This is a genomic window from Hoeflea ulvae (assembly GCF_026619435.1).
Lineage (GTDB): Bacteria > Pseudomonadota > Alphaproteobacteria > Rhizobiales > Rhizobiaceae > Hoeflea > Hoeflea ulvae.
The window spans coordinates 745,119-800,251 of the sequence record NZ_JAOVZQ010000001.1; the positions used below are offsets into that span (position 1 = coordinate 745,119).

Below are 55,133 nucleotides of genomic sequence, written 5' to 3' on the forward strand. Positions count from 1 at the left end.
GTTCAGGTGAGAAATGCTCTTGTCTCCGCTCAGCCGCCTTGCGACGGGCGGCCGGTCCCGGTGCAGCAGGGCAAGGGCCTCTAGACCCGCATCGGCATCAGCACATAGAGCGCGTCATCGCCGGCGGTGTCGCGCACCAGTGTCGGCGAGCCCGGATCGGCCAGCATGAACACCGCATTGCTGCCCGAAAGCTGATTGGTGATGTCGAGCAGATATTTGGCGTTGAAGCCGATTTCCAGCGGATCGCGGTCATAGCCCACGGCCAGCTCCTCGGTGGCGCTGCCCGAATCGGGATTGTTGACGGTAAGTGTCAGCTGACCGTCGGCAATCGCCAGCTTTACCGCGCGGCCCCGCTCCGACGAGATCGTCGACACCCGGTCCACAGCCTGCGCGAAAGTCTGGCAATCGACCGTCAGTTCCTTGTCATTGCCGGTCGGGATCACCCTCTGGTAATCGGGGAAGGTGCCGTCGATCAGCTTCGAGGTCAGTACCACCGAACCGATGGTGAAGCGTATCTTGGCGTCCGAGACTTCCACCGTGACGGTGACGTCGGGATTGTCGACAAGCTTTTGCAATTCGCCCACGGTCTTGCGCGGGATGATGATGCCGGGCATGCCTTCAGACCCCGATGGCGCGTCGACATCGGCGCGGGCCAGGCGGTGTCCGTCGGTGGCGACCGCGCGCAGCTTCAGCGCGCCTTCGCTCTCGATCGTGTGCACGAAAATGCCGTTGAGATAATAGCGGGTCTCTTCGGTCGAGATCGCGAACTGGGTCCGGTCGATCAGCATCTTGAGCTGGGTCGCGAGGAGCCGGAAGGTGTGGGTGAAGGCGCCGGCGGTCAGATCCGGAAAGTCCGATTCGGGCAGGCACTGCAGCGAGAATTTCGAGCGGCCCGAGGCCACCGTCATCGACGCCCCGTCGGCATTGCTCGACAGCGACACTTCCGAGCCGTCCGAGAGCTTGCGCACGATGTCATAAAGCAGATGCGCCGGCACGGTGGTGGCGCCTGCCTGTTCGACCATCGCCGGCGTCGCCTCGGTTATTTCCAGATCCAGATCGGTCGCCTTCATGTCAAGCGTCGCGCCCTCGGCCTTGAGCAGCACATTGGACAGGATCGGGATTGTGTTGCGACGCTCGACCACGCGATGCACATGGTTCAGCGACTTGAGGAGATTGGAACGCTCGAGGGTGACACGCATGATCTGGCTACCGCTTGGCTGGGGGCCCGCGCCGGGACGGCGAGAACCTTTCACTTCTGTCTTGTCAGGCTTCTGCCTTGGCCGGCCCACAGGGTGACGCATGCCGCGCCGGGCCCGGGTCAGCAAAATGGCAGATTATGCCCCTGACATGCAAACAAAATCCGGCCCGGGCCTTTCGGGCCGGGCCGGGATTCTGGGGATAATCGGTTTTGGCCGTGGCCTATTCGATGATCAGGCGCTTGAGCAGTTCGATCTCGTGGCCGAGTTTGGTGTCCGCGGTGATCAGGCCTTCAATCTTGCGCACCGCATGCAGCACGGTGGTGTGGTCGCGGCCACCGAACCGGCGGCCGATCTCGGGGAACGAGCGCGGCGTCATGGTCTTGGCCAGATACATGGCGATCTGCCGTGGCTTGACGATGACCCGGGTGCGCCGGTCCGACACCAGTTCCTGCCGGGAAACATTGTAGTGGCGTGACACCACCCGCTGGATGTCCTCGATGCGAACCCGCTTCGGCTCGCCGGCATTGACCAGGTGGCCGAGCAACTGGTCGACCCGTTCCAGCGTCAGGTTGGGCTCGAAGCTGCGGCGGAACAGCAGCTGGTTGAAAGCGCCTTCCAGTTCGCGGCCGCTGGCGGTGATGTTCTGCGCCACATGGCCCAGAATGTCTTCGCCGATATCAAGCGTGCCGTCCTCGATCTGGGCCACGGCCAGCCGCTGGCGCAGCATGTCCAGCCGCATCTCGTAGTCGGGTGCCTCGATCTCGATGGCAACGCCGCCCTGCAGGCGCGAGCGTACGCGCGGATCAAGCGATTCCAGCTCCCAAGGCGCGCGGTCGGCGGCGACAACCACCTGGCGGGCCGAATCGAGCAGCATGTTGAGCAAATGGCAGAATTCGTGCTGGATCGACTTGCCCTGCAGGAACTGCATGTCGTCGATCACCAGAAGGTCGATATTGCGCAGCGATTCCTTGAACGACAGCGCGTCATTGTCGCGAATGGCGGTGGCGAAGCGCCACATGAAATATTCGGCGGTCAGATAGACCACCCGCGGGTTGCGGGCATGGCGGCTGGCCGCGGCGGCGATTGCCTGCAGCAGATGGGTCTTGCCCAGGCCGACGCTGGAGTGGATGAACAGCGGGTTGAAGCGGACCGAACCGGTGCCGGCTTCGGCAATGGTCTTGGCGGCGGCGAGCGCTACCCGGTTGGACGAGCCCTCGACATAGCTGTCGAAGGTGTAGCGCGGGTCAAGCGGCGAGCCGATCACCGAATTGGCCGCCTGCTGTCCCTTGGCAAAGCCGGAGAAGTGGGCGCCTGCGCCATTGACCATCAGTGGCGCTTCGCGGCGCTTGGACACGGCGGCCGGCTGGCCGGGGCTCACGGCTTCTGAGGGGCTTGCCGTGTCGCTGTCGCCGGAATTGGGGCCTGCAGCCCGGGTCGCCGAGCGGACGACGATCTCGACCTTGAGAATGCCGGCGTCTTCGTCCTGAAACAGCGCCGTGATCTGGTCGAGATACTTGTTGTTGATCCATGATTTCAGAAAGGTGGTCGGGACCGACAGGCGAACGACGCTCTTGGAGGCGGACTGAAGCTTCAGCCGGCCGAACCAGCTTGTGAAAACCTCAGGTCCGACCTGCGCCTTCAGACGCGCCGTCACCCGATCGAAAACCTGATTGCTTCTGTTCATGTCTGCCCCTTTGCCGGTCGCCGGGCAAACATCGCCGCTGAGCGGTTGGGCCATGATTTCGGTCGTGTCCCAGTCTACCGCTTTACGTGCTGTTGTCATCTGTGTTTGCATCCCGCCGTCACCCCTGTTGCCGCATTACAGGCCAGATTGCCCTGACCTCAGTCTGGCGCGGATAAGTCCGCGCAATTCTTGTCGTCTGTGACGGTCGCCCCCGTCTTGCCGTGTCTCCCTGCCGGTTCCGTGCTGCGACCTCGTATCGCCGCCTGGAACAAACCTCTAACGCTCCGCCGGAACATGCGTTCCGGCAGTCATGCTTCACCGCCTGGCGCCTCAGCGTCACCGCGACCGAAGATTATATTTGATATGGTCCGGCGAGAATGCCGCACCCCAAAAAGCAGGATGAAAATCGCTCGCCAGATTGGCTGCAAGCCTTCCTTGGAACCGTCCGGCCCCGCGCTTCTTGTTGAAGGCATTTAGGCAGGATGGAGGGGTCAGATCAAGCAGCATATTTACGTTTTGTTAGCACTTTGGGGCTTGACTCGCATTGGTTGAAAAAAGCTTCCGGAGGGCCTCTGGAACAGTCGGTTGGATTCATTGCCTTTTCACGGATTTACGATTTTTTAACCGTTCACGGAGGCCTGCCTATTAAATTTCGGGGCTTGACATGATATCCGCAAAATCGCGCCGGCTCGCCGGCCGCGAAATCGGGTACCTCCCGTAACTGCATGAAAATAAAAGATATAAAATGCGTCTGAAGCCGGCATGTGACATTCCCGTGACGGGGATTTTTGCGCGGATTTTGCAAACCATTGGAGTCAAAAGAAAAAGGCCCGCGCGAGCGGGCCTTTTGTCGACTAAAGAGTTTTGGGTGGCTTAGGCGCTCAGCGCCTTGACCCGGTTCGACAGCCGCGACATCTTCCGCGATGCCGTATTGGCGTGAACCACGCCCTTGCTGGCGGCGCGCATCAGTTCAGGCTGTGCGGCCTTGAGTGCTGCGGCTGCAGCGGTCTGGTCGCCGGAGCTGATGGCTTCCTCGACGGTGCGCAGGAAACCGCGGACACGCGACCGGCGTGCCTTGTTGACGTCAGTGCGGCGGGCAATCTTGCGAGTTGCTTTTTTCGCCGAAGTTGTATTGGCCATGAATGCCTCTCAAATTGTCACATGCTCTATTCCGACCGGAAAGCGCCCCTTGCGAGGAAGATCGCTTCAACATGCGGAATGCGAGAAACCACGGCGAGCCTTAGAAGCTGCCATTCGATGGCGGGCCTATACCGGGTATCGCGGCTTGCGTCAACGCGAAAATCGGCTTTGGGCCCGCCAGGCGCCGGATTTGATCAGCGGTGCTTGAACTGTGCCTTGCGCTTTTCAACGAAGGCGCCCATGCCTTCCTTCTGGTCTTCGGTCGCAAACAGCGAGTGAAACATCCGCCGTTCGAAGCGCAGACCCTCGGCCAGCGTCATTTCATCGGCCCGGTTGACCGACTCCTTGACCATCATCGCCACCGGCAGCGAGAACCCGGCAATCTTCTCCGCCGCCTTGGTTGCGGTCGCCAGAAGCTCGGCTGCCGGCACCACGCGGGCAACCAGGCCCGAGCGCTCGGCTTCCTCGGCATCCATCATCCGACCGGTCAGGCAAAGATCCATCGCCTTGGCCTTGCCGATGGCGCGGGTCAGCCGCTGGGTGCCGCCCATGCCCGGAAGCACCCCGAGGGTGATCTCCGGCTGGCCGAATTTGGCCGTATCGGCGGCAATGATGAAGTCGCACATCATCGCCAGCTCGCAGCCGCCGCCCAGCGCATAGCCGGCCACCGCCGCAATCACCGGCTTGCGGGTCGCGGCAACCGCGCTCCAGCCCTCGAAGAAATCGTCCATATAGGCGCCGACAAAGTCGAGCGACTGCATTTCCTTGATGTCGGCGCCGGCGGCAAATGCCTTTTCCGAACCGGTCAGCACGATCGCGCCGATCTTGTCGTCGGCCGCATATTGCGCCAGCGTGGCGCGCAGCTCGCCCAGCAGGTCCGAATTCAGCGCATTGAGCGCATCGGGCCGGTTGAGCGTGATGATGGCCACCCGGCCGTGTGTTTCCGTCTTCAGTGTCTTGAGCGCCATCATATCTCTCCTTGGTCAGCCACGGGTCCGGCCGTGCCGGGCGGGGTCCCTGGCGGGATCACTTGGTCTGGCAGGTCGGGCAATGAAAGGTCGAGCGCCCGCTCTGCACCATGCGGCGGACCGTATCGCCACAGCCGGGGCCGGGGCAAGCCTTTCCCTCGCGGTCGTAAACGGAAAATCCATGCTGGAAATAACCCAGCGTGCCATCGGTGCGGATGTGATCCCTGAGCGACGAGCCGCCCGCGGCAATCGCCTCCTCGATCACCGTGCGGATGCAGCCGGTCAGCCGCTCCAGCGCCTCGGTCGGCTTGCCGGACTTGCGCACCAGCCGCCCCGCCGGTTTGCCGGGCGACAGCTTCGCCCGCCACATCGCCTCGCAGACATAGATATTGCCCAGGCCGGCAATGATGCGCTGGTCCAGCAGCGCTGCTTTCAGCGGTGCGGTCTTGCCCGCAAGTCGCTCGGCCAGCACGCCGGCATTAAGACTGTTGCCCGTCGGCTCGATGCCCAGGTCCCTGAACCAGGGGTGGTCGGCAAGGTCGGCGCGCGCCATCAGGTCCATATAGCCGAACCGGCGCGGGTCATTGTAGATCACCCGCGCCCGGCCCGCGGGCCCCTCGACATGGAACACCACGTGATCATGCTTGCCGTCCTTGGAGCGGGCATGGTGAAACACGCCGGGCTGCAGGCTGCCTTCGCTGTCGGCCTCGATGCGGAACGAGCCCGACATGCCCAGATGGCTGACCATGACCATGCCGTTGTCGAGATCGGCAATCAGATATTTTGCCCGGCGGCCCAGCGAAACGATCTGACGGCCTTCCAGCCGGCGCGCGAAATCGGCCGGGAAGGGGAAGCGCAGATCGGCGCGGCGTTGTTCGACGCGGATGATCCGCGCCCCCTCCATCACCGGCTGCAACCCGCGGCGGACCGTTTCGACTTCTGGCAATTCCGGCAACGCGAACTCCTCGGCTGGTTTCAATATCCGTGCGGCTGACCTATATAGCGATGCGCTATGCCGCAGGCACGATAGCTTGCGCCTAGATAGCGCGCTGATGCGTGATCCGCTATGGTCGCCTCAGCTTTCGCCGGTTTCCGTTCGGGGTTCCGGTCAATTTGACGCAAGTTGAAGCAATACGGGATGAAACGATGTCACAACAGCGCGTCGCCACGGAAGGCGGAATGCAGACCAGTTACGGGTTCCGCACCGTCGAGGACGGCCAGAAGCAGGAACTGGTCAATGACGTCTTTCACAAGGTCGCCAAGCGCTACGACATCATGAATGATGTCATGTCCGCCGGGCTGCACCGGGTCTGGAAGGATGCGATGGTCGCAACCCTCAATCCGCCGCGCCGCCCGGGCTTCCGCTTTCTCGATGTGGCCGGCGGCACAGGCGACATCGCCTTCCGCATTGTCGCAGCCTCGGACAAGCAGGCGCAGGGCACAGTGCTCGACATCAATGGCTCGATGCTCGGCGTCGGCGCCGAGCGCGCCGCCAAGAAGGGCTATGCCGACAATCTCGAATTCGTCGAGGCCAATGCCGAACAACTGCCCTTCGAGGACGCGAGTTTCGACGCCTACACCATCGCCTTCGGCATCCGCAACGTGCCCGACATCGACAAGGCGCTGCGCGAGGCCTACCGGGTGCTGCGCCGCGGCGGCCGCTTCCTCTGCCTGGAATTCTCCGAGGTCGAGATGCCGATTCTCGATCGTGTTTATGACGCCTGGTCGTTCAACGGCATTCCCGCCATGGGCAAGGCCATTGCCGGCGAGGCCGAGCCCTACCAGTATCTGGTCGAATCGATCCGCAAGTTTCCGCGCCAGGCCGATTTTGCCGCGATGATCGAGCGCGCCGGCTTTTCCCGCGTCAACTACACCAATTACACCGGCGGCATAGCGGCCCTTCATTCGGCCTGGAAGATCTAAGCGGCATGGCAAGTCTCGGCACCTATCTGCGCCTGATGCGCGCGGGCTTCATTCTTGTGCGGGAAGGCGTCATCGTCTCCTTGCCCGCCGAAGAGCTTCCCGGCCCGCTCAAATTCGGCCACCGCATCGCCGGTCTGCTGGCCAAGCGCCAGGCCAAGAGCGCCGAACGCACCGACCGGCTGGCCCGCGCGGTTGAACGGCTCGGCCCCTCCTGGGTCAAGCTCGGCCAGTTTCTCGCCACCCGGCCCGATGTCGTCGGCGCCGGCATCGCCGAGGATCTGTCCGGCCTGCAGGACCGGATGGCGACATTTCCGGAGGCTCTCGCCCGCTCCGCCATCGAGGCCTCGCTGGGCCGTCCGATTTCCGATCTTTATTCCCGTTTCGACCCGCCGATTGCCGCGGCCTCCATCGCCCAGGTGCATCCGGCCGAGGTCAGCGACGAGAACGGCACCCGCCAGGTTGCGGTCAAGGTCATCCGGCCCGGCGTGCGGCAGCGCTTCAAGCACGATCTCGAATCCTTCTACCTGGTGTCCGAACTGCAGGAGCGCTACATCCCGTCTTCGCGCCGGCTGCGGCCGGTCGAGATCACCAAGACGCTGGAACAGACCACCCGCATCGAGATGGACCTGCGGCTTGAGGCCGCGGCCCTGTCGGAAATGGCCGACAACACCCGCGATGATCCGGGATTCCGGGTGCCCTCCATCGACTGGGAGCGCACCGGCCGCGACTGCGTCACCATGGAGTGGATCGACGGCATCAAGATGAGCAATGTCGCCGGCCTGCGCGCCGCCGGCCATGATCTCGACCACATCGCCGACCAGCTGATCCAGTCGTTTCTGCGCCACACCCTGCGCGACGGTTTTTTCCATGCCGACATGCACCAGGGCAATCTCTTCGTCGACCCGGCGGGCGTGATCGTCGCCGTCGACATGGGCATTGTCGGGCGGCTGGGCAAGAAGGAACGCCGCTTCCTCGCCGAAATCCTCTACGGCTTCATCACCCGCGACTATCAGCGAGTCGCCGATGTGCATTTCGAGGCCGGCTATGTCCAGGCCCGACACGATCCGGCCAGTTTTGCCCAGGCCATCCGCGCCATCGGCGAGCCGATCCATGGCCAGCCGGCCGAGACCATCTCGATGGCGCGGTTGCTGACGCTGCTGTTCGAGGTCACAGAGTTGTTCGACATGCAGACACGGCCGGAACTGGTCATGCTGCAAAAGACCATGGTGGTGGTCGAGGGCGTGGCCCGCACGCTCAACCCCAAATTCAACATGTGGAAGGCCGCCGAACCGGTGGTCGGCGACTGGATCCGCGACAATCTCGGCCCCCGGCGCATCGCCGTCGACCTCAAGGCCGGCGCCATCGCAGCCCTCAGGCTGGCCGAACAGATGCCCGACATCGCCAACCGCACCGAGCGGCTTGCAACCGAAGTCGGCATCATGGTCGAGAACGGTTTGCGCTTCGACGCGGCCACCTCGGAAGCCATCGGCAAGTCCGAAGCCCGTCACACCCGTTCCGGCCGCGTGGCGCTGTGGATCATCGCGGCTGCATCAGTATGGGGGGCTTTGGCGATTCATCCGCTATGGTAGCGGGATGATCACCTATCGCCCGATTTCGCTTGATGACCATGACGCCCAGCCGCTTTCCGATGAGGCCTGGTCCGACGGCTATCCCTTTGTCGAAAGAATGCTGCATGACTGGAAGTCGGGCGACAACCGCTTTGACGGGCCCGGCGAGCGGCTGATCGGCGCCTTTGACGGCGACAAGCTGATCGGCTTTTGCGGCCTCAACCGCGATCCCTATACGAGTGAAAATGCCGGCCGCATCCGCCATCTCTATGTCAGCCTTGATCACCGCCACAGAGGCATCGCCCGGGCACTGGAAGCCCGCACACTCGATGGCGCCGAAGCCTGGTTTCCCCGCATCCGCCTGCGCGCCACGCCGCAATCGCGGGCGTTTTACGAGCGTCTCGGTTTTGTGCCTGTGGATGAGCCTGAAGCAACTCATTCCAAGCCGTTGCGGTAAGCTTTCCGCCATTCTTTGCCGGAAGGGTGCGGCGCCGGGCCATGCCGCCGGATTTGCAATTCGGACCCATTTCACGCAGACTGAGAACCGGATCGGCCATCAAGCGCCGGACCAACATTCGCCGACGGCAGCGTGTGCGCCGTCAGGGCATGAAACCCGGCAGAGGTGCGCAGCGCGTACGAGATCCGTTCACACACGGATGCGCCGGGACAGACACAAGCATTGGATATACATATGAGCGAGGCCAAATCCGGCGACACCGTGCGGATAAACTACACCGGCAAACTGACAGACGGCACCCGGTTCGACAGCTCCGAAGGGCGTGAGCCCTTGGAGTTCCAGCTGGGTTCCGGTCAGATCATCCCCGGTCTTGACCGCGGAGTCGAGGGCATGAAGGTCGGTGACAAGCAGACTGTCACCGTTCCGGCCGAAGAAGCCTACGGTCCCCACGATGCGGCGAAGGTTCAACAAGTTCCGCGCAATGCCCTGCCGCCTGAGCTCGAGCCGCAGGAAGGCATGCAGTTGCAGGCGCAAACGCCGGAGGGAGCGCAGATGACACTGATCGTGACCGCCGTCGCCGAACAGGAAATCACCGTCGACGCCAACCATCCGCTGGCTGGCAAGGATCTGATTTTCGAAATCGAGATGGTCGAGATCCTCAAGGCGGCCTGACCGCACGAGACTTGGACAACCCGGCCCGGTGCCGGGTTGCCGTTTCATGACGTCACGGGGTGAGTGTCGTTCTTCTGATGGGTCGCTCGCGCGCTTTGGTGGTCGATCCGATCGCGCCGACCTGGATCTGGCTTTCCGGCAACCGCCTCAGCGCCACGCCGCAATCGCGGGCGTTTTGCGAGCGTCTCGGCTTCGTGCCGGTGGATGAGCCTGAAGCGACCCATTCCAAACCGTTGCAATAAGTCGCACGCTGCTGGCCGTGTCAGTGCTCGCTGGCGCATTGCCCGTGATCGGCCAGCACCTCGATGATCCGGCAATTGCAGATCCGGCCATGGCCGCATTCCGACACCATCCGCTTCAGCTCGCCGCGCAGCGCCTGCAGCCGCGTGATGCGCTGGTCGATTTCCGCCAGGTGATTGCGGGTGATGCTGTCGACCTGGTGACATGAGGCCTGCGGCTCCGCTGTCAGTGCCAGCAATTCGCGGATATCGCCGATCTCGAAGCCCAGCTCCCGGGCATGGCGGATGAAATTGAGCCGGTCGAGCTCGGCGCGTCCATAGCGCCGCTGGTTGCCCTCGGTCCGTGCCGCCTGCGGCAACAGGCCGATCTGCTCGTAATAGCGGATGGTCGGCACCTTGACCCGTGAGCGCCTTGCCAGATCGCCAATGGAAATATTCATGTTTTTCCTCTTGAACCTATAGTCACTGGAGAGTGTAGCATGGCCTGACAGTTACGAAAGGGCCATCCATGACAGCCGAGACCGCCACTCAGACAGCCACCCAAACCCGTTACCGCGTCGGCGGCATGGATTGCCCCGCCTGCGGGTCAAAGGTGCAATACGCCGTCGCCAGGCTGGCAGGCGTCGACGCTGTCGAGGTCTCGGTCGGCAACGGCACCATGAGCGTGCAGCATTCCGGTCCGGTGCCGGCTGCGGCCATCACCCGCACGGTCAAATGGCTCGGCTATTCCGTCGCACCCGCCGACGCGCCGGAGAGTGAAGGTGCAGACGTGCCGGGTCACTCCCCTGTCGAGTTGGGCGAAGCCAGATGGTGGTCGAGCCGCAAGGCGGTTCTGACCTGGATCTGTGGCGCAGCGTTGGGCGCTGCCTATCTCGTAGGCCAGGTGATGCCGCAGATCGGCCACTGGGCCTTCATCGCCGCCATGGCCGTGGGTCTGCTGCCGATCGCCTGGCGCGCGCTCACCGCAGCGCTCACCGGCACCCCGTTTTCGATTGAAATGCTGATGAGCATCGCCGCCATCGGCGCCATCTTCATCGGCGCCACTGAGGAAGCGGCCATTGTCGTGCTGCTGTTCCTGGTCGGCGAATTGCTCGAAGGCGTCGCCGCCGGCCGCGCCCGGGCCAGCATTCAGGGGCTGGCGGCGCTGGTGCCCAAGACCGCGCTGCTCGAAACAGATGGCGTCACCACCCAGGTGCAGGCGGCGGAGCTTGCGGTTGGCGCCACCATCCTGGTCCGCCCAGGCGACCGCATTCCCTCCGATGGCGAGATCATCGACGGCGCCAGTTCCATCGACGAGGCGCCGGTGACCGGCGAGAGCCTGCCCCGGCAGAAAGGCCCCGGTGAGACCGTCTTTGCCGGCACCATCAACACCGACGCCGTGCTGCGCATCCGGGTCACCGCGGCAGCCAGCGACAACACCATTGCCCGCATCGTCAGGCTGGTCGAGCAGGCCCAGGAGAGCAAGGCCCCGACCGAGCGGTTCATTGACCGGTTCTCGCGCATCTACACGCCCTGCGTTCTGGTGGTCGCAGCACTGGTCGCCACCGTGCCGCCGCTCATCTTCGGGGCGGTCTGGTCGGACTGGATCTACAAGGGCCTGGCGATTCTGCTGATCGGCTGTCCCTGCGCGCTGGTGATCTCGACCCCCGCGGCGATTGCTGCCGGCCTGTCGGCGGGTGCCCGGCGCGGGCTGCTGCTCAAGGGCGGCGCCGTGCTTGAGGCGCTGCGCGACATCGACATGGTGGCGCTCGACAAGACCGGCACGCTCACCGAAGGTAAGCCAGTAGTTACCGATATCGTCGCCTATGGCCGCAGCGAACAGAAGGTGCTGTCGCTGGCCGCAGCGCTGGAAACCGGATCAAGCCATCCTCTGGCAATGGCCATCCTTGCCCGTGCCAGGGCGGACAAGGCGCCGGTGCCCCCTGCTGCCAGTGCCAAAGCGGTGCCCGGCAAGGGCGTGTCCGGCGCAGTCGGCGGCGAAACCGTCTATCTCGCTTCGCCCCGGGCCGCCGTGGAACAGGCCACCCTGTCGGAAGAGCAGACGGCCCGCATCGATGCCTTCAACGACGACGGCAAGACCGTGTCGGTACTTCTGGTTGGCGGCGCCGTCACCGGCCTGCTGGCTATCCGCGACGAACCGCGGCAGGATGCCATCAAGGGTCTCGAAGCGCTCAGGGCAACCGGCGTCGGTCTGGTCATGCTGACCGGTGACAACCAGCGCACTGCAACAGCCATCGGCCAGACGCTGGGCATCGAGGTGCGCGCCGGCCTGCTGCCTGAGGACAAGCAGCGCATCGTCCGCGAATTGCAGGCACGGAGCCTTACCGTTGCCAAGATCGGCGACGGCATCAATGACGCGCCGGCGCTGGCTGCCGCCGATATCGGCATTGCCATGGGCGGCGGCACTGATGTGGCGCTCGAAACCGCCGATGCGGCAATCCTGCATGGCCGCGTCACCGACATCGCCAACATGATCAGCCTGTCGCGCCAGGTCATGGCCAATATCCGGCAGAACATCGCCATCGCGCTGGGCCTCAAGGCGGTGTTCCTGGTCACTACCATCATTGGCGTCACCGGCCTCTGGCCCGCCATCCTGGCCGACACCGGCGCCACCGTGATCGTCACCCTCAACGCCTTGCGGCTGCTCGGCATCCGCTTCGACAGGCCAGCGGCAGCCGGGCGCTGAGGGACTGGCTTCGCAGGCGCCAATGGGTCCCGCCCCGGAGAAGACAGCCGCTTTGGGACCAGTTTGTTTGACTGCATTGCATGCAATGCTTACATTGCAGGCATCCGCCACATCTCTGCCCGGGAGGTTCATCATGGCAACACTGACCATCCGCAATCTCGATGACAGCGTCAAGCAGGCCCTGCGCGAACGCGCCGCGCGCCATGGCGTCTCCATGGAAGAAGAGGCCCGCGTGATGTTGCGTGAGGGGCTTGTCGAAGCTGACAACGTCACCACCGGAAGGCAGGAAAGCCTCTGGGACAGGGTCACCAAATTGCGGGAGAAATACGGAACCGCAGATTTGGAGATTCCAGAGCGTACGGAACTGGCTGGCGAACGCGATGTTTTTGCCGACTGGCGAGACGAGAAATGATTCTCGACACCAATGTAATCTCGGAGTTTGTGGCTCCGACCCCTTCAAAGATGGTTGTCGACTGGTTCAGTTCGGTGCCTGAAGGCGGACTCTATGTCCCGGCCATTGTAAAAGCCGAGATTTTGCTTGGTATCGAGCTGTTGCCGGCTGGCCGAAGGAAGTCGATCCTGGAGACCTTTGTAAAAGGCTTTCTCCTCCCTTATGAGCAGGGACGCATTCTGCCTTTCGAGGATGCGGATGCACCACATTACGCCAGGATCGTCAGCGCTCGAAGGCTAAAAGGCCGTCCGCTTGCCGGGATTGACGCCCAGATCGCCGCCATTGCGCTCAGGCGCGGCCTGCCGATCGCCACCCGCAATATCCGTGATTTTGCCGATTGCGGCGTCACCCTCATCAACCCCTGGGACCCTGCGCCATGACTCTTGCCGGCAAACGCATCCTGCTGATCATCTCCGGCGGCATTGCGGCCTACAAATCGCTCGACCTGATCCGCCGTCTGCGCGAGCGCGGCGCACAGGTGCGCCCGCTGATGACAAGCGCCGCGCAGGAATTCGTCACCCCGCTGGCTGTCGGCGCGCTTGCTGCCGACCATGTCTACACAGACCTGTTTTCCCGCGAGGACGAGCAGGATGTCGGCCATATCCGCCTGGCCCGCGATTGCGATCTCATCTGCATCGCCCCCGCCACTGCCGATCTGATGGCCAGGATGGCCAATGGCCTCGCCAATGATCTCGCCTCCACCGTGCTGCTCGCCACCAACCGGCCTGTGCTCGCAGCACCTGCCATGAACCCGGCGATGTGGGCGCACAAGGCCACCCGTCGCAACGTCGAGACGCTCAGGCGCGATGGCACCACTTTCATCGGCCCGATGGCCGGTGAGATGGCCGAATCCAATGAGGCCGGCGAGGGCCGCATGGCAGAACCCTTGCAGATTGTCGCGGCCATCGAGACGCTGCTCGATGACACACCCAAGCCGCTGGCCGGCAAGCGCGCCATCGTCACCTCCGGCCCGACCCACGAGCCGATCGACCCGGTGCGCTACATCGCCAACCGATCGTCGGGCAAACAGGGCCACGCCATCGCCGCAAGCCTCGCCCGGCTCGGCGCCGAGGTGACGCTGGTCTCCGGCCCGGTCACCATCCCCGATCCCGCCGGCGTCACTGTCATAAGGGTCGAGAGTGCCGCCGACATGCTCGAAGCCGTCACCTCGGCCTTGCCGGCTGACATCGCCGTCTTCGTCGCCGCCGTTGCCGATTGGCGCGTGGCTGCGGCCTCGGGCGAAAAGATCAAGAAACAGCCGGGCGAGGGGCCTGCACCGCTTGAACTCACCGAAAACCCCGACATTCTCAAAACCATCGGCCACCATGAGAACCGCCCGAAGCTGGTCGTCGGCTTTGCCGCCGAAACTTCTGACGTGATCTCCAGCGCGCAAGCCAAACTGGCCCGCAAGGGCGCCGATTTCATCGTCGCCAACGACGTGTCGCCCGCCACCGGCATCATGGGCGGCGACCGCAACCGCGTCCGCATCGTCTCAAGCGACGGCGTCGAGGACTGGCCGGACCTGAGCAAGGCCGAAGTCGCCGACCGGCTGGCGGCACGGATCGCCGAGGCATTTTAGCTGGCAAGCCAGCGCGCCTGGATCCAACCTCCCCCTTGAGGGGAGGTCGGAGAAGCGAGCAAAGCGAAGCTGATCCGCGTGGGGGTCAGGAGCCAACCGCGCGCGCCGGATTATGTGGTGAAGTCCGCACCCCCACCGGCTCTGCCCACCCTCTGGGCGGTCAATCGCCGTCCTGCGGACCCCCTCAAGGGGGAGGCGAGTATGTAGCACCGGCATCATTGGCGGGGACCGCAACCGCGTCAGCATCGTCTCGAACGACGGCGTCGAGGACTGGCCGGACCTGAGCAAGGCCGAAGTCGCCGACCGGCTGGCGGCACGGATCGCCGAGGCGTTCTAGCTGGCAAGCCAGTGCGCCCGGATCCCACCTCCCCCTTGAGGGGAGGTCGGAGAAGCGAGCAAAGCGAAGCTGATCCGGGTGGGGGTTGGATGCCAACCGCGCGCGCAGGAGAAGGCGGTGAACTCCGCACCCCCACCGGCTCTGGGGAGGGCGGGTGGCGGCAGCGCGGACTGGGTGAATTTTCAGTGTTGCTTCCGTGCCAGCCACCAACAATGCATGGCCTCGAAAACCGGTTTGAGGGATAGCCCGTCTTCAGTCACGCTATACTCCACACGAGGCGGCACCTCGGCGAATATCTCGCGACGGACCAAACCATCGGCTTCAAGTGTGCGGAGTTGCTTGGTCAGCATGGTCTGCGTGACGCCATCCACCTCACGACGCAGTTCGCCGAAGCGCTTGGTTCCATGGAAAATCAGGGTTTTGAGAATCGCCAGTTTCCACTTGCCGCCGATCATTGTGAAAACAATCGGAGCCGGACAGAGGACATCTTGTTCGCTATCAACCATGAAAAGCTCCATTAGTATGTTTTTGTGAGCATAGTACGAAAAAGTTGCCTACTTTTCAAACAGGAGAATAGTTGCGAGTGTTGGCTATCATGGGCTCGCTCGAAACCGGTGAATGAGGGCGGGAAGTCCGTGTCGACGGTGAAAACGAAAGGTGAAAGGCACATGCACATCATACTTCTGAAGCTCGGAGAGAATAAATCAGCTGCTCCGCAATTCATGGAAGCGCACAATGCATGGATTGCAAAGGGCATTGATGACGGCGCTTTTCAGTGCGTCGGCTCACTCGATGTCGGAGGAGGCTTCATTCTCGCTCATGGCGAGGAGAGCAGCGGCGTTTTGAGACGGGTCAAAGAGGACCCATTTGTTGAAAACAATGTCGTCACCGTGGAAATTCACGAAATCGATGTGAAGCGTACGACCCCTGAATTGGCTCATCTTGCCAATGGGCGAACTGCTGTCTCCCAACGTTGATACACACTACGCTGTTGAAAATGAGGGCTTATTCCTGCCATGCAGGCTTCCTGCCGCCGCCTCTCAAGCCACCGCCGCAATCCGCCCCGCCGCGCCCGGCACCGGCGCAAACCGCGCCGAAGACATCCCGCTCCCCGTCAGCGTCACGAAACTCCCTGCCGGGATTTCGTGCCATTTGGTGCTGGCGTCGGTGAAGGGTTCGGAGACCAGGCAGTGGCCCTGATTGCCGCAGGTCGGCGCCGAATAGAGCGTTGGTGCAAAGGCGTCGGTGGCGTAGCGGATCGCGTAAAGCGTCCGGCCGTCGGAGAAGGCGGCGGTGAAGCGCACCAGTTCGCGCACGCCGGCGCGCGCGCTTTCGGCCAACGCAAAGCGGATGGCTTCGGCAAAGGCCCCCGCCGGGTCTGTTTCCAGCCCGAATTCGACCGCCAGCAGAAACAACAATTCCGAATCGGTGGTGCCGTGCCGCGCCCGGTAGAGCCGGTCCGAAAGCGCGGCTTCCATCGGCCGCCTGATCGCGTCAAAGCCGGCGATCTGGCCATTGTGCATGAAGGACCAGTTGTTGTGCACGAAGGGATGGCAATTGTCGCGGCTGGTCGCCCCGCCGGTCGAGGCCCGCACATGGGCGAGAAACAGCGGCGAGCGGATCTGTCGTGCCAGCGATTTGAGATTGCAGTCCGACCAGGCCGGCAGCACGTCGCGATAAAGCCCCGGCTCGGCATGTTCGCCATACCAGGCGATGCCGAATCCGTCGCCATTGGTCGCCGTCTTGGCTTCCGTGGCGCGGTGGGATTGCTCGATCAGCGAATGCCCCGGCGCCGACACGATCTGCTCCAGCGGGATCGGCGTTCCGCGGTAGGCGGCCCATCTGCACATGCGGTTCTATTGGCTCCGGTTGTGCATCTTGTGATGCAGCTCGTTGATCATACGGCTGGCAGTTTTCTCAAAGGTAAACGGCAGCACCGCATGACACAGCGCGCAGAAACCGGCGGCAAACAACTTGGCCGAGAATTTTCCGGCAAACAAAAGGTGTTCGAAATAGCTCTCGTCAACCGAGTGCGGGTGGGCGGTGAACAGGCGGGCGATCTGGTTGGACATCGGCTTGGTTCCCTCAATTGTGCTTTGGTTGTGTGAGGATAGCCCGTTGTCGCGGGAGATATGTCCCGAATGTCCTTTCAATGTTTTCGATATTGGGATAAATGTCCCGCCATGCACCAGATTGATGATATGGATGTCCGAATACTGAGCCAGCTGCAGCGCGACGGCACACTGTCGGTCGATTCGCTGTCGGAACGGGTCAACCTGTCACGCAATGCCTGCTGGCGCCGGGTCAAGCTGATGGAGGAGCGCGGCCTGATCAAGGACCGCGTTGCCATTCTCGATGCCGAAGCCGCCGGCTGCGGCCTGTCGGTGTTCATCTTCGTCCGTGCCGCCAGCCATGATGCCGGCTGGCTCAAGCAGTTCCGCGATGCCGTCGGCGCATTCCCGGAAATTGTCGGCGTCTACCGCACCTCCGGCGATCTCGATTACGTGCTGCGCGCCCGCGTCTCCGACGTGAAGGCCTATGACCGGCTCTATCAGCGGCTCATCGCCAAGGTGAAGCTCGCCGATGTCTCCGCCTCTTTCGTCATGGAGGAGATCAAGGAAACCACGCAGATCCCCTTGTCCGGGCTGGTATAGTTCGGGGACAGTTTACCTTTTCGTCAAAAAAATCAAACAGATGCGACGACGAAAAAGGAAACTGTCCCCGACCTTCCAAATGTCGTCTGCAGTGCGGTTCAGCCCTGCCGGTTCTTCACCCGTTCCATCGCAAGATTGATCGAGGCCATGCGCGCTTCCACCTGATCGAGATCGGCAGTGCCGCGGCCGGTCTGGCGCTCCAGTTCGAATTTCATCTCGCTGATCCGGTCGAGCTTTTCGGCCTTGGTCAGTGTCTCATGCTCGGAAACGGCTTCCGGTGTCAGCTCGGTTTCCAGTTTGGAATCGATTTTCAAAGACATCTCATTCTCCTTTTGCTGCTGTCCCACCAACGCCTCGCGCGCGGTGGAGTTCCAACCCGCGCCACGACACGTGCCCGGGGCAGGGAGCGGTCAAGCCCGCGGCATTGAACAGTGCGTTCTCCGCCGCCCACTTCTTGTGCACGCCTCAAGCGGCTATCTATGGAGCAACTTCGCCATCACCGGCCCGCTTTGCCGGGCCCGAACTCAAGGAGACTGCCATGTCGATCAGACCAGTCCGCCATCTCTCCACCGCCGTGCCGCATCTCGAAGGCGCCGGCGTGCAGTTGCAACGCGCCTTCGGCTTTGACGATCCGTCGCTGACCGATCCGTTCCTGCTGTTTGACGATTTCCGCAACGAGCAACCGGAAAACTACATAAAGGGTTTTCCCTGGCATCCGCATCGCGGCATCGAGACCATTACCTACGTGCTGGCCGGCACCGTCGATCACGGCGACAGCCTCGGCAACACCGGTTCGCTCGGCGCCGGCGACGTGCAATGGATGACCGCCGGCAGCGGCATCATGCACCAGGAAATGCCCAAGGGCGACGCGGGTGGCCGCATGCACGGTTTTCAGCTCTGGGCCAATCTGCCGGCTGCAATGAAAATGACCGCGCCGCGCTACCAGGATGTCACCTCCGCCGATATCCCGGTCGAGATCGATGATGACGGCACCGCTGCGCGCATCATCTGCGGCGAGTTCTGGGGCAAGCGCGGCCCGGTCGACGGCATTGCCGCCGAGCCGTCCTATGTCGACATCTCGGTGCCGCCGGGCAAGCGGAAGACCTTCAAGGTCGACGCCTACCGCTCGGCCTTCGCCTACATCTTCGCCGGTTCCGGCTCGTTCCGCGACGCCTCCAAGCCATTCGGCGTACTGGTCGAAAAGGAAGTCGAAGGCGAGGAGATCCAGATCCGCGACATGTCGGGCGACCGCACTTTGGTGGTGTTCGACACCGGCGACGAGATCACCGTGCAGGCCGGCGACGAGGGCATCCGCTTCCTGCTGGTCTCCGGCAAGCCGATCCAGGAGCCGGTGGCCTGGCACGGCCCCATCGTCATGAACACCCGCTCCGAGCTGATCCAGGCTGTAACCGAGTTGCAGAACGGCACTTTCATTAAGCCATCGCACTAGGCGGGCTCGTCAGACATCACGTGTCAAAAAATGCCGGGATTCGTCCCGGCATTTTTGTGTTCAGATGCCGGAGGCAGCACCCCTCCCCAACCCCTCCCCACAAGGGGGAGGGGCTTCGAATGCGTCACGCCTGATGCCCAGCAAGCTCAAGTCGCAACGAATCGAGACGCTCGCCATCAAGGCGAATTGTGCCGCGCATTGCCCCTCCCCCTTGTGGGGAGGGGTTGGGGAGGGGCCTTTTCAAACCCCGATCCCCCGTCCGTCCCCGCCGCCTTGTTGCCGGAAGCCACCCGGCATGGCATCTGAAACCAGGGCGTAAGAAATATTCACCCGAATGGTTGACTAATTCTTCGACTCGAGATATTCAACCATAAGGGTGAACAAATGGACGAAGATGCACTGTCGAAAATCCTCAAGGCTGCCGGGGACACCACCCGCCGGCAGATCCTGACGCTCCTTGTTCAGGAAGGCGCGTTGAGGGTGACGGCACTTTCTGCCCATTTCGACATGTCTCTGAATTCCGTCTCCAAGCACATCAAGGTGCTGGAGGAGGCAGGGCTTGTCACCCGCCGGACTGTCGGCCGCGAGCATTTCATCGCGGCCGAGCTTGAACCGCTGAAGCTGACTGAGAGCTGGTTCAGGCAACTCAAGTCCATCTGGGAGTTGCGCCTGTCGGCGCTGGAAGAGGCACTCGTTTCAAAGGACGATGACAATGACCGAGACACTCAATGAACTGGAACTGACCGTAAGCCGGAAGATCCCGGTCCCCCGCCAAAAGGTGTTCGACGCCTGGCTGTCGCCGCGCATGATGGAAAAATTCATGCGTCCGGGCGGCAGCGACATGACCTCGACAGCCACCAATGATCCGGTCAAGGGCGGCCGCTTCTCGATCATCATGCAGGACGCCGGAAAGAACATCCCGCATGCCGGCACCTATCTGGAGATCGACCCGCATTCGCGCCTGGCCTTCACCTGGGAATCGCCCCATTCGCTCGATGACAGCGTCGTCACCATCGATTTCGCCGAGCTCGGGCCGAGCCTCACCGAAATCAGGCTGCACCAGGTCAAGTTCCGCAGCGAGGCGGCGCGTGACGGCCATATTTCAGGCTGGACCGCCATCTTTGAAGCCCTGGAGGAAACCCTCGGCTGAACCGGCCAGCTAACGGGCCAGATCACCGGCAAGCCCGCTTGCCGGATTGCCGGGCGGAGACCAGCAGGTCCCGCCCGGCCTTTCGCTGAGCCCGGCAGCTGCCCCGGCGGCATTTGATCTGCCGCATATCGGCCGCCACGGCGCGGATGCTAAGGCTGCTTTCCATGAAAACCGGAAGGGCCGCACCATGGACAGATCCGTGCTTGAAGAGATCGAACAGCGCCTGCGCAAAACCCGCGACGAGCTCGAGCAGGAGCTCGACCGGCAACTTGATGCCCGCCGCGAACAGTTCCGCTACCGGCTGCAGCGCGGCAAGGTGCGTTTCGACCGCGAGATCCTGGCCCTGCAGAAGACCTACCGCATCGGCCTGTGGCGCTATATCACCGGCGCCCGTATCGCCATCCTGCTCACCGCGCCGGTGATCTACGCCGTGGCCATTCCGCTGGCCCTGCTCGACCTGTCGGTGACGATCTACCAGCAGATCTGCTTCCGGGTCTACGGCATCGACCTGGTGCGCCGCGCCGACTATGTCGTCATCGACCGCCACATGCTCGCCTATCTGAATTTCATCGAGAAGTTCAATTGCATCTATTGCGGCTACGGCAATGGCGTCATCGCCTATGCGCGCGAGATCGCCGGCCGCACCGAAGCCTATTGGTGCCCGATAAAGCATGCCCGGCGCACGCTCGATCCGCATCCCTCCTTTGCCAGCTTCATGGAATTCGGCGATGCCGAAACCTATCGCGACTGGCTCGCCAATGGCCGCAAGTCCCGGCCTGCCGCGCCACCGGACGCGGCTCCCTGACCTGCTTCGGGCAAGCCGGTGCCCTACAATGCCTTGTACATATAGGTCGTGGCATGCAGCTGAGCCCCGTCAGCATCCAGCGCAAAGCCGGGGATCATCCCGGCTGTTCTGAAGCCCGCCGCAAGGTAGAGCGGTTCGGCCTTGTCGCCGGTTTTCGTGTCGAGCGTGATCAGGCTCTTGCCCGCAGCCCGCGCCTCGGCATCCAGCGCCTGCATCAGCGCCCGGCCGATGCCCCGGCGCCGGACCCGCGGCGCCACCATCATCTTGGCCACTTCGCAGCGATGTGGCTGGTTGGGCGGCAGCGCGATGATCAGTTGCACCGATCCCACCGTCTCGCCACCCAGCCGCGCCACCAGCAATCTGCGCCGCCCGGCGCGCACTTCGCCAAACACCTGGCCAGTAAAGAACGCCAGCCCCTCGGCCAGGGAAAACGGCTGCATGTAGCCGATCGCAGCGCCGCTCATCACCGTGTCGGCCATGATCTGCGCCAGCGCGTGCGCCTCGGTGTCCAGTTGGTCAGCGGCAAGCGTATGAATGGTAATTTCGGTCATGGCGACTCTCACACCAGTACAATCAGATAGGAGGCCGGCTGGTCTCCGGTTTGAAACCGCGACGACCCGTAAAGCTGATAACGCAGGCAATCGCCGGCCTCGAGCACATGGATCTCGTCGCCCAGCGTCACCGCCAGCACGCCCGACAGCATCACCAGATGATGTTCATGGCCCTCCACCGACGGCGCCTCATAGGAGATTTTCCGGTCAGGTCCGAGCTCGCAGGCCACCACTTCCGCCGACAGCCCGCCGCTTGGCGGCGACACCAGCCGCCGCGAAAATCCGTGCTCCGTGTCCTCCCACAGCGCCTGCTCGTCCCGCCTGACAAGCGCGGCAAAAGGCGTCTCCACCGGCGCCAGCAATTGCGAGATGCTCATCTGGAACGCCGACGACAGGCTGCCCAGCGTTTCCGCCGTCGGGCTGACCTCGGTGTTCTCGATCCGCGACAGCGTCGAGCGGCTTACCGCGCTCTTGTCGGCCAGTTCCTGCAACGACCAGCCGCGCGCCATCCGCACCTGCTTGATCCGCCCGGCCAGCCTTTCGTTGAGATCGTTCATCCGGATTCCCTCAAATGAGATATCATCTCACATAAGGGATAATCGCACGCGGTCCAGCCGTCAAGCCCGGCCGCGCAGGGGCTCGGACCCGGCTGTCCGGGTCACGCCAGCATCTGGAAGACGATCCCCGACACGATCGCGCCCGATACCCCGAGCCCGAGATAGGCGGCAAACACCGGTTTCCTGACCAGCGACCACACCGCCGCCATTGCAGGCACCGAACTCACAGCACCGGCGATCATGAACGACATTGCCGCGCCGTTGCTCATGCCCTGCTCCATCAGCCCGGCCAGCAGCGGCGGCGCCACATAGGAGTTGAGATAGGCCGGCATGCCCACAAGCGCGGCAATGCCGATCGGCACGATGCCTTCGCCGCCGACCAGGCCGGCAATCATCGTTGCAGGAACATAGGTGACCAGCAGCGCTTCGAGCACATAGGCCAGCGCCAGCCACTTGATCAGGAAGATGCCATTGGCCATGAACTCGGTCCGGAAGGTCTCGCGCCGTTGCGGCTCCTGCCAGAATTTCCAGGCCGGCCTGCCGGTGAACGGGTCCGGACCGCAGCCGCAGCGCGTTGGCCGGATGGCCTTGAGCGGCTCTGAAAACCAGCCCGCCCCCATCGCCGCCTTGATGGCAAAACCGCCAAACAGTCCCAGCGCCACGGCGGCCACCGCCTTGCCAATGGCAAAGGGCCAGCCCAGCGCTGCCGCGGTGATCAGCAGCGTCGGCGGGTCGATCAGCGGCGAGGACAGCCAGAATGCCATCACCGCCGACAGCGGCGCGCCGAGCGCCAGCAGCCCGGCAATGAAGGGAATCACTTCGCAGGAGCAGAACGGCGCCAGCCCGCCAAACAGCGCCGCCATCAGGATCATCCGGGTTTCCCGGCCCTTGAACGCTTCGGCAATCACCGATTCCGCGCCCGCCGCCTTGAGGCCGGCAATCAGCAGCACCGCAAACACGATATAGGGCAGGGTGCTGCCAAGCGCTGCCACGGCGAAGCTGACAATGCTGGCAAGACGGCCGCCGTCGAGCACGGCCACCGCCAGCAGCATCAGGACGATAAAGGCCCATGGCGTGGCCAGCCAGGCCCGGAGGTCGCGGCCGCCCGGACGGTCTGTGTCGGTTGCAAGGCTCATGGCTTTTCTCCCGCTTCGCTGCAGCAATTTTCCAGAATGAACCCGGCCAGCGCGTTCAGATAATCGAAATTCGCCGTGCTCATGATCACCCGACCCTGCTTGCTCTGGACAATCAGATTGGCGGCGCTGAGAAATTTCAGGTGATGCGCCAGGGTCGAGGCGGCAATTCCGGTGCGCTCCTGGATGTCGCCGACCCGCAGGCCGGCATTGCCGGCCCGGACCAGTGCCTGCAGCACCTCCAGCCGTGATTCCGACCCCATAGCCGAAAACCCCTGTGCCGCTTCGATCGTGTTCATGCGTCCAGCTCCTTCAATTCAATGAAACTAGTTATATCGAAATGAAATCGAATTCAAGCGGCTTGTGTTGCCCGGCAACCGGTACAGGAGTTATTCACCATGAACGCAGATCGCTGCAATGCGGCCCTCTGGTCAAATGCTCCTTAAGCAGCATCTGTTATGCCGGAGCTGACATCTGGAGCGCCGACGTGACGACAAGCCTTTATCTGACCAAAGCCGCGGGCAGCCGCCCGGCAACTTTCAAGCGGGCGGAGCTGCTCGGCGCGCTGAGCTATGCGCTGGATTTGACCGAGGGACAGCCGGCGGGCCATTGCATGCGCTGCTGCTGGATCGGAACCCGTATCGGCGAGGCGCTCAACCTCTCCGACGAGGCGCTCACCGACCTGTTCTACACGCTGCTGCTCAAGGATCTGGGCTGCTCCAGCAACGCGGCGCGGATCTGCGAGCTCTATCTGGCCGACGACATCGCCTTCAAGCGTGATTTCAAGACCATCGATCCCAGCCTTTCGGCCGCCCTGCGCTTCGTCTTTGCCAGGACCGGGCTTGAGTCCGGTCTCAGCGAGCGCATCCGCGCGCTCATCAATGTGGTTCAGAAGGGCACCAGAATCGCCCGCGAGTTGATGGAAACCCGTTGCCACCGAGGCGCCGACATTGCCGCCCGCATGCGGTTTTCCCAGTCCGTGCAGCAGGGCATCCTGTCGCTTGACGAGCACTGGGACGGCTCCGGCCAGCCGCAGGGCCTCAAGCGCGGCCAGATCCCGCAGATCGCCAACATCACCCTGCTGGCCCAGGTGGTCGACGTGTTCCAGGTTGAAAACGGCGCCCAGGCGGCAATCGACGAAGTTGCCGCCCGTTCCGGCGTCTGGTTCGATCCGGCCCTGGCCACAGCCTTCATGACCGCGCAGGCGGCCGAGGATTTCTGGCCGGTGCTGGCCTCGGACGACATCGAGGCCAGGGTCTTTGCCATGAAGCCTGCGCTTCTGTCCGAACCGGTCGACGAGGACTATCTCGATGACATCGCCGCGGCCTTCGCCGATGTGGTCGACGCCAAGAGCCCTTTTACCGCCGACCATTCCAACCGGGTGACATTCTACACCGACATGATCGCCGAAGAGCTGGGCCTGGATCAGGCCCACCGCCGCTGGCTGCGCCGCGCAGCCCTGCTGCATGATCTCGGCAAGCTTGCCGTCTCCAACCAGATTCTCGACAAACCCGGCAAGCTCGACGCCGGTGAATGGGCCGCCATCAAGAACCATCCTGCCCAGAGCGAGGCCATCCTGCGCCATGTCAGCGCCTTTGCCGACATCGCCCCCATTGCCCTGGCCCATCACGAGCGGCTCGACGGCAAGGGCTATCCGCACGGGCTTGAGGGCGACGAGATCTGCCTGGAAGCCCGCATTCTCACCGTCGCCGATGTGTTTGATGCGCTCACCGCCGAACGCCCCTACCGTGCCGCCATGCCGATCGCCGGGGCGCTGGCGATCCTCGACGGGGATTCGGGCTCGGCCTTCGATCCCGTCTGCATCGCCGCGCTGAAATCCGGCCTCGGCAGGCTCCAGGTCCCCCAGTCGGCCTGACACCGGCGGACTGCGCGCCGTGTCTGCGGCCTTTCCAGCCTTGTCTCAGATCAAGGAAAAACCAGCTTTTGCTGCTATCATCAGCCTGCCTGCGGATCCGGCGGAACGATGTCCGCCCGACGGCGTTGGGCAGCAGAAGGAGTACACCATGAAAAGCCATGAATATGAACTCGAGCAGCGCGACGGTGGCTGGGCCTATGTGGTCGATGGCCGTCATTCCCCGGTCTATCCCACCCGCGAAGCAGCGGTAGAGGCAGCCGACGGCGACACCAAGCCCAATACATTCGACCAGGAGCTGGATGACGAGCTGGAGCAGGGCCTTGAAGACACTTTCCCGGCCAGCGACCCGGTGTCGATCACCCGCAGCAGCCACACCGGCGGCCCCGACAGAGACAAGTAGTCCCGCTGAACCCACGCCTGATCACCCGCCGGTGCACCCCACCGGCGGGATCTTGCGTGGCCAGACTTCCCTGAGCCGACGCCGCTGTCGCGCGCCGGCTCAGGGAGCGCGTAACGCGTTCCCGCATTCCTGACCCGCATCTCCGGCAGCGCCCCTCCGCGTGACCGGATCGCCGGTGGTCGTTCCGCGCCTTGCTCCAGATCAAGGCGCGCTGCCCATGATTGCTCTATCGATCGAGCCATCGCGCCATTTGGCACACCACCGGATCAGGGCCCGGCAGGGCAGTCCGCATCCGGCAAACAGGGGATGATCGAGATGAAGCCCGCCGCCTATTCACGCCCGCAGATCTGGTTGCACTGGGTCATGGCCGTCCTGATCCTCATGCAGTTTGTTTTGCATGAGCAGATCGTCGCCGCCTGGGAAGCGCTGGAAAAGGGCCTGGCGCCCGACATCAATCTTGCGGTCCGGTCCCATGTCATCGGCGGTGGCCTGGTTCTGCTGCTGGTGATCTGGCGGCTAGTTCTGCGGGTCCGGCGCGGCGCCCCGGCGCTGCCGGCGCGCGAGCATCCTGCGCTCAAGGGCCTGGCGCATCTCACCCACTGGTCGCTCTATGCGCTGATGGTCATCCTGCCGGTCACCGGCCTGGCGACATGGTTTGGCGGCAATGAAACCGCCGATTTCATTCACACAACGCTGAAATTTCCGCTGATCGCCTTCGTCGTGCTGCACATTGCCGGCGCGCTCTACCAGCAATTTGTCCTGCGCACCGGTCTAATCAGCCGCATGACCCGCCCGGGCTGAGGCAGCCCCTCAGCCGCAGCGGGGGAGCGTTGCGCCCGGCACCCGCCGCAGCGGCTCTAGAACTCGGTGACAACCGTCACGCCACTACCCTCGAACCGGTCCATGCCCATCAGTGCATCGATGGACTGTTCAAGATTGATGGTCCGACCCACCAGCAGTTCCGGCTTCAGCGTCCCGGCCTCGATCATGTCGAGCATCGCGCCATAGCGGTGCGCCTGCATGCCATGGCTGCCGAGAATTTCCAGCTCGTGGCTGATCACCCGCCCCATCGGCACCGGCGGAAAACTGTCCGCACCCGCCATCAGCCCGACCTGGATATGCCTGCCGCGCTTGCGCAGCGAATGGATCGAATTGACGCAAGTGGTTACCGCGCCCAGCGCATCAAGCGACACATGCGCGCCGCCGCCGCTGATCTCCCGGACGGCTGCCGCCACGTCATCGACCTCGGCCGCATGGATGGTGGCCACAGCCCCCATCTGCCGAGCCAGCGCCAGCTTGTCCTGCGCAATATCCACCGCCACCACCTGCGCGCCCATCGCCCGCGCGATCATCACCGCCGACAGTCCGACGCCGCCGCAGCCATGCACCGCCACCCATTGCCCGGCGCTGACCCGGCCCTGGTCGACCACGGCGCGAAACGAGGTCACGAAGCGGCAGCCAAGGCTGGCGGCGGTGGCAAAATCGATCGTCTCGGGCAGCGCCACCAGGTTGAGATCGGCGCGGTGGATCGACACATATTCGGCAAACGAGCCCCAATGGGTAAATCCTGGCTGGAACTGGCTGTCACAGACCTGCTGGTGTCCGGCATGGCACTGGGGGCAATGGCCGCAGCCGCCGACAAACGGCACCGTCACCCGGTCGCCGCGCTTCCAGCGGGTCACCTGGCCGCCCACCGCCGCCACGGTTCCCGCCAGCTCATGGCCCGGCACATGCGGCAGCGCGATGTCGGGATCATGCCCGACCCAGCCGTGCCAGTCGCTGCGGCACACCCCCGTGGCCATCACCTTGACCACCACGCCATCGGGCTCCGGCGCCGGATCGGCGAGGCGGGCGATTTTCGGCGGCTGGGAAAAGGCTTCGTAGAGAACGGCTTTCATGGCGGCATCCCGGAATGGCTGTGATCAACGCAGCCTTACACCGCCGCTGCCGCTTTGGAAATCGTCCGGCGGGAAATCCGCGGCCCTCGTGCGGCTTCAGTTCATCTTGCCGATCAGCCGCTCATACTCGCGTTCGGGCGTGCCATAGGCGTCGCGGGCAAAGGATTCCAGCGCCTGCCGGTCGCGCACGATGATCAGCCCGCGCTCGGCCCGGATCAGCAGATTGCCTTCCAGCACATGCAGCGCCGTGGTCACCGATGGCCGCCGCACCGCCAGCATGATCGACAGGAATTCATGGGTCAGCGAAATGTCGTTGCCGTCGGTGCGGTCGTGGCACATCAGGATCCAGCGGGCCAGCCGCTCGTCGATCTGATGCACCGCATTGGACAGCGCCGTATAGGCCGACTGCACCGCCTGGGCCTGCGCGTAGCGGCCCATCAGCGTCTTGAGCGTATTGCTCTCGTCAATCGCCGCCACAAGCGCGGCGCTGCGGATCCGGTAGGCGCTGCCGGCCACCTGCATGAAGGTCGAAAAGGGGTCGGTATCCGCCTTCAGCGCGGTCGCGATCGGGGTCATGCCCTCGCGGCCGAAAATGCCGATCTCGGCGCTGTGGCCCTCCGGCGACGGCGCCACGATCGAGCCGATGCCCGATTCGAGGAAATAGCTGTATTCGGCGAGCATATTGGGCTGCGAGAAGGCATGGCGCCAGGGCAGCTCGACAAATTCCAGATGCGGCGCAATGCGCGCGAAATCCTCCGCCGAAACATGCGCCAGAAGTCTGTTGCGAACCTGGGTTTGCTGGATTTGGGGCAATGCTCGTCCTCGTGAGGAAAGAGCAAAGGTGACTCCCAAGCGCGCGCAGAATAGCGAGCGATGACGTCGACCTACTCTCAAAAGATGTCCCATTTATGGTGATAAAAAACTCGGTACAACCCACGGGCGCCCCTTGGTACGGCAGCGGACCGAAATCCTGCCGATGCGGAATAAGCGTAGGATATCCGTGTTTTAAACCCGAGACACGATGATGCATCACCACACGGGTCCGATCCTGATCCTGGAAGACCAGCCGCTGATCGCGCTCGACCTCGAGCAGCAGCTTGCGGCCGCGGGTTTCGACAACCTGACGCTGCTGACCTCCGGGGCCCAGGCCGAGGCCTGGCTCGGGCTGCACCGGCCCGATGCAGCGATCATCGACATCGCCCTGTGCGATGGTGACTGCACCGATGTCGCCCGCACCCTCCTGGTCCGCACCATCCCCTTCATCGTCCATTCCGGCAGCCCCGGGGATGGCGCCGATCCGGTGTTCGGACACGGCCGCTGGGTCGGCAAGCCGGCCCGTCCCGGCTATCTGGTCACCGAGCTGCAGATCGCGCTTGCCGCCTCCTGCGCCGCCCGCGTCGATTGCGACGGCAACTGAGCCACTGCAGTCGCACGCTTTTTTGCGGAACCGCGGCGGCTTGAGCGCGTTTCCTCCCTGATCCGCGATCCCGCCCCTTCGCCACCGCTCCGTTGCGACCGGCGGCAGGGCCCGCTTCGGATCTGCCTTTGAGACAGCATCCCACCCCAGCCAAGGCCTGACCCCGTGACCCCAGTTAAACTCGCCATCATCGGCGCCGGCCCCACCACCGTCTATCTGCTCAAGCATCTGATCGGCCGCGGCCAAAAGCTCGACATCGCCATCTATGAGGCGAGCCCCGAGGCCGGCAAGGGCATGCCCTATCGCGAGGACATCAACGCCGATTACATGCTCTGCAACGCCTTCAGCCGCGAGATCCCCGAACTCACCCGCCAGCTGATCGACTGGCTCGAAACCCGCCCGAAATACGAGCTCAGCGAATGGGAGCTCTCCGAGCACGACATCAGCGCCCGCGCCTTCTACCCCCGCGTGCTGATCGGCGAATTTTTGCACGACGAGTTCCACGCGCTGATCGACCATGCCCGCGCCACAGGCCACAAGATCACCCTGCACACCTCCACCCCGGTCACCGACATCGATGTCACGGCCACGCCGGGCCAGGCGCTGCTGCTCACCCGCGATGCCGCAGCCGACGCGCTGTTTGACGCCGTCATCATCGCCACCGGCCATTCCTGGCCAAAATCCCCGCATATCGATCAGGCCGATCTGCTCTCGCCCTGGCCCGCCACCCGGCTCGAAAGCCTCGAGGCCGGGCATATCGGCATTTTAGGCTCGTCGCTCTCGGCCATCGATGTCGTCGCAGCCCTTGGCCACGCCCACGGCACATTTGACGAATCCGGCGATCATGTCCGCTGGACCCCCAATGACGCGGCAAGCGGCTTGCGCATCACCATGGTCTCGCGCATGGGCATCATGCCCGAGGGCGATTTCTACTATCCCTTCCCCTACCAGCCGCTCGCCTGCATCACCCAGGCCGCCGTCAGCCGCGAAATCGAGCGCGGCAGCGACGGCCTGCTCGCTCGCGTCTTTGATCTGCTCTGCCAGGAGCTCGATCACGCCGACCCCGCCTATCTCGAAAATCTCGGCCCCGAGGCCCGCACCATCCCCGGCTTCAGCCAGGCCTATTTCCGCCACCGCCAACAGCTTGGCGGGCTCGAGGCTGTCGAGCGCGATTTTGCCAAAACCCGGCAATCGATGCGCAAGCGCCAGACCATTGCCCACCGCTATGCGCTGCTGCGCGGCCACGAGAATTTCGACGCCATCCTGCGCCGTCTTGATGAGGCCGACTGGAAACTGTTTCACGACGAGCTGATGCCGGTCTTTGCCGATTGCTACGCCGCAGTGCCGCATCTCTCGCTCAGCCGCATCATCGCCCTGCACCAGGCAGGCATCCTCACCCTCGTCGCCACCGGCGACGACGCCACATTCGAAAACACTGGCGAAACCGCCCCCGCCCAGCCCGAAACCGCCTTCGGCGGCCCTGCTGGCGAGCCCGAAACTGCCCAAAACACCTCAGGCGTCACCCCCGCCAAATCTGAAACAGCCAAGGCCGCCGCCGCCACCAAAACACCCGACGCCAAAACGCCTGACGCCATCCCCGGACCGGTAAAAGTCACAACCCCCGACGCCACCCATCATTTCGACATCATGATCGACGCCCGCGGCCAGCCCGCAGCCAGCCTCGACGACCTGCCCTTCACCACCCTGACCCGGACGCTCACCCCCCAAACCCTGCGCGCCCCCTTCAGGCTCGACCTCGAAACCCAAAACCCCGCAAAGATCTACTGCCTCGCCATGCCCCAACTCCTCGACCGCCACCCGTTCGCGCAAGGGCTGGTCAATGTCGCGGAACTGGCGGAGGTGGTGGCTGGGGATGTCTGTGGGGAGGGGTGAGGGGGCTTTGGTTAAGTAACCCTGGGCGCGGAACGGTATTTGGCACCTTCTGATTAACGACAACAATGCGCTTCCGATTAGACCTTCAACTTTTTACTAGGCAATTCTGAAAAGCAGTAATTCGATCAAAAAATTCGGGGATAACAGGAGGCAACCCTATTCGCATTCCTGGGAATTAATTGCGTTACTCTCCGGGTGCGTTTCAGGTGCCATACGAAAAAATTGAAATATAACTCATCAGGCGGCCGCTTTTGTATGCAAATCGGGATAGTTGTGTGCCCGTGAAAATAGCATTTTGTGTTTACATAATCGGATGGTTGCATGACAATGTTCTAAGACAGAATCAATGAGCGGGGACGATTTATGGATTGGGCGTCGATTGTCGGTGATATCGGAGGACAGCAATATCAAAGCCGTCTCGAAAAACTTAACGCCAATAAGATTGATACTCGTTCAATTGAAGATACCGTTGAGAAGACTATCACGAACCTTCAGACAAGCGGATGTCGCTCTTTTGTAGTCTTCGGCGAGCCGCAAAGTGGCAAGACCGAAATGATGATTGCGCTGAACGCGCGCTTGTTGGACGAGGGTGCGGGAGTAATTGTCAACCTTCTTACAGATAGCATTGATCTTCTTGATCAAAGCCTTTCACGCTTCCGAGCATCCGGCCTAAGCCCGTCGCCAAAGCAATTTAGTGAGCTTCCGCATAATGCGAAGGATCTTGGGAAGAAGAAATGGGTCATTTTCTCAAAGAAGAACGCACGGGATCTTGAGAAATTAATTACACTTCTTCGTGCGCGGAATGATATAATCGTTATTGATGACGAGGCGGACTTCGCTTCTCCAAATGCAAAAATTAACAATAACGATAAGACAACAATTAACCGCCTTATTCATGATCTCATTGGTAAAGAAGGTCAATATATTGGAGTTACTGCAACGCCTGCTCGCCTAAATTTAAATAACACATTCGAGAATGACAGTGAGTTGTGGGTAGATTTTCTTCCGCATCCTTATTACGTAGGTCAAGATTACTTCTTTCCAACGGATGGACTGGTGAGTTATCGGTTGCATACATTTAACGCTCATGAAGGATCAGAGCGATCTGAACTGAAAAACGCAATCCTCCATTTTCTCTGCGGTGTCGCTGAGCAACACCAACGGGGACATAACCAAAATTTCACTATGCTTGTCCACGCCAGCGGTAAAAAGGACGAACACGAGAACGACATTGGTGTAATTGAAAAAACAATTAACACATTGGCGGACCCCAACCATTCTGGTTTTAAGAATATCGTTGCAAAACTCGAAAAGATAGCTCCTGAATACTCGGCGACTCATCCAAAGTTGATCGTAGAGTTTGTCTTGCGAAATATCGACCGTCACGCGATTATAGAGATCAACTCCAAGGGAAGGAGCGGAAAGGTATCGGATATCGCGAAGCCAACAAGCCTTTTTTCTTTCGGCGCAGGAGGCAATATTATTTCTAGGGGAGTCACGTTTGACAATCTCCTATCTATGTATTTTACGCGCGCTGTTAAAGGTAAATTCTCTCAAGATACTTATATTCAACGGGCTCGGATGTTCGGTTCGCGTGAAGATTATAAGGAATACTTCCAGCTTTGGATTCCAGATGAGCTTCTTGCAAATTGGAGCAAATGTTTCGCGTTCCACAAACTGGCAATTCAGGCGATGAGAAGCAAGGCTGGGGCGCCAGTCTGGTTGGCCGATCACAAAACGACACCAACTGCAGCAAACTCCATCGACAAATCTACTGTGGATTTCGAAGGTGGAGAAATGTCTTTTGGGCTCTTCGCTTTTGACAAATCGAAATACGACGACTTGATGGGAAGGAACGGCAGGACTAACGAAGTGATGCTGGACGCTATCCGCGCCGAGATGGGAGAAAGCGAATTCCCAGATTATTTATTCGATTACCTGAGACACGACTTGAAAGCTGCCCGAGCCTCGATATCCTTTCATCCGTCTAGCGGCTTTGGTGTTGCAGCGAAAACCTACACGAACGAAGAGATCGAAAGTATCCGCCGTAAGAAAGGTATATTCGCGACGAACGAATTTGGTCGAAGCGAAATCCCCACGGCAAAACACCACCTCAAAATTTTCACAAATAATCGTGGCAAAGCCCGCTTGTTTTACAAAATCAACGGGAATGCCGTAAAATTCGTTCAAAATAAAAAATGATTACCGACGCGTCTAGATATTACGGGTGCGTGCTGCACGTGATAACTGATTGGAGTCAGGAGCACGTCAGTGTCCAAAGATTGTTCACCGACACGCCTGGGTTCTATCTAGTGAATCATGCGTTGCCTCTCTATGTGAAGTACTCGACAAGCCGGAAAGGGCCATGGGCGTTTAATTTTCACGCTGGGCACCAAGAATCCCAGAAAAAGCTTTTTTCTGAGTATGGTGAATGTGTCACTGCATTTGTATGCGGCCGTGACGGGATTGCTGCATTGCCGTATACGGAAATGCGGAAGGTGCTTGACGAAAATTTCGAACTTCAAGAGGGTGTTTCGATACGTCGGCGTCACAATCAAATGTACCAGATAAAGGGACATGATGGAACGCTTGATAGACGCGTATCCAGAAACAGCCTACCGGAAATACTAAATAGCCACATAGAAAAGTTTGTAAGTCGATGAAGCATATTCACCCTTTCCCGGCACGTATGGCGCCAGAAATTGCTCTCTACAAGATTCAAATGATGTCACCCGGTGACACAATTTTGGATCCAATGGCTGGCTCGGGCATGGTGTTGTCCCAAGCTGCTCGAAATGGTGTCAGAGCCGTTGGTATAGATATGGACCCGCTTGCCGAACTTATTGCGAGGGTTGGGGCTACACCGGTCAATGAAAAAGAGGTGACAAGTGCACTGGAAATGCTTCTGGAAGAATGCTCGAGAACCAGCGACACCGTTTGCCTACCATGGATGGACGAGCACCAAGAAACTTCGGACTTTGCAGAATTCTGGTTTGCTCCGATGCAGCGCAGGCAACTACGGAAGCTTTCGTTTAACCTCATCGTGAATCCAATTCCAGTTTCCGCGCATGTCGCCGATATTTTAAAGGTCGCCCTGTCGAGATTGATAGTAACAAAGGAACCCAAGGCATCCTTAGCAAGAGATACGGCTCATAGTCGTCCACATAGAACAATCATAGAAAATAGCTTTGATATATTGGCGGCACTGCCGGCGTCGCTTGCTCACATTCTTAGTGCTCTTGATGCCGATGGTATCGAAGTTCCCGCCCAAACGCACCTCGGTGATGCAAGAAATCTTACCGTCGTTGAAAATGACTCGATCGACTGTATCGTTACATCTCCTCCGTATTTAAATGCCATCGATTACATGCGTGGACATCGATTGTCGCTTGTTTGGTTAGGTTATGACCTGGTGAGGTTGCGAAGTATTCGATCAACATCAATTGGTGCAGAAAGAGCTCTCAATGTCAGTTTAGCTACGGATTTTGATGTATTACTAGCACAGCTGGGATTAGCCGAGCTAAATCTAAAAAATAAAAGGATGTTGGATAGATACTTCGTTGATCTGACCGCTCAGACTAAAGAGGCGTATCGAGTTTTAAAACCCGGAGCAATCGGGACCTATGTAATCGGAAATTCAACGATACGCGGGACATACGTCCAAAATAGTGAGCTATTGAAGCGGGCAGCGATGTTGGCGGGTTTCATTGTCGTCAACGAGACAGAACGAGAAATCCCTAACCACCGAAGGTATATGCCCATGTTTGGGCAGGCCGGAAACAGCCTTGCAAGCCGTATGCGAACGGAACATGTCGTCGATTTTCAGAAGCCAAAAGTTCAATAGAAAATATGGGCAGTTTATCCAGAAGTTTTCCCCGAAGGCGAAGTTTCCAAGGCCTTCAAGCGATAGGTCACCCCTCCTACGCGATCAGTAAATGGTATTCATCGATCAAAGCCAATTTACCTGTCTCGATGTAGAATTCCACAAAAATAAAGCTTGAAGCGGACAGACCACTATCGGCCGCACCTTAGTTTCTTATCGAAGACGGAGCAAAAGGCGCGTTCTCCCAATATGGACATTTGCCGCAGAATTCCAATTAATCAATAAGGTCTGGAGGTTGTGCGGTCCCTCCATAAGGCCCCCCAAAATATCCCCCAAAATTTCCACACCCTTTGCCCCCATGCGATACTTCCTCCACCTTCCGTTCACACGGATGGCCGGGGCCTACGGAACCCTGGTTGGCGGAAGGCGGTGAGTTTTGCGGCGCGGAGCCGAATCGCGTTGGCAAAAGCTTGCGGAGGAAACACCCCGGCGGGCGTTTTGGCGGGGCAGATCACAGGGATCTGCACGTTGAACCGCACAGACCCACCGCCGGAACCGGAGCCTGCTGGTCCGCGCCAGCACCGGCGGCGTCAGCTTTGACGCCGGTCCTGACAAGGCCTGAATGCGCTGGACGGTATTGAGACCGGGAGCGGTTCGGGCACAGGCGGGTTCGGTCGCCGGTACGGCCGAACACAACGAAACCGCCAGGGACTGTCGTGAGACCTTCGTCATTCGGATGCCCGCCCGTGCCCGGAAGGCAGGGGCGCCATCACTGGCGGGGCGCGGGCGACTGCGCCAAACCACCACCTCTTTCTCACGGGCCTGTCGCCCGTGCCCCGCAATCCGGATGTTTTCAACCCGGATGCCAGACACTCCCAAACCCTCGGCGGCACCAGGCCGCGCGCGGACTTTTCGGCGTGTCTGCTCGTCAGCGGAGCCGCGGCCCAGCCGCCCCGGGCCGGCTCAGCCGGTCAGCCGCTCAGGCCAGTTCAATGCGCAAGGTGCGCCCCACGGCGCTGGCCGCGCGCCGCAGCGTATCCAGCGTTACCGACGAGCTTGCCGGGTCAAGCAGACGGTCAAGCTGGCGACGGCTGGTTTTCATCCGCGCCGCCATCGCGGTCTTGCTGATGCCCTGCTCTTTCATCGCTTCCGCCAGCTGGCCAGCGATGATCTCCTTGATGGCGCGGTCTTCGCAGTCCTCAAGCATGCCCTGGCTGGAAAGGAATTCGTCAAATGTCTCCTCGCTCACACCACTCTTCTCGCTGTCTTGCATCATTCAATCTCCTTCATGCGGCTGCGGGCAAGGTCGATATCCGGTTTCGGCGTCTTTTGGGTTTTCTTGATGAAACCGTGCAGCAGGATCATCTCGCTTTCGCGCATGCAAAAGATCACCCGCGCAATGCGATTGCTCTTAAGGCTGCTGCGCACTTCCCACAGCGCCTGGCCCAGCGGCGCGCAATGCGGCCGTCCCAACGGCCAGCCGAATTCCACCTTCTGGATGTCCTTGCCAATCGTGCGCCGGTCATCGGTGCCGAGTTCGAGCAGCCAGTCACGTACCGGATGGCGCCCCGCTGCCGATTGGTAAAACCGGGCAGCAAGCTTCTTTGACCGATCCATCATGGCTGTGAGATTGTGCCAATTATGGCACGTTCCGTCAAGCCAAATATGTCCGCTCAGGCCGCCTTGGCGACGTGATATTCCTTGATCGCCACCATGTCGATCTGCTTCCAGCGGTCCGATTCATAGCCGAGCGAGAACTGGTCGGCGGCCAGGAACACCGGGTCGCCGTCGAGATCGCGGGCGATGTCGCCGCGATGGCTGGTGACAAAGCGGTCGAGCTCGGTCCTGTCGGCGGCGGAAATCCAGCGGCAGACCGAAAACCGCGCCATTTCGAAACTCACCGGCAGGCCATATTCGGCCGACAACCGTTCCTTCAGCACGTCGAGCTGCAGCGCGCCGACCACGCCGACAATCGCCGGCGATCCATCCTCGGGCGAAAACAGCTGCACCACGCCTTCCTCGGCCATCTGCTGCAGCGCCTCCTTCAGCTTTTTGGCCTTCATCGCATCCTCGAGCCTGACCCGGCGCAGGATTTCCGGCGCAAAGTTCGGCACCCCCTGGAACACCAGCGCCTCGCCCTCGGTCAGCGTGTCGCCGATCCGAAGCGTGCCGTGATTGGGAATGCCGACCACGTCGCCGGCATAGGCCGTGTCGGCAATCTGCCGCTGCGAGGCAAAGAAGAATTGTGGCGCCGACAGGCTCAGCGGCTTGCCGGTGCGCGCCAGCCGCGCCTTCATGCCGCGCTCCAGCGTGCCCGAACAGACCCGCACGAAGGCGATCCGGTCGCGGTGATTGGGGTCCATGTTTGCACTGGATCTTGAACACAAACGCCGTCATTTTCGGGTCGGTCGCTTCCACCGTCCGGGTGTCGGCAACTTGCGCCCGGGGCGGCGGCGCCAGCTCGCCCAGCGCATTGATCAGGTCGCGCACGCCGAAATTTTTGAGAGCCGAGCCGAAATAGACCGGCGTCAGATGCCCTTCGCGAAAGCTTTCCAGATCAAACGGTTTGCAGGCCTCCACCGCCAGGCTCGCCTCCTCGATGAAGGTGGCTCGCTCGTTCTCCGGCAGCAGCCCTGCCACCTGGTCCGATTCCGGCCCGTTCACCGGCGTCAGCCCGGTCTCGCTGTCGGATTTGCGGATCGCCGATTTCGCCAGATGATAGGTGCCCGAAAACGACCGCCCCTGACCGATCGGCCAGGTCATCGGCGCGCAATCGAGCGCCAGCTTCTGCTCGACCTCGTCCAGGAGCTCGAACGGGTTGAGCGCCTCGCGGTCCATCTTGTTGATGAAGGTGATGATTGGGATGTCGCGGAGCCGGCAGACCTCGAACAGCTTCAGCGTCCGCGGCTCGATGCCCTTGGCCGCGTCGATCACCATCACCGCCGCGTCCACCGCCGTCAGCGTCCGGTATGTATCATCGGCAAAGTCCTCATGCCCCGGCGTATCCAGCAGATTGAACACATGCCCGCCATACTCGAAGGTCATCACCGAGGTGACCACCGAGATGCCGCGCTCGCGCTCGATCTTCATCCAGTCCGACCGGGTCTGGATCCGGTCTTTCTTGGCCTTCACCTCGCCGGCCAGTTGGATCGCGCCGCCGAACAGCAAAAGTTTTTCGGTCAGCGTCGTCTTGCCGGCGTCCGGGTGCGAGATGATGGCGAAGGTGCGACGGCGGCCGACCTCCTCGGCAAGTGTATCGGGCATCGGTGGCGAATTCCTGTTGATGGCGCTGCCTTCTAACCGCTTGCCGCCCGCCATGCAATTGACCTTGGCCCGCCAAGGGTAAAAGCTCGCGCCATGACCCAGCCCGTTTCCCCGTCCCGGCCCGTCCCGGAGTCCACCCCGGAGCTCAGGATTGTCCGCCTGCCGCATGGAGAAGGCCTCGATCTGCCGGCCTATGAAACCCCGGGGTCCGCCGGCATGGATTTGCGCGCCGCCGTCGAAGACAATGCCCCGCTGACGCTTGCACCCGGCGGTCGTTTTGCGGTGCCCACCGGCCTGGTCATGGAAATCCCCTTTGGCTTTGAAGGCCAGGTCCGGCCGCGCTCCGGGCTGGCGCTCAAATCCGGCATCACCTGCCTCAACACCCCCGGCACCATCGACAGCGACTACCGCGGCGAGGTCAAGGTGATCCTCGCCAATCTCGGCGCCGAGCCCTTCACCGTCAGCCGCGGCATGCGCATCGCCCAGCTGGTCATCGCCCCGGTGGTGCAGGCCCGGTTGGTTCTCGAAGACACGCTCAGCCAGACCGCCCGCGGCGCCGGCGGTTTCGGTTCAACCGGCGCGTTATGAGCGGCGCTCTCACAGTCACCGACATGCACACCGGCGGCGAGCCGCTGCGCATTGTCAACGGTGGTTATCCCGATCTGCCCAAGGGCACCATCCTCGAAAAGCGTGCTTTTGTCCGTGATCATCTCGATCATCTCAGAAAAGTCCTGATGTTCGAGCCGCGCGGGCACGCAGACATGTATGGCGCGCTGCTGGTCGAGCCGGACCTGCCCGGCGCCGATCTGGCGGTGCTGTTCATGCACAATGAGGGCTATTCCACCATGTGCGGCCACGCCATTGTGGCGCTCGGCCGCTATGCGGTGGATCAGGGCCTGGTGCCGCCCGGTGAACAGGTGACAATCGTCAATATCGAATGCCCCTGCGGCCTGGTCCGCGCTGAAGTCACCATGCATGATGGCAAGGCTGCCGAGGTCAGTTTTGAGAGCGTGCCGTCATTCCTGTTTGCCCGCGACAAGGCTATGACGCTGGGCCATTGGGGCAAGATCAGTTTCGACATCGCCTATGGCGGCGCGTTCTATGCGCTGGCCGACGCGCGCCAGTTCGGGCTGAAATTCGGCCGTGATCCGGTGGCAGGCTTTGTCGATGCTGCCGATGCGCTGACCCGGGAAATTCAGAAAACCATTCAACTCAGCCACCCCGACGCCGATGATCTGGCCTTTCTCTATGGCACCATCCTCACCGATGGCCGCGACGCCTGGTCGGATCAGCCGACCCGCAATATCTGTGTCTTTGCCGATCGCCAGGTCGACCGCTCGCCCACCGGCTCCGGCGTTACCGCACGACTTGCCGCCATGCGTGCCCGCGGCCAGATCGCCATCGGCCAGGCTCGGATCTTTGAAAGCATCATCGGCAGCCGCTTTTCGGGCGCGGTCGCCTCGCTGACCACCTGCGGGCCGCACGCAGCCATCACCGCGCGGGTCTCGGGCCGGGCGTTCTATTTCGGCAAGGCCGAATTCATCGTCGAGGATGACGATGCGCTGGCGGGTGGTTTTCTCGTCCGCTGAGCCTGGTGTTGGTTTTTCCCAGAAAGAATTTCCACACCCGCATCGGGCAGGGGTATTATTTTGCGTCTGTGGTCATCGCCGTTGAGCGCAATGACTGGCCCGGCTGTCGTGCGGCGTCTACAGTCACGGCAACCAACAAGGAGTTCTGTGATGTCCGAACATTCAGCTGAAACGCCCGGTCGCGGCCGCATTTACGATTCGATCATCGACACTGTCGGCAACACGCCGATCGTCCGGCTCTCCAAGCTGGCGGCTGCCGATGGCGTCAAGGCCGAGCTTCTGGCCAAGCTCGAATTCTTCAATCCGCTCGCCTCTGTCAAGGACCGCATCGGCGTTGCCATGATCGAGGCGCTCGAAGCCGAAGGCCGGATCGCGCCGGGCAAGACCACATTGATCGAGCCGACATCGGGCAACACCGGCATCGCGCTGGCCTTTGCCGCTGCCGCCAAGGGCTACCGGCTGATCCTGACCATGCCTGAAACCATGTCGATCGAGCGCCGCAAGATGCTGGCCCTGCTCGGCGCCGAGCTGGTGCTGACCGAAGGCCCCAAGGGCATGAAGGGCGCCATCGCCGGGGCCGAGGAATTACTCGGCGAGATCGCTGACTCGGTAATGCCGCAGCAGTTCGAAAACGCTGCCAATCCGGAGATCCACCGCAAGACCACCGCAGAGGAAATCTGGAACGACACCAAGGGCGGCATCGATATTCTGGTCTCCGGCATCGGCACCGGGGGTACCATCACCGGCGTCGGCCAGGTGCTGAAGGCCAGGAAACCCGGCGTGCAGATCGTCGCCGTCGAACCGGCCGATTCCCCGGTGCTGTCGGGCGGCAATCCCGGACCGCACAAGATCCAGGGCATCGGCGCCGGTTTCGCGCCGGCTATTCTCGACACCGCCATCTATGACGAGGTTGCAAAGGTGACCAATGACGAAGCCTTTGAGATGGCCCGCCGGGTGGCCAAGCTGGAAGGCCTGCCGGTTGGCATTTCCTCGGGTGCGGCTCTCGCTGCCGCCGTCAAGATCGGTCAGCGCCCGGAAAATGCCGGCAAGCAGATCGTGGTCATCATCCCGTCCTTTGCTGAACGCTATCTGTCGACGGCGCTGTTTGACGGTCTTGGCTGAGGCGCAATTGCGCTTCAGTCCGAGGGCTCGCCGTTTCGCCGAACCGGCGGGCTCACCCGGAGCGCTCCGCGCGTGTGACGCGGCTTAAGCCGCCTGCGTTACCCGTTCCGCCGCGATCCGGTAGGAGATCGCCTCGGCGAGGTGGATCCGGCCGACGGTCTCGATGCCGTCGAGATCGGCGAGTGTCCGCGCCACCTTGAGAATGCGGTGATAGGCGCGGGCCGAAAACCGCATCTTTTCGGCCGCATCGCTCAGCAGCGCCTGTCCGCCGGCATCAGGCCGGGCCACCTGTTCGACCATCGATGTCGAGCATTGCGAATTGGTGCGGATATCGGGCCGGCCAAGCTCGCGGTAGCGGGCCTGCTGCATTGTCCGGGCCGCCGCAACCCGGGCCGCCACATCGGCGCTTTGTTCCGCCGGTTGCGGCCTGATCAGATCCTGGGCGGTCACCGCAGGCACATCGATGCGGATGTCGATCCGGTCCATCAGCGGGCCCGAGATGCGGCCCTGATAATCCGTCTGGCAGCGCGGTCCACGGGCGCAGGAATGCCCCGGCTCGCCAGCCATGCCGCAACGGCAGGGGTTCATCGCCGCGATCAGCTGGATATTGGCGGGATAGCTGACGCGATGATTGGCCCGGGCAATGACGCTCTCGCCATTTTCCAGCGGTTGCCTCAGCGAATCCAGCACCTGCGGGGTGAACTCGGGAAACTCGTCGAGAAACAGGATGCCGTTATGCGCCAGCGACACCTCGCCCGGCCGGGCCCGCAGGCCGCCGCCGACCATCGCCGCCATCGAGGCCGAATGATGCGGCGCGCGAAACGGCCGTCGGTCCGACAATTTGCCGCCGGCCAGTTGCCCGGCGATGGAGTGGATCATCGAGACCTCGAGAAGTTCGGGCGGCGACAGCGGCGGCAGGATCGATGGCAGCCGGGCTGCCAGCATCGATTTGCCCGATCCGGGAGGTCCGACCATCAGCAGATTATGCCCGCCCGCCGCAGCCACCTCGAGCGCCCGCTTGGCGGTTTCCTGGCCCTTGATATCGGACAGGTCCGGCATGTCGGCGGGGGCCGCCCGCATCGCCGGCACCGGGCGCGACAGCACCTGCGTGCCGCGAAAATGATTGGCCATCGCGATCAGCGAGCGCGGCGCCAGAATGTCGATATCGGCCCCGGCCCAGGCCGCCTCCGGTCCGCTGCCCGACGGGCAGATCAGGCCCTTGCCAAGCGCATTGGCGCCGATCGCGGCGGGCAGGGCGCCGGAAACGCTGGCGATGGTGCCGTCGAGCGAGAGTTCGCCCAACACCACGTAACCGTCCAGCGCATCGCCGGGGATAGCTCCCAGCGCCGCCATGAGTCCCAGCGCGATCGGCAGGTCGAAATGCGAGCCTTCCTTGGGCAGATCGGCCGGTGCCAGATTGACGGTGACTTTCTTGGCCGGCAGCGCCAGGCCGGAAGCATGAAGGGCGGCCTGCACCCGCTCGCGGCTTTCGGCCACCGCCTTGTCCGGCAATCCGACGATGTGCATGTTGACCTTGCCCGGCGCCACCATCACCTGGACGTCGACCGGCACCGCCTCGATGCCCTGGAATGAAACCGTGCTGACCCGTGCAACCATGCTCCTGCCCCTGTGTGCTGCGCAAGGCGGATCCCGGCAATGCCCGTCATGCGCGATCAAGGTTGAATTGAAACACGATATCTGGAATAAAACAAGAACAAGAAGGAAACAAAATACACCAATAGCGCGTTTCCGGTTGTGCCCGGTTGTGCGAGGAGAACCTGTGTGTTGCGGATTTGCGCCAGGAGGCCGGGACTGGAACCAGTTCAGGGCCCTTCCACGCCGGGCCGGTCGCTGTCCTGGTCCTCGTTTGTCCGCGTGGTGAAATCGGAGATCCTGCTTTCGCGCTCGGCCGGCAGATACTGCATGCCCTCGCTGCGTTCCAGTTCGAGCTCTCTCGCCGCCTTGAGCATGGCTTCGCGCAACTCGCATTCCATGGTCCAGGCGGTCAGCGGTTCCTCTGCCGTGGCGTAAAAGCCCACAACCATGCCGGTCGCATCATGGTCGACCACGAGCACCCGCGCACCGTCCTTGTCGATGACCTTGTCATCGCTTTCCACAAACTGCTGGAAGCGGGCCCGCAAGGCATCGACATCGGCGCTGTGATGCAGCCGCAGCCGGACAACCTTGGTCATTGTCGGGTCGCGCTTGGTCCAGTTTTCAAACGGTTCGGACACGAAATAGGTCACCGGCACGATGAGGCGGCGCTTGTCCCAGGTCTTCAGCTGCACATAGGTGAAATTAATCTTCTCGACATAGCACCAGCGGTTTTCGAAATAGAGCGAATCCCCGACAGCCGCCGTCTTCGAGATCGCGATCTGCAGGCTGGCCATGATGTTGCTCAGCGCCGAACGCGCCGCATAGGCCAGGATCAGCGTCACCACCCCGGCCGAGCCGATCAGCGCCACGCCGGTGGTGGCGAAAAGGTTGATCTGGGTCATCAGCAGGCCGGCGGCAAACACCACCGCCAGCACGATGCCGATGCGGCGAAAGGCGGAGAGATTGGTCTGAAACGCCCGCATCTCGCGGTTTTCGGGTTTCTCCAGCTCGGCAATGTCCCGGATCAGGGTGCGTTCGAGGATCATGTCGATGGTCTGGACGAACACGGTCAGTCCGCCGCCCAAAAGGACCAGCAGCATCAGCGGCCCGAGAAAGGTGTCTATGGTGGCCGAGAACACGAACAAATGCCGTTGCACAAGATAGGCCACGATTGCACCGGTCAGCACCGCCAGCGACAGCGCGAGCCGTCCGAGCAGGCGGCCGGAAAAGCGCGGTGCCAGCCGCTGTCCGGCGTCGCGCAGCAGGCGGTAGACACACCAGCCCGCCAGAAGCGAGCTGATCAGCAATACGGGTATGGCGATCACTTGCCAGGCGGCCAGCCCGGCGGTGACCTGCTGGCGCGCCCAGTCCGGCAATGAGCGTTCGAGCCAGCTCTCGCCATAGAGCCTGTCCAGCGCCGGCAGATTGTCGACCGTCTGCGCTGCAAACACCCAGACGGGATCGCCACCCGCCGGTTTGACGCGTTCCAGCCGGATCGGAACCGGACGGTCATCAAGATCGATCAGTGCCAGCCGGATCGATCGTCGCGGCTCACCCGCCAGCAGCTCCTTGGGGCTTGCCGTGACATCCAGCCCGTCGCGCCTGTCAGGTATGTCTTCCCATTTCAGCCAGACCTTGCGGTTGAGAATCTGCTCGAGCTGACGCGCCCGCTCGGCGCCGACGCTGGACTGCCTTTCCGGTTCGATTGCGCCGAGATCAAGCAGGTGCGCCGCTGCCGCGTAGTTCCCGGCCCGGCTGTGATGAAGAAAGCTCTCGACAGTTGCCTGCGGAGTATCCCGGTCGATGCGGACGGTGTCGACGAGACCGGGATTGAGGGGCCCGGTTTCGAAATAGGCATCCGCGGTCCCGTTTTGCTGGGCCTGCGCTGCGCCGGCAAAACCGGCACACCACCCCAACAAAACCAGAATTGCTGTTGCCGCCACACGCCGCATCGTCACCCCTTGCGTCTAAAGTCAGGGGTTCAACGCCTTTGGCCGGGCTTTGTTCAATATTTGACCAGGAGGGGCAGGGCGCAGAGCTGTCAGCGCTTGGATTCAACCGCATCCCAGAACAGCGCCGCCACATCCGGGCCGCCGAAATTCTGGATCTCGCGCAAGCCGGTGGGTGAGGTGACATTGATCTCGGTCATCAGGTCGCCGATGATGTCGATGCCGACCAAAATGAAGCCGCGCTCTTTCAAAGATGGTCCGATGCGGGCGCAGATTTCCTGCTCGCGCGGCGTCAGTTCGCTGTGTTCGGCGCGGCCGCCGGCATGCATGTTCGACCGCGCATCGCTCTCCGCCGGCACCCGGTTGATGGCGCCGACGGGCTCGCCGTCGATCAGGATGATGCGCTTGTCGCCGGCCCGCACCGAGGGCAGATATTCCTGCGCGATGAAGGGTTCGCGGTACATCTGGGCAAACATTTCCAGAAGCGAGGCAAGGTTGCGGTCGTCGGGCTTGATGTGGAACACCCCGGCGCCGCCATTGCCGTAAAGCGGCTTGAGGATCATGTCGCCGACCTCGGCGCGGAACGCGTTGATCGTCGCCGGGTCGCGGGAAATCAGCGTCTTGGGCATCAGGTCGGCAAATTCGGTGACAAAGATCTTTTCCGGCGAATTGCGCACCCAGGCCGGGTCATTGACCACCAGCGTCTTCGGGTGAACCCGCTCGAGCAGATGCGTCGAGGTGATATAGGCCATGTCGAAAGGCGGATCCTGCCTCAAGAGCACAACATCCATGTCGGCCAGATTGATCTTCTCTTGCGGCCCGAGCTCGAAATGGTCGCCCTCGACATCGCGCAGGATCATCGGCTCGGCAACCGCCTCGATCTCGCCATTGCGCATCGACAGCTGGTCCGGCGTGTAATGAAACAGCTTGTAGCCGCGGTTTTGCGCCTCCAGCGACATGGCGAAGGTGGAATCGCCGGCAATGGTGATCGAGCTCACATGGTCCATCTGGACCGCGACATTCTTGATTCCGCTCATGGGTCTGCAGTCTCCGCCAATCTGATCGTTCCACATAGGGTGTCAGTGGGGGGATTGCAACGGGGGAGGGGAGGGAATTGGAAATCGCAGGCTGTGGGCAGAGGGCCGCGCGCCGCAAAATCAGCCGATTCCGTGGCGGCGGGTGAACCTGGCGATGTCGTCGGGTTGCGGCGACACGCTGGCGAACAGCTCGACATAATGCTGCACGCGCCGGAGCCGCTCCTCCCGGTTTTCCTCCACCTGCATCGAGATATAGCCGATCTGCGTGTAGATGACGGTCATGCCGCGCACTTCCGCCTGTTCCAGGGAATAGCCAAAGCGCAAGAACATCTCCGTGACCGCCTTGATCCGCAGCCTGTCGGCGGCGTTGAGGCGTTTTTGCAGCTCCGGGTCGATGCGGGCCCAGTTGCGGATGGCCAGATCCAGTTCGGAATCAAACAGCGTCCGGTCCAGCCAGCAATCGGTCAGGTTGAACAGCGCCTCGCAGATCGTGTCCGCCTCGGCGGTGCAGCGGGCAACCAGATTGCCGGTGTTGATGTCTTCCCAGCGCTGGATCATGGCGTCGTGCAGTTCCGCGATATCCTTGAAATACCAGTAGAAGCCGGTGCGGGTCAGGTTCAGCTGCTTGGCCAGCGGCATGATCTTGACCGCATCGATGCCGCCCTGGATCAGGAGGTCATAGGCGGCATCGAGCCACAGCTCTCGGGAGCCGCGTTGGCGGGGCGATGCGGAATCTGTCATGCTGCAAACCTAGTCGACTTGACACATGTGTCAATGTTGAACGAGACTGCACTTGACACCTATGTCAATTATTTGTTCGTGCCCTCCCTGGTCGCCGGAAACCGCCTGACGCGACCCTGATTTGAAGGATAGCCGATGTCCCAGGATCCATTGCTGCAGCCCTATACACTCAAGCATCTGACATTGAAGAACCGGATCATGACCACCAGCCATGAGCCGGCCTATCCCGAGGACGGGATGCCGAAGGATCGCTACCGCGCCTATCACGAAGAGCGCGCCAGGGCCGGCGTTGCCCTGGCCATGACCGCAGGCTCGGCCGCCGTGTCCAAGGACAGCCCGCCGGTCTTCAACAATATCCTGGCCTACAAGGACGAAGTTGTGCCCTGGATCCAGAACCTGGCCGATGGCTGTCATGAACATGGCTGCGCGGTGATGATCCAGCTCACCCATCTTGGCCGGCGCACGATGTGGAACAAGGCCGACTGGCTGCCCACGGTCTCGTCCTCCAAGCATCGCGAACCCGCGCATCGCGGCTTTCCCAAGCTGATCGAGGATTGGGACATCGAGCGCATCATCACCGATTTCGCCGATGCCGCCGAGCGGATGAAGGCCGGCGGCATGGACGGCATCGAACTGCAGGTCTATGGCCATTTGCTGGACCAGTTCTGGTCGCCTCTGACCAATGATCTCGTCGGTCCCTACGGCGCCGACACGCTGGAAAACCGCATGCGGTTTCCCCTCGATGTTCTCGCTGCGGTGCGCAAGCGTGTCGGCGACGGGTTCATTGTCGGCTTCAGATACACTGCCGACGAGGCCCATAAGGGCGGCATCACCGCGGCGGATGGTCTGGAAATCTCCAGGCGGCTGGCCGCGACCGGACAGCTCGATTTCCTGAATGTCGTGCGCGGCCGTATTCACACCGACCCGGCGATGACCGACCTGATCCCGGTCCAGGGCATGGCCAACGCGCCGCATCTCGATTTTGCCGGCGAGGTCAGGAAGGCCACCGGCATGCCGACATTCCATGCGGCCAAGATTCCCGATGTCGCCACCGCGCGCCATGCCATCGCGGCGGGGCTTCTCGACATGGTCGGCATGACCCGCGCCCACATGGCCGATCCGCATATCGTCAGGAAGATCATCGAAGGCCGCGAACACGACATCCGGCCTTGCGTCGGCGCAACCTATTGCCTTGACCGCATCTACCAGGCCGGCGATGCGCTGTGCATCCACAATGCCGCCACCGGGCGCGAACTGACCATGCCGCACGAGATTCCGCCGGCCGAGGTCAAGCGCAGGGTGGTTGTCGTCGGTGCCGGACCGGGGGGCTTGAGGCGGCCCGTGTCGCGGCGGAACGCGGTCACGAGGTGATAGTCTTCGAGGCGCAACCGGATCCGGGCGGGCAGGTCCGCCTGACAGCCAGAAGTCCGCGCCGGCGCGAGATGATTTCGATCATCGACTGGCGCATGGCGCAATGCGCCGCCCGCGATGTGGTGTTTCACTTCAATACCTGGGCTGAAGCCGATGACGTCACCGCGCTCAACCCCGATGTGGTGATTGTCGCGACCGGGGGCATGCCGAACATCGAGCTCTACGAGTCCGGTCAGGAGGCCCGGCATGTGGTCACCTCATGGGACATCATCTCGGGCGATGTGAAGCCGGCCCAACATATCCTGATCTATGATGAAAGCGGCGATCATCCGGCATTGCAGGCAGCCGAAATTGCCGCGGTGGCCGGATCGAAGGTTGAGATCATGACGCCTGACCGGGTGTTTGCGCCCGAGATCATGGCGATGAACCTGGTGCCCTATATGCGCGCGCTGCAGGACAAGGACGTCACCTTCACCGTCACCCGGCGTCTGCTCGGTGTCGAGCGCGACGGCAACAAGCTGGTGGCGACCATCGGCACCGATTACAGCGATCACAGCGACAAGAAGGAATATGACCAGGTCGTGGTCAATTACGGCACCCTGCCGCTTGATGACCTCTATTTCGAGCTCAAGCCGCTGAGCTCGAATGGGGGCGCGGTGGATCATGACGCCCTGATTTCCGGTGCTCCGCAGATGGTAAAGCGCAATGAGCAGGGGGTCTTCCAGCTGTTTCGCATCGGCGACGCGGTCTCTGCGCGCAACACCCATGCGGCGATCTTCGATGCATTGCGGCTGGTGAAGGATCTGTAGACCACACCACCGTTTGCGCTAGCGCGTCTCCAGCACCCGGCACAGCCGGTCGATGGTGCGGCGGACTTCGGGCAGATGGCGGTCGTCCTGATGGCTGACGATCCAGCGGTCATGGGCAAGCTCGGGGATGGTGGCGCCGGTCTGCCGCAATGTCGGCTGGCGATCGCCGATGAAGCTCGGCAACAGAGCGATGCCCTTGCCGGCCAGCGCCAGATCGAGGCTGTTGCGTGGCGCGTTGACCTCGCAGACACCGTCATTGCCGACCATCTTGTCGAGCCAGCGCGCGGAGGGCGTCTCGGCCATCACCTTGATCCAGCGGTCGGGAGCGTCGGCCCTCGCATAGGGCGCGAATTCGACCCGCGACAGGCTGCGCCCGGCCAGGTTGGTGTCGCTCGGCCGCCGGTTGCGGATTCCGATGGCAACCTCGCGATGCGCCATGTCGAGCGTCGATTCGGCTGACACGAAACGCAGCCGGATATCGGCGGGGATGCCGGTGATCTCCTCGAGGTTTTCCAGCAGCACCAGCGTGGTCCAGGTTCCGGCGGAAATCTTCACCAGCGGCCGGCCCTGTTCTGCCGGCGGCGCCGTCAGCCGTCCGATGCGGGTTTCGATCTCGGTCAGCTCGTCGACCAGCGCCCGCGCATCGGCAGTCAGCTCATAGCCACGCTCATGCCGGACAAACAGGTCGCGCCCGATGGCGCGCTCCAGGGCCAGCATCCGCCGCCCCAGCGTCGCGGCGCTGCGTCCGGTGGTTCGTGCCGCCGGCGAGAGCCCGCCTTCGCGCGCCACGGCGAGAAACAGGCGCAGGTCGCTCCACTCGCTTTTCGTTTCATCCATGAAAAGACCTGTTCAAACTGTTTCATTTCACGCCACCCAATCAGCCACTAACCTGCCACCAGGTCAAGCCCGCCGCAGCGCCGGCGCGAGCCCACCTCCCGTTCCGGGGCGTCCGGATTGCCGCAGGCTCATCCAGCAGGAGAGAAAGATGCAGATCGAGATCCATATCAGGGGCGCGCGAGCACGGCCCGTTTCCCATGTGAGGTCAACCCGGGCGCTGCGCGAGGAGGATGAATTCATGGAACTGCACGGCGGCACGGGCAGCAGGCTGATCTATCTTGCCGTCGAGGGGGTGGCCTGGTGTGCCGGCGCGCCGCTGCGCGCGGCAAAATGGCTGCTGAGACGCCGCGCTATGGACCGGACGACAGCAAAGGCACCGGACATCCATCCGCCGCGCCGCCCCGCGCACATGGCGTGATGAACGGGATTTGCGGCGGGATGCAGATGCTCGGGCTTGCCCGCCATGCCCGCCAATCCTATGGTCGCACGATGAAGCTGTTTCTCTCCATCATCGCGGCGATCTGCTTTGCCGGACCGGTTGCCGGCTGGGCCTATATCGTGGCGCTGGCAAGCAGCCACAATCTCGGCTCACCCAATCGCGGGGTCGGCCTGGCCGATTACTGGGACGGGGAGTTCCTGATGCTTGCGGCCGTGCCCTGGCTCATCAGCGCCATTTGCCTTTTCCTGGCGTTGAGACCGCAGTGATGCCGGGCTAGACAGTCTTTCCACGGCCATCCCGGCACCAGCCATGCTGACGCTGGATGACCCTAGAAGGCATCTTCGAGATGCACCGGCCAGCGCCACGGGCTGACGATGATGATGTCGTGCCGCCAGGACAGTTTCGCCGAGTCCGGCTGGCGGCTGACGAACAGCTCCGCTGCCGCCGCAATCCGCCTTTGCGCCGGATAGCTCACCGCATCCACCCCCGAAGCCAGATCCTTGCGCGCCTTGACCTCGACAAAGGCAATCAGATCGCCCTTGCGCGCCACCAGGTCGATCTCGCCCACCGGGGTGCGGTAACGCAGGCCCAGGATCCGGTAACCCTTGAGCATCAGCGCGAAAGCTGCGACCCATTCGGCGCGGCGGCCCTTGCGCTCGGAACGGCGCCGGCTGTCGAGTCTGTCCTGCGAAGGCACGCCGTGTCCTTTCACTCAGTGTTTGCGCGAGCCGGATCCTTCATGTTTAGAAGCCGCTGATACAGGTCCTTGCGGGGAAATCCCGTGATCCGGGCGGCCTCGGTCGCAGCTTTGCCTGCGGGCAGATCCGCTGCCAGCCGGACCAGCAGCGCATCCACATCATCCTCGCTCGGCAGCGGCGTCGAGCCGGGGCCGATCACCAGCACGATCTCGCCGCGCACCGCCTCGTCCTCATACTGCGCGGCCAGCGCGCCCAGCGTGCCGCGCCGCACTTCCTCATAGGTCTTGGTCAGCTCGCGGCATACCGCGGCCGGACGGTCGGCGCCAAGCACATCGGCAGCCGATTTCAGGCACGCGGCCAGCCGGTTCGGGCTTTCGAAAAACATCAATGTCGCTTCGGTGGTGGCAAAGCCCGCCAGCCGGTCGCGCCGCGCCTTGTCCTTGGACGGCAGGAAGCCGGCGAACAGGAATGCGTCGCTGGGCAGGCCCGAGGCCACCAGCGCCGCCATCGGCGCCGATGCGCCCGGGATCGGGATCACCGGTACGCCGGTCTCGATCGCGGTCTGCGAGATCCGGTAGCCGGGGTCGGAGATCAGCGGCGTGCCGGCGTCAGAAATCAGCGCCACGCTCTTGCCGGCTTCCAGCGCCTCCATCAGCTTCGGCCCGACGCGTTCGGCATTGTGTTCATGATAGGCATAGGGCCGGGTGGCGATGCCGTAGCGGTTGAGCAGCACCCGGCTGACCCGGGTGTCCTCGCAGGCAATGATATCGGCGCCGGCAAGGGTTTCCAGTCCGCGCAGGCTCATGTCGCCCAGATTGCCGATCGGGGTGGAGACCAGATAGAGCCCCGGCGTCACCGGCCGCGCCTCGATGTCATGGCTGCCGACGCGAAAAGTCCGCGCTACCTGCCCGGCGGCGGCTGCGTCCTGGCTCTGGGTCTCGGTTGAAGCTTTTGAGGTCTTGCGCGTCATTTTCGCTCCGCTGCGGTCCCGGGTTGGGGCGTCTCGACGTGCCACCCGATGGCACACACTGTGTTTAGGCAGAAAATCGCCCTTTGGCCACAACAGCATTGGCTGCCGGCAGCGGCATTTCGGATTTGGCCGACGCGGGAACCAGTATCCGGCGCTGATCCCTCAGCAACGAAAAAGGGCGGCGGCCTGCTGGCCACCACCTTGTCGACCTATGCTTGAACCGAAGGTTCAGCGGGCGATGCCGACGAACCTGACATCCATCTTGCCGCTATAGGCATTCATCGTGGCCTGGAAGATACCGTGGCCCTTCATTGCGCGGTAGCCATAGGAGGTGCCCTGGCAATCCGTGGCCTTGACCGATCTGTAGCCATTGGCGCGCAGTGTCTGCTTGCCCGTATTGCAGGATTGCTTGGCGCGGTTGACCTTGACCACCTCGTTGCGGCGCTGGCTGCGGTGATCGCGGACCTCAACCTTGGTCCGGTGGTCGCGGGTCTCCGGGCCGCGGTGATCGCGCTCGACGACCTTGCTGCGATGGTCGCGCTGGCTGCCGGATGCGGCCTCGGCAGTGCTGGCAAAGCCGGAAGCCAGAATGCTGACGGCGGCGGCGACGATAAGTGCTTTGTTCAACATGGTCGTTTTCCTTGGGTTGGTCGGGGTCTGTCGTTGTTCGATGACCCACCCTAGGCAATGGCTGTGCAACCCGGTCTGAACGTCCCGTTCATGCAGGGTTCACCCCGCGCGGGGCCTGCCGCAGTTGAGGTCCAGGCGCCGATTGCAGGTTAGCGCTCGCAACGCCCCTTACTAGAATTTGTCGTGCGCGCCGCATGATGCTTTGACCGCGCAAGTGCTTTTGCACAGCGCCGCCATCTGTCGGCCAGGTTGCATGCACGATGCATACACCGGAACAGTAATTTAACACTCGCTTTGTACAATCCCGCAAGAACGCGTAGGATTCCCGGATCAACCAAGGCGGCGGCTGCTCAAAGTGCTGAAAACAATCTTTGCCCGCATAGCGCGTTTCATGTCCGTCTCGGCCGGAAATGATGACCTGCACAAGGCCCAGTTTGAGGTTTTCTCAAGCCAGGTTCCGTTGATGTATTGCATCGTGCTGATGAATTCATGGGTGCTGGCAATCACCTTCTACGACTCGGCGCCACTATGGCTCTCGGTCCATGTGCCACTGGGTTTTTCAGCCATCTGCTGTCTGCGCCTTTTCGGCTGGTGGCGTTCGAGACAGGTGGTGCCCACGGCCACATCCGCCCGCAGGGCGCTGATGATGACCAATGCCTTCGCGCTGGTACTGTGTCTGGTCCTGACATTCTGGGCGACGGCGCTCTACCCCTATGGCGATCCCTACATGCAGGGCAACATCGCCTTCTTCATCGCCATCACCGGGATCGGCGTCATTGTCTGCCTGCAGCAGATGCCGTCGGCGGCATTCATCGCGGCCTTTGTCATCAATGTCGCATTCATCATGTGTTTCTGCCTCTCCGGCATCACCTCCTTCATCGGCATGGGCGTCAATGCCGTGCTGGTGTCCGCTGCCATGCTGATGGTGGTGCGGGTGCAGTTCCGCTATTTCTCCGGCGCTGTCGCCGCGCGCACCAAGCTGGAAGCGGTCAACACGGAAAATGCCCGGCTGGCCAATCTCGACAGCCTGACCGGGCTTGCCAATCGCCGCCAGTTTTTCGCCCATCTTGCCGAGCAATTCGAGAAGGACGAGAGCCCGCGGCTCGCCGTCGGTGTCATCGACCTCGACGGCTTCAAGCCGATCAATGATCTCTACGGCCATATGGTCGGCGACCAGTTGCTGGTCGAGGTCGGGCTCCGGCTTGCCGCCCTTGCCGACGAGACCACCCATATTTCCCGGCTTGGCGGTGACGAATTTGCGCTCACGGTGATCGATTGCCCCGACGATGCCGAGTTGCTCGAGCTGGGCGAAAGGGTCTGCGCGGCGCTGCGTATTCCCTTCTATCTTGCCGATGCGACGGTGCAGCTCTCCGGATCGATCGGTTTTGCGGTCTATCCGGAACTGGCAGCCAATGCGGAAGAGCTCTACGGACGCGCCGACTATGCCCTGTATCAGAGCAAGCGCTCCACCCGCGGTCATGCCTTGCTGTTCTCCGACAGTCATATTGTCGAAATCGAGAAGAACAACGAGATCGAGCAGGCGCTGAGCTATGCCGATCTCGAATCCGAGATGGATGTGTTCTTCCAGCCGATCATCGACATTCACACCCGGCAGACCCGCACCTTCGAGGCCCTGGCTCGCTGGTCCAGCCCGGTGATGGGCAATGTGTCGCCGGGCCTGTTCATTCCCGTTGCCGAGCGCATCGGCGTGGTCAATGCGCTGACTTGCGTGCTGTTCCGCAAAGCGCTTGCGGCCGCCATGGACTGGCCCGAAGAGGTCGGCCTGTCGTTCAACCTGTCGACCCATGACATCAGCTCATCCGACAGCGTCGCCTCGATTGTCGGCATCATCCTGTCGAGCGGAATTGACCCCAGAAGGGTCGATCTCGAAATCACCGAAACCGCGATGATGTATGATTTCAGCCAGGCCAAGGCCGCGATCGAGGTCTTCAAGCGGCTCGGCTGCGGCATTGCGCTCGATGACTTCGGAACCGGGTTTTCCAGCCTCAGCCAGCTTCACGCGCTGCCCCTGACCAAGATCAAGATCGACCGCAGCTTCGTCTCCGACCTCGACAAGATCCCGGCCAGCTACAAGATTGTCAAATCCCTGCTGGCGCTGAGTTCCGACATGGGGCTGGGCTGCGTCATTGAAGGGGTGGAAACCGAGGCGGAGCTGGCTGCGGTGAAAAAGCTCGGCGGACATCTGGTCCAGGGCTATTACTTCTCCCGCCCGGTGTCGCAGACCGAGGCGGTGAACTTTCTTCCCGAATCGGTCTGGGCGCAGCAAACCGCATAGAAGTGCGGGGCGTTACAGCCTCTGTGCGCGTCCTTGCGGCTCAGAACGCCAGATCGGCCACCACTGCATCGAGCACCAGCATGCCCTGAGGCGTGCAGCGGATCCGCTCCGCTGTCATCTCCTCGATCATGCCGTGATGGATCAGGAATGCGGTGCGGTCGGGATCAAGCGAGCGGCCCGACAGCGCCTGCCAGCGCTTGAGGTCGATGCCTTCGCGCAGCCTCAGTCCCATCAGCAGCAGTTCATCGGCCTGTTCGGCCAGGCTGAGTTCGCTGGTCTCGACCATGCCGTGACCGTTTTGCGCCACCAGTTCAAGCCATTTTTCCGGCATGCGTTCGGTCGCCGTGGCAATCTTGCCGGCGGCTGTGGACAGCCGGCCATGGGCCCCGGGGCCGATCCCGACATAATCGCCATAGCGCCAATAGGTCAGATTATGTCGGCTCTCCGCACCGGGCCGGGCATGGTTGGACACCTCATAGGCCGGCATGCCGTGGTCTTCGCAGACGCTGCGGGTCAGCTCGTAGAGCTCCGCCGACAATTCGCCATCGGGCACGATCAGCTTGCCGGCCTTGTGCAGCCCGTAAAACGGCGTGCCTTCCTCGATCGTCAGCTGATACAGCGACAGATGATCGGCGGCCAGTCCGATCGCCTCCTTGAGCTCCAGCGCCCAGGCCTCCGCCGTCTGGTCGGGCCGGGCATAGATCAGGTCAAAGGACATGCGCGGAAAGATGTCGCGCGCCAGGCCGATCGCCTTCAGCGCGTCGGCGCGGTCATGCAGCCGGCCCAGCCTTTTGAGATCGGGATCATTGAGCGCCTGCACGCCCATCGACACCCGGTTGACGCCGGCATCGCGATAGCCGCGGAAGCGGTCGGCCTCGACGCTTGATGGATTGGCTTCGAGCGTGATCTCGATTCCTTCCGGAACCACCCAGGCCGCGCGCACGGTGTCCAGGATCGCTGCCACCGTGTCGGGCGCCATCAGCGATGGCGTGCCGCCGCCGAAGAACATGCTGGTGACCACCCGCGGACCGGATATCTCCCGCATAGCGGCGATCTCCCGGCTGAAGGCCTCGATATAGGCCTTCTGGTCAACGCCGGCATGGCGGACATGGGAGTTGAAATCGCAATAGGGGCATTTTGCGGCACAGAACGGCCAATGCAGATAGATCCCGAAGCCGGGCTTGCCGGTATCGGGCGCTATGGCGTCGGTCAATTGCGAAGAAGCGTTCACGTGGCCGGCACGCCGAGGCACTGTTCGGCAAACAGCTTGAACGC

General features: G+C 62.2%; 56 protein-coding genes and 2 pseudogenes (1 of these 58 only partly in view). 29 read left to right on the forward strand and 29 right to left on the reverse strand.

The genetic code is table 11. The features are described from left to right. Positions 1-80: 80 nt before the first annotated feature. The 5 genes from dnaN to mutM form a co-directional block, all read right to left on the reverse strand. Positions 81-1,199 carry a DNA polymerase III subunit beta gene (dnaN, locus tag OEG82_RS03625; protein ID WP_267611112.1) on the reverse strand — a complete coding sequence of 373 codons (1,119 nt, stop codon included), beginning with the start codon at positions 1,197-1,199 and terminating at the stop codon, positions 81-83. Positions 1,200-1,419: 220 nt separating this feature from the next. Then, the gene (gene dnaA / locus OEG82_RS03630; RefSeq protein WP_267611113.1) at positions 1,420-2,883 is read right to left on the reverse strand and encodes a chromosomal replication initiator protein DnaA; all 1,464 of its coding nucleotides are present in this window, start codon (positions 2,881-2,883) and stop codon (positions 1,420-1,422) included. Positions 2,884-3,756: 873 nt separating this feature from the next. Further along, positions 3,757-4,023, reverse strand: a complete 267-nt coding sequence (rpsT, locus tag OEG82_RS03635) for a 30S ribosomal protein S20 (protein WP_267611114.1) — start codon at positions 4,021-4,023, stop codon at positions 3,757-3,759. Between the two features lie 194 nt (positions 4,024-4,217). Further along, positions 4,218-4,991, reverse strand: a complete 774-nt coding sequence (locus tag OEG82_RS03640) for an enoyl-CoA hydratase (protein ID WP_267611115.1) — start codon at positions 4,989-4,991, stop codon at positions 4,218-4,220. 58 nt (positions 4,992-5,049) lie between these two features. After that, positions 5,050-5,946 (reverse strand): bifunctional DNA-formamidopyrimidine glycosylase/DNA-(apurinic or apyrimidinic site) lyase, encoded by an 897-nt coding sequence (gene mutM, locus OEG82_RS03645; protein ID WP_267611116.1) that lies wholly within the window; start codon positions 5,944-5,946, stop codon positions 5,050-5,052. Positions 5,947-6,137: 191 nt separating this feature from the next. Here mutM and ubiE point away from each other — a divergent pair, with 191 nt between their 5' ends. From ubiE to OEG82_RS03670, 5 genes are all read left to right on the forward strand, one after another. Continuing rightward, the gene (gene ubiE, locus OEG82_RS03650) at positions 6,138-6,914 is read left to right on the forward strand and encodes a bifunctional demethylmenaquinone methyltransferase/2-methoxy-6-polyprenyl-1,4-benzoquinol methylase UbiE (protein WP_267611117.1); all 777 of its coding nucleotides are present in this window, start codon (positions 6,138-6,140) and stop codon (positions 6,912-6,914) included. A gap of 5 nt (positions 6,915-6,919) precedes the next feature. Then, positions 6,920-8,503 (forward strand): 2-polyprenylphenol 6-hydroxylase, encoded by a 1,584-nt coding sequence (gene ubiB / locus OEG82_RS03655; RefSeq protein ID WP_267611118.1) that lies wholly within the window; start codon positions 6,920-6,922, stop codon positions 8,501-8,503. 4 nt (positions 8,504-8,507) lie between these two features. Beyond that, positions 8,508-8,939: a GNAT family N-acetyltransferase gene (locus OEG82_RS03660; protein WP_267611119.1), complete on the forward strand. Its 432-nt coding sequence runs from the start codon at positions 8,508-8,510 to the stop codon at positions 8,937-8,939. 234 nt (positions 8,940-9,173) lie between these two features. Further along, positions 9,174-9,611 carry an FKBP-type peptidyl-prolyl cis-trans isomerase gene (locus OEG82_RS03665; RefSeq protein WP_267611120.1) on the forward strand — a complete coding sequence of 146 codons (438 nt, stop codon included), beginning with the start codon at positions 9,174-9,176 and terminating at the stop codon, positions 9,609-9,611. Between the two features lie 59 nt (positions 9,612-9,670). After that, positions 9,671-9,853 (forward strand): hypothetical protein, encoded by a 183-nt coding sequence (locus OEG82_RS03670; RefSeq protein WP_267611121.1) that lies wholly within the window; start codon positions 9,671-9,673, stop codon positions 9,851-9,853. Between the two features lie 20 nt (positions 9,854-9,873). Here the strand turns inward: OEG82_RS03670 and OEG82_RS03675 are convergent, their stop codons facing one another. Then, a complete protein-coding gene (locus OEG82_RS03675) occupies positions 9,874-10,290 on the reverse strand; it encodes a MerR family transcriptional regulator (RefSeq protein WP_267611122.1) in 417 nt (138 codons plus the stop codon). A gap of 68 nt (positions 10,291-10,358) precedes the next feature. On the opposite strand from OEG82_RS03675, the gene OEG82_RS03680 reads away from it, so the two are divergent. The 4 genes from OEG82_RS03680 to coaBC all read left to right on the forward strand — a co-directional run bounded on the left by OEG82_RS03680 (position 10,359) and on the right by coaBC (position 14,566). Further along, the gene (locus OEG82_RS03680) at positions 10,359-12,536 is read left to right on the forward strand and encodes a heavy metal translocating P-type ATPase (protein ID WP_267611123.1); all 2,178 of its coding nucleotides are present in this window, start codon (positions 10,359-10,361) and stop codon (positions 12,534-12,536) included. A 133-nt stretch (positions 12,537-12,669) separates the two neighbouring features. Continuing rightward, positions 12,670-12,948: a FitA-like ribbon-helix-helix domain-containing protein gene (locus tag OEG82_RS03685; RefSeq protein ID WP_267611124.1), complete on the forward strand. Its 279-nt coding sequence runs from the start codon at positions 12,670-12,672 to the stop codon at positions 12,946-12,948. Next, positions 12,945-13,367, forward strand: a complete 423-nt coding sequence (locus OEG82_RS03690) for a type II toxin-antitoxin system VapC family toxin (protein ID WP_267611125.1) — start codon at positions 12,945-12,947, stop codon at positions 13,365-13,367. The genes OEG82_RS03685 and OEG82_RS03690 overlap by 4 nt, the downstream gene beginning before the upstream one ends. Beyond that, entirely contained in the window at positions 13,364-14,566 is a 1,203-nt protein-coding gene (gene coaBC, locus OEG82_RS03695) for a bifunctional phosphopantothenoylcysteine decarboxylase/phosphopantothenate--cysteine ligase CoaBC (RefSeq protein WP_267611126.1), read from the forward strand. The genes OEG82_RS03690 and coaBC overlap by 4 nt, the downstream gene beginning before the upstream one ends. 519 nt (positions 14,567-15,085) lie before the next feature. On the opposite strand, the gene OEG82_RS03705 is transcribed toward coaBC, so the two are convergent. Beyond that, positions 15,086-15,409 (reverse strand): winged helix-turn-helix transcriptional regulator, encoded by a 324-nt coding sequence (locus tag OEG82_RS03705; RefSeq protein WP_267611127.1) that lies wholly within the window; start codon positions 15,407-15,409, stop codon positions 15,086-15,088. A 162-nt stretch (positions 15,410-15,571) separates the two neighbouring features. Between OEG82_RS03705 and OEG82_RS03710 the strand changes: the two genes are divergently transcribed. Further along, positions 15,572-15,880, forward strand: a complete 309-nt coding sequence (locus tag OEG82_RS03710; protein ID WP_267611128.1) for a YciI family protein — start codon at positions 15,572-15,574, stop codon at positions 15,878-15,880. A 63-nt stretch (positions 15,881-15,943) separates the two neighbouring features. Here OEG82_RS03710 and OEG82_RS03715 read toward each other — a convergent pair whose 3' ends face one another. Together OEG82_RS03715 and OEG82_RS03720 are read right to left on the reverse strand one after the other, a co-directional pair. Next, positions 15,944-16,753 (reverse strand): class II glutamine amidotransferase, encoded by an 810-nt coding sequence (locus tag OEG82_RS03715; RefSeq protein WP_267611129.1) that lies wholly within the window; start codon positions 16,751-16,753, stop codon positions 15,944-15,946. Positions 16,754-16,759: 6 nt separating this feature from the next. Continuing rightward, positions 16,760-16,975 carry a DUF6356 family protein gene (locus OEG82_RS03720; protein ID WP_267611130.1) on the reverse strand — a complete coding sequence of 72 codons (216 nt, stop codon included), beginning with the start codon at positions 16,973-16,975 and terminating at the stop codon, positions 16,760-16,762. Positions 16,976-17,086: 111 nt separating this feature from the next. Here OEG82_RS03720 and OEG82_RS03725 point away from each other — a divergent pair, with 111 nt between their 5' ends. Continuing rightward, on the forward strand, positions 17,087-17,557 hold the full coding sequence (locus tag OEG82_RS03725; protein WP_267611131.1) for an Lrp/AsnC family transcriptional regulator: 471 nt from the start codon (positions 17,087-17,089) through the stop codon (positions 17,555-17,557). Between the two features lie 98 nt (positions 17,558-17,655). Here the strand turns inward: OEG82_RS03725 and OEG82_RS03730 are convergent, their stop codons facing one another. Beyond that, the gene (locus OEG82_RS03730; protein ID WP_267611132.1) at positions 17,656-17,877 is read right to left on the reverse strand and encodes a hypothetical protein; all 222 of its coding nucleotides are present in this window, start codon (positions 17,875-17,877) and stop codon (positions 17,656-17,658) included. 218 nt (positions 17,878-18,095) lie between these two features. Between OEG82_RS03730 and OEG82_RS03735 the strand changes: the two genes are divergently transcribed. From OEG82_RS03735 to OEG82_RS03750, 4 genes are all read left to right on the forward strand, one after another. Continuing rightward, positions 18,096-19,007 (forward strand): pirin family protein, encoded by a 912-nt coding sequence (locus tag OEG82_RS03735; protein ID WP_267611133.1) that lies wholly within the window; start codon positions 18,096-18,098, stop codon positions 19,005-19,007. A gap of 384 nt (positions 19,008-19,391) precedes the next feature. Then, a complete protein-coding gene (locus OEG82_RS03740; protein ID WP_267611134.1) occupies positions 19,392-19,739 on the forward strand; it encodes an ArsR/SmtB family transcription factor in 348 nt (115 codons plus the stop codon). Continuing rightward, positions 19,720-20,157: an SRPBCC family protein gene (locus OEG82_RS03745; protein WP_267611135.1), complete on the forward strand. Its 438-nt coding sequence runs from the start codon at positions 19,720-19,722 to the stop codon at positions 20,155-20,157. Before OEG82_RS03740 ends, OEG82_RS03745 begins: the two co-directional genes overlap by 20 nt. Positions 20,158-20,344: 187 nt before the next feature. Further along, the gene (locus OEG82_RS03750) at positions 20,345-20,962 is read left to right on the forward strand and encodes a hypothetical protein (protein WP_267611136.1); all 618 of its coding nucleotides are present in this window, start codon (positions 20,345-20,347) and stop codon (positions 20,960-20,962) included. Between the two features lie 23 nt (positions 20,963-20,985). Here OEG82_RS03750 and OEG82_RS03755 read toward each other — a convergent pair whose 3' ends face one another. The 4 genes from OEG82_RS03755 to OEG82_RS03770 all read right to left on the reverse strand — a co-directional run bounded on the left by OEG82_RS03755 (position 20,986) and on the right by OEG82_RS03770 (position 23,502). Continuing rightward, the gene (locus tag OEG82_RS03755; RefSeq protein WP_267611137.1) at positions 20,986-21,513 is read right to left on the reverse strand and encodes a GNAT family N-acetyltransferase; all 528 of its coding nucleotides are present in this window, start codon (positions 21,511-21,513) and stop codon (positions 20,986-20,988) included. An 8-nt stretch (positions 21,514-21,521) separates the two neighbouring features. Further along, complete coding sequence (locus tag OEG82_RS03760; RefSeq protein WP_267611138.1) at positions 21,522-22,070, reverse strand: helix-turn-helix domain-containing protein; 549 nt, start codon at positions 22,068-22,070, stop codon at positions 21,522-21,524. A gap of 101 nt (positions 22,071-22,171) precedes the next feature. Next, on the reverse strand, positions 22,172-23,206 hold the full coding sequence (locus OEG82_RS03765) for a permease (protein ID WP_267611139.1): 1,035 nt from the start codon (positions 23,204-23,206) through the stop codon (positions 22,172-22,174). After that, entirely contained in the window at positions 23,203-23,502 is a 300-nt protein-coding gene (locus tag OEG82_RS03770) for an ArsR/SmtB family transcription factor (protein ID WP_267611140.1), read from the reverse strand. The genes OEG82_RS03765 and OEG82_RS03770 overlap by 4 nt, the downstream gene beginning before the upstream one ends. Before the next feature lie 188 nt (positions 23,503-23,690). Here OEG82_RS03770 and OEG82_RS03775 point away from each other — a divergent pair, with 188 nt between their 5' ends. From OEG82_RS03775 to OEG82_RS03785, 3 genes are all read left to right on the forward strand, one after another. Next, complete coding sequence (locus tag OEG82_RS03775; RefSeq protein ID WP_267611141.1) at positions 23,691-25,079, forward strand: HD-GYP domain-containing protein; 1,389 nt, start codon at positions 23,691-23,693, stop codon at positions 25,077-25,079. Between the two features lie 148 nt (positions 25,080-25,227). Further along, complete coding sequence (locus OEG82_RS03780; protein WP_267611142.1) at positions 25,228-25,479, forward strand: hypothetical protein; 252 nt, start codon at positions 25,228-25,230, stop codon at positions 25,477-25,479. Positions 25,480-25,785: 306 nt separating this feature from the next. Further along, positions 25,786-26,280 (forward strand): cytochrome b, encoded by a 495-nt coding sequence (locus OEG82_RS03785; RefSeq protein ID WP_267611143.1) that lies wholly within the window; start codon positions 25,786-25,788, stop codon positions 26,278-26,280. A 56-nt stretch (positions 26,281-26,336) separates the two neighbouring features. Here the strand turns inward: OEG82_RS03785 and OEG82_RS03790 are convergent, their stop codons facing one another. Continuing rightward, positions 26,337-27,377, reverse strand: a complete 1,041-nt coding sequence (locus OEG82_RS03790) for a zinc-dependent alcohol dehydrogenase family protein (RefSeq protein WP_267611144.1) — start codon at positions 27,375-27,377, stop codon at positions 26,337-26,339. A 96-nt stretch (positions 27,378-27,473) separates the two neighbouring features. Beyond that, the gene (locus tag OEG82_RS03795; protein WP_267611145.1) at positions 27,474-28,190 is read right to left on the reverse strand and encodes a Crp/Fnr family transcriptional regulator; all 717 of its coding nucleotides are present in this window, start codon (positions 28,188-28,190) and stop codon (positions 27,474-27,476) included. A 211-nt stretch (positions 28,191-28,401) separates the two neighbouring features. Here OEG82_RS03795 and OEG82_RS03800 point away from each other — a divergent pair, with 211 nt between their 5' ends. From OEG82_RS03800 to OEG82_RS03815, 4 genes are all read left to right on the forward strand, one after another. Then, positions 28,402-28,794, forward strand: coding sequence for a response regulator (locus OEG82_RS03800; protein WP_267611146.1), 393 nt, complete (start codon positions 28,402-28,404; stop codon positions 28,792-28,794). A 165-nt stretch (positions 28,795-28,959) separates the two neighbouring features. Next, entirely contained in the window at positions 28,960-30,687 is a 1,728-nt protein-coding gene (locus OEG82_RS03805) for an FAD/NAD(P)-binding protein (protein ID WP_267611147.1), read from the forward strand. A 363-nt stretch (positions 30,688-31,050) separates the two neighbouring features. After that, a complete protein-coding gene (locus OEG82_RS03810; RefSeq protein ID WP_267611148.1) occupies positions 31,051-32,889 on the forward strand; it encodes a Z1 domain-containing protein in 1,839 nt (612 codons plus the stop codon). Between the two features lie 457 nt (positions 32,890-33,346). After that, positions 33,347-34,531, forward strand: coding sequence for a class I SAM-dependent methyltransferase (locus OEG82_RS03815; RefSeq protein ID WP_267611149.1), 1,185 nt, complete (start codon positions 33,347-33,349; stop codon positions 34,529-34,531). A gap of 958 nt (positions 34,532-35,489) precedes the next feature. Here OEG82_RS03815 and OEG82_RS03820 read toward each other — a convergent pair. The 3 genes and pseudogenes from OEG82_RS03820 to OEG82_RS03830 all read right to left on the reverse strand — a co-directional run bounded on the left by OEG82_RS03820 (position 35,490) and on the right by OEG82_RS03830 (position 37,774). Beyond that, a complete protein-coding gene (locus tag OEG82_RS03820) occupies positions 35,490-35,786 on the reverse strand; it encodes a helix-turn-helix domain-containing protein (RefSeq protein ID WP_425497531.1) in 297 nt (98 codons plus the stop codon). Next, entirely contained in the window at positions 35,783-36,130 is a 348-nt protein-coding gene (locus OEG82_RS03825) for a type II toxin-antitoxin system RelE/ParE family toxin (protein ID WP_267611150.1), read from the reverse strand. The genes OEG82_RS03820 and OEG82_RS03825 overlap by 4 nt, the downstream gene beginning before the upstream one ends. A 53-nt stretch (positions 36,131-36,183) precedes the next feature. Next, positions 36,184-37,774 (reverse strand): annotated as a pseudogene (locus tag OEG82_RS03830) (peptide chain release factor 3). A 93-nt stretch (positions 37,775-37,867) separates the two neighbouring features. On the opposite strand from OEG82_RS03830, the gene dut reads away from it, so the two are divergent. The 3 genes from dut (at position 37,868) to cysK (ending at position 40,485) form a co-directional block, all read left to right on the forward strand. Then, positions 37,868-38,362 carry a dUTP diphosphatase gene (gene dut, locus OEG82_RS03835; protein WP_267611151.1) on the forward strand — a complete coding sequence of 165 codons (495 nt, stop codon included), beginning with the start codon at positions 37,868-37,870 and terminating at the stop codon, positions 38,360-38,362. Further along, a complete protein-coding gene (locus OEG82_RS03840; protein ID WP_267611152.1) occupies positions 38,359-39,363 on the forward strand; it encodes a proline racemase family protein in 1,005 nt (334 codons plus the stop codon). Before dut ends, OEG82_RS03840 begins: the two co-directional genes overlap by 4 nt. A gap of 150 nt (positions 39,364-39,513) precedes the next feature. Then, positions 39,514-40,485 carry a cysteine synthase A gene (gene cysK / locus OEG82_RS03845; RefSeq protein WP_267611153.1) on the forward strand — a complete coding sequence of 324 codons (972 nt, stop codon included), beginning with the start codon at positions 39,514-39,516 and terminating at the stop codon, positions 40,483-40,485. 84 nt (positions 40,486-40,569) lie between these two features. Here cysK and OEG82_RS03850 read toward each other — a convergent pair whose 3' ends face one another. The 4 genes from OEG82_RS03850 to OEG82_RS03865 all read right to left on the reverse strand — a co-directional run bounded on the left by OEG82_RS03850 (position 40,570) and on the right by OEG82_RS03865 (position 45,808). After that, on the reverse strand, positions 40,570-42,102 hold the full coding sequence (locus OEG82_RS03850) for a YifB family Mg chelatase-like AAA ATPase (protein WP_267611154.1): 1,533 nt from the start codon (positions 42,100-42,102) through the stop codon (positions 40,570-40,572). 206 nt (positions 42,103-42,308) lie between these two features. Beyond that, positions 42,309-44,024 (reverse strand): mechanosensitive ion channel family protein, encoded by a 1,716-nt coding sequence (locus OEG82_RS03855; RefSeq protein ID WP_267611155.1) that lies wholly within the window; start codon positions 44,022-44,024, stop codon positions 42,309-42,311. A gap of 98 nt (positions 44,025-44,122) precedes the next feature. Continuing rightward, positions 44,123-45,067, reverse strand: a complete 945-nt coding sequence (gene gshB / locus OEG82_RS03860) for a glutathione synthase (RefSeq protein ID WP_267611156.1) — start codon at positions 45,065-45,067, stop codon at positions 44,123-44,125. Positions 45,068-45,187: 120 nt separating this feature from the next. After that, the gene (locus tag OEG82_RS03865) at positions 45,188-45,808 is read right to left on the reverse strand and encodes a TetR/AcrR family transcriptional regulator (RefSeq protein ID WP_267611157.1); all 621 of its coding nucleotides are present in this window, start codon (positions 45,806-45,808) and stop codon (positions 45,188-45,190) included. 135 nt (positions 45,809-45,943) lie between these two features. Between OEG82_RS03865 and OEG82_RS03870 the strand changes: the two are divergent. Further along, positions 45,944-47,988 (forward strand): annotated as a pseudogene (locus OEG82_RS03870) (oxidoreductase). An 18-nt stretch (positions 47,989-48,006) separates the two neighbouring features. Here the strand turns inward: OEG82_RS03870 and OEG82_RS03875 are convergent. Then, positions 48,007-48,825 (reverse strand): LysR family transcriptional regulator, encoded by an 819-nt coding sequence (locus OEG82_RS03875; protein WP_267611158.1) that lies wholly within the window; start codon positions 48,823-48,825, stop codon positions 48,007-48,009. A 148-nt stretch (positions 48,826-48,973) separates the two neighbouring features. On the opposite strand from OEG82_RS03875, the gene OEG82_RS03880 reads away from it, so the two are divergent. After that, positions 48,974-49,243, forward strand: coding sequence for a hypothetical protein (locus OEG82_RS03880; protein WP_267611159.1), 270 nt, complete (start codon positions 48,974-48,976; stop codon positions 49,241-49,243). After that, positions 49,243-49,530: a hypothetical protein gene (locus OEG82_RS03885; protein WP_267611160.1), complete on the forward strand. Its 288-nt coding sequence runs from the start codon at positions 49,243-49,245 to the stop codon at positions 49,528-49,530. Before OEG82_RS03880 ends, OEG82_RS03885 begins: the two co-directional genes overlap by 1 nt. A gap of 62 nt (positions 49,531-49,592) precedes the next feature. Here the strand turns inward: OEG82_RS03885 and OEG82_RS03890 are convergent, their stop codons facing one another. The 3 genes from OEG82_RS03890 to OEG82_RS03900 form a co-directional block, all read right to left on the reverse strand. Then, complete coding sequence (locus OEG82_RS03890; RefSeq protein ID WP_267611161.1) at positions 49,593-49,961, reverse strand: YraN family protein; 369 nt, start codon at positions 49,959-49,961, stop codon at positions 49,593-49,595. An 11-nt stretch (positions 49,962-49,972) separates the two neighbouring features. Then, positions 49,973-50,932 (reverse strand): 16S rRNA (cytidine(1402)-2'-O)-methyltransferase, encoded by a 960-nt coding sequence (rsmI, locus tag OEG82_RS03895; RefSeq protein WP_267611162.1) that lies wholly within the window; start codon positions 50,930-50,932, stop codon positions 49,973-49,975. Between the two features lie 228 nt (positions 50,933-51,160). Then, positions 51,161-51,562 carry a hypothetical protein gene (locus OEG82_RS03900; protein ID WP_267611163.1) on the reverse strand — a complete coding sequence of 134 codons (402 nt, stop codon included), beginning with the start codon at positions 51,560-51,562 and terminating at the stop codon, positions 51,161-51,163. Between the two features lie 355 nt (positions 51,563-51,917). Here OEG82_RS03900 and OEG82_RS03905 point away from each other — a divergent pair, with 355 nt between their 5' ends. After that, a complete protein-coding gene (locus OEG82_RS03905) occupies positions 51,918-53,858 on the forward strand; it encodes a putative bifunctional diguanylate cyclase/phosphodiesterase (RefSeq protein WP_267611164.1) in 1,941 nt (646 codons plus the stop codon). A gap of 40 nt (positions 53,859-53,898) precedes the next feature. Here the strand turns inward: OEG82_RS03905 and hemW are convergent, their stop codons facing one another. Further along, positions 53,899-55,089: a radical SAM family heme chaperone HemW gene (hemW, locus tag OEG82_RS03910; protein WP_267611165.1), complete on the reverse strand. Its 1,191-nt coding sequence runs from the start codon at positions 55,087-55,089 to the stop codon at positions 53,899-53,901. Then, on the reverse strand, positions 55,086-55,133 hold the 3' portion of the coding sequence (locus tag OEG82_RS03915; RefSeq protein ID WP_267611166.1) for a non-canonical purine NTP pyrophosphatase. 606 nt of this gene lie beyond the right edge of the window; the window shows 48 of its 654 coding nt (coding positions 607-654); its start codon lies off the right edge, out of view; it ends in the stop codon at positions 55,086-55,088. The genes hemW and OEG82_RS03915 overlap by 4 nt, the downstream gene beginning before the upstream one ends.

What these genes read in the sequence shown, in the direction of transcription:
- rpsT (WP_267611114.1), bottom strand. Translation starts at nt 4,023, where the DNA reads ATGGCCAATACAACTTCGGCGAAAAAAGCAACTCGCAAGATTGCCCGC.
- dnaA (WP_267611113.1), bottom strand. Translation starts at nt 2,883, where the DNA reads ATGAACAGAAGCAATCAGGTTTTCGATCGGGTGACGGCGCGTCTGAAG.
- OEG82_RS03885 (WP_267611160.1), top strand. Translation starts at nt 49,243, where the DNA reads ATGAACGGGATTTGCGGCGGGATGCAGATGCTCGGGCTTGCCCGCCAT.
- OEG82_RS03715 (WP_267611129.1), bottom strand. Translation starts at nt 16,753, where the DNA reads ATGTGCAGATGGGCCGCCTACCGCGGAACGCCGATCCCGCTGGAGCAG.
- OEG82_RS03900 (WP_267611163.1), bottom strand. Translation starts at nt 51,562, where the DNA reads ATGTTGAACAAAGCACTTATCGTCGCCGCCGCCGTCAGCATTCTGGCT.
- OEG82_RS03875 (WP_267611158.1), bottom strand. Translation starts at nt 48,825, where the DNA reads ATGGATGAAACGAAAAGCGAGTGGAGCGACCTGCGCCTGTTTCTCGCC.
- OEG82_RS03780 (WP_267611142.1), top strand. Translation starts at nt 25,228, where the DNA reads ATGAAAAGCCATGAATATGAACTCGAGCAGCGCGACGGTGGCTGGGCC.
- OEG82_RS03675 (WP_267611122.1), bottom strand. Translation starts at nt 10,290, where the DNA reads ATGAATATTTCCATTGGCGATCTGGCAAGGCGCTCACGGGTCAAGGTG.
- OEG82_RS03850 (WP_267611154.1), bottom strand. Translation starts at nt 42,102, where the DNA reads ATGGTTGCACGGGTCAGCACGGTTTCATTCCAGGGCATCGAGGCGGTG.
- ubiB (WP_267611118.1), top strand. Translation starts at nt 6,920, where the DNA reads ATGGCAAGTCTCGGCACCTATCTGCGCCTGATGCGCGCGGGCTTCATT.
- OEG82_RS03640 (WP_267611115.1), bottom strand. Translation starts at nt 4,991, where the DNA reads ATGGCGCTCAAGACACTGAAGACGGAAACACACGGCCGGGTGGCCATC.
- OEG82_RS03665 (WP_267611120.1), top strand. Translation starts at nt 9,174, where the DNA reads ATGAGCGAGGCCAAATCCGGCGACACCGTGCGGATAAACTACACCGGC.
- OEG82_RS03720 (WP_267611130.1), bottom strand. Translation starts at nt 16,975, where the DNA reads ATGTCCAACCAGATCGCCCGCCTGTTCACCGCCCACCCGCACTCGGTT.
- OEG82_RS03765 (WP_267611139.1), bottom strand. Translation starts at nt 23,206, where the DNA reads ATGAGCCTTGCAACCGACACAGACCGTCCGGGCGGCCGCGACCTCCGG.
- ubiE (WP_267611117.1), top strand. Translation starts at nt 6,138, where the DNA reads ATGTCACAACAGCGCGTCGCCACGGAAGGCGGAATGCAGACCAGTTAC.
- OEG82_RS03735 (WP_267611133.1), top strand. Translation starts at nt 18,096, where the DNA reads ATGTCGATCAGACCAGTCCGCCATCTCTCCACCGCCGTGCCGCATCTC.
- OEG82_RS03820 (WP_425497531.1), bottom strand. Translation starts at nt 35,786, where the DNA reads ATGATGCAAGACAGCGAGAAGAGTGGTGTGAGCGAGGAGACATTTGAC.
- gshB (WP_267611156.1), bottom strand. Translation starts at nt 45,067, where the DNA reads ATGAGCGGAATCAAGAATGTCGCGGTCCAGATGGACCATGTGAGCTCG.
- OEG82_RS03865 (WP_267611157.1), bottom strand. Translation starts at nt 45,808, where the DNA reads ATGACAGATTCCGCATCGCCCCGCCAACGCGGCTCCCGAGAGCTGTGG.
- OEG82_RS03725 (WP_267611131.1), top strand. Translation starts at nt 17,087, where the DNA reads ATGCACCAGATTGATGATATGGATGTCCGAATACTGAGCCAGCTGCAG.
- OEG82_RS03745 (WP_267611135.1), top strand. Translation starts at nt 19,720, where the DNA reads ATGACCGAGACACTCAATGAACTGGAACTGACCGTAAGCCGGAAGATC.
- OEG82_RS03810 (WP_267611148.1), top strand. Translation starts at nt 31,051, where the DNA reads ATGGATTGGGCGTCGATTGTCGGTGATATCGGAGGACAGCAATATCAA.
- OEG82_RS03790 (WP_267611144.1), bottom strand. Translation starts at nt 27,377, where the DNA reads ATGAAAGCCGTTCTCTACGAAGCCTTTTCCCAGCCGCCGAAAATCGCC.
- OEG82_RS03685 (WP_267611124.1), top strand. Translation starts at nt 12,670, where the DNA reads ATGGCAACACTGACCATCCGCAATCTCGATGACAGCGTCAAGCAGGCC.
- dnaN (WP_267611112.1), bottom strand. Translation starts at nt 1,199, where the DNA reads ATGCGTGTCACCCTCGAGCGTTCCAATCTCCTCAAGTCGCTGAACCAT.
- cysK (WP_267611153.1), top strand. Translation starts at nt 39,514, where the DNA reads ATGTCCGAACATTCAGCTGAAACGCCCGGTCGCGGCCGCATTTACGAT.
- dut (WP_267611151.1), top strand. Translation starts at nt 37,868, where the DNA reads ATGACCCAGCCCGTTTCCCCGTCCCGGCCCGTCCCGGAGTCCACCCCG.
- OEG82_RS03785 (WP_267611143.1), top strand. Translation starts at nt 25,786, where the DNA reads ATGATCGAGATGAAGCCCGCCGCCTATTCACGCCCGCAGATCTGGTTG.
- OEG82_RS03690 (WP_267611125.1), top strand. Translation starts at nt 12,945, where the DNA reads ATGATTCTCGACACCAATGTAATCTCGGAGTTTGTGGCTCCGACCCCT.
- coaBC (WP_267611126.1), top strand. Translation starts at nt 13,364, where the DNA reads ATGACTCTTGCCGGCAAACGCATCCTGCTGATCATCTCCGGCGGCATT.
- OEG82_RS03710 (WP_267611128.1), top strand. Translation starts at nt 15,572, where the DNA reads ATGCACATCATACTTCTGAAGCTCGGAGAGAATAAATCAGCTGCTCCG.
- OEG82_RS03815 (WP_267611149.1), top strand. Translation starts at nt 33,347, where the DNA reads ATGAAGCATATTCACCCTTTCCCGGCACGTATGGCGCCAGAAATTGCT.
- OEG82_RS03840 (WP_267611152.1), top strand. Translation starts at nt 38,359, where the DNA reads ATGAGCGGCGCTCTCACAGTCACCGACATGCACACCGGCGGCGAGCCG.
- OEG82_RS03825 (WP_267611150.1), bottom strand. Translation starts at nt 36,130, where the DNA reads ATGATGGATCGGTCAAAGAAGCTTGCTGCCCGGTTTTACCAATCGGCA.
- OEG82_RS03755 (WP_267611137.1), bottom strand. Translation starts at nt 21,513, where the DNA reads ATGACCGAAATTACCATTCATACGCTTGCCGCTGACCAACTGGACACC.
- OEG82_RS03680 (WP_267611123.1), top strand. Translation starts at nt 10,359, where the DNA reads ATGACAGCCGAGACCGCCACTCAGACAGCCACCCAAACCCGTTACCGC.
- rsmI (WP_267611162.1), bottom strand. Translation starts at nt 50,932, where the DNA reads ATGACGCGCAAGACCTCAAAAGCTTCAACCGAGACCCAGAGCCAGGAC.
- OEG82_RS03880 (WP_267611159.1), top strand. Translation starts at nt 48,974, where the DNA reads ATGCAGATCGAGATCCATATCAGGGGCGCGCGAGCACGGCCCGTTTCC.
- OEG82_RS03750 (WP_267611136.1), top strand. Translation starts at nt 20,345, where the DNA reads ATGGACAGATCCGTGCTTGAAGAGATCGAACAGCGCCTGCGCAAAACC.
- OEG82_RS03660 (WP_267611119.1), top strand. Translation starts at nt 8,508, where the DNA reads ATGATCACCTATCGCCCGATTTCGCTTGATGACCATGACGCCCAGCCG.
- OEG82_RS03730 (WP_267611132.1), bottom strand. Translation starts at nt 17,877, where the DNA reads ATGTCTTTGAAAATCGATTCCAAACTGGAAACCGAGCTGACACCGGAA.
- OEG82_RS03760 (WP_267611138.1), bottom strand. Translation starts at nt 22,070, where the DNA reads ATGAACGATCTCAACGAAAGGCTGGCCGGGCGGATCAAGCAGGTGCGG.
- OEG82_RS03705 (WP_267611127.1), bottom strand. Translation starts at nt 15,409, where the DNA reads ATGGTTGATAGCGAACAAGATGTCCTCTGTCCGGCTCCGATTGTTTTC.
- OEG82_RS03800 (WP_267611146.1), top strand. Translation starts at nt 28,402, where the DNA reads ATGCATCACCACACGGGTCCGATCCTGATCCTGGAAGACCAGCCGCTG.
- OEG82_RS03770 (WP_267611140.1), bottom strand. Translation starts at nt 23,502, where the DNA reads ATGAACACGATCGAAGCGGCACAGGGGTTTTCGGCTATGGGGTCGGAA.
- OEG82_RS03740 (WP_267611134.1), top strand. Translation starts at nt 19,392, where the DNA reads ATGGACGAAGATGCACTGTCGAAAATCCTCAAGGCTGCCGGGGACACC.